General features: G+C 32.8%; 61 protein-coding genes and 1 tRNA gene (2 of these 62 cut by a window edge). 5 read left to right on the top strand and 57 right to left on the bottom strand.

What is annotated here, in order from left to right; genetic code table 11:
* From tpiA to rho, 34 genes are all read right to left on the bottom strand, one after another.
* Positions 1 to 705, bottom strand: partial view of a triose-phosphate isomerase gene (tpiA, locus tag OWK30_RS05090; protein WP_423324210.1) — the 5' portion only. 48 nt of this gene lie to the left of the window's left edge; only the first 705 of its 753 coding nucleotides appear in the window; its start codon is at positions 703 to 705; its stop codon lies off the left edge, out of view.
* Positions 702 to 1,088 (bottom strand): bactofilin family protein, encoded by a 387-nt coding sequence (locus OWK30_RS05085; protein WP_423324208.1) that lies wholly within the window; start codon positions 1,086 to 1,088, stop codon positions 702 to 704. The genes tpiA and OWK30_RS05085 overlap by 4 nt, the downstream gene beginning before the upstream one ends.
* Complete coding sequence (locus OWK30_RS05080) at positions 1,085 to 1,939, bottom strand: ParB/RepB/Spo0J family partition protein (protein WP_423324206.1); 855 nt, start codon at positions 1,937 to 1,939, stop codon at positions 1,085 to 1,087. The genes OWK30_RS05085 and OWK30_RS05080 overlap by 4 nt, the downstream gene beginning before the upstream one ends.
* Positions 1,936 to 2,697 carry a ParA family protein gene (locus tag OWK30_RS05075; RefSeq protein ID WP_423324204.1) on the bottom strand — a complete coding sequence of 254 codons (762 nt, stop codon included), beginning with the start codon at positions 2,695 to 2,697 and terminating at the stop codon, positions 1,936 to 1,938. The genes OWK30_RS05080 and OWK30_RS05075 overlap by 4 nt, the downstream gene beginning before the upstream one ends.
* 179 nt (positions 2,698 to 2,876) lie before the next feature.
* Complete coding sequence (locus OWK30_RS05070) at positions 2,877 to 3,500, bottom strand: 3'-5' exonuclease (RefSeq protein WP_423324202.1); 624 nt, start codon at positions 3,498 to 3,500, stop codon at positions 2,877 to 2,879.
* A 1-nt stretch (position 3,501) separates the two neighbouring features.
* The gene (gene rseP, locus OWK30_RS05065; RefSeq protein WP_423324201.1) at positions 3,502 to 4,560 is read right to left on the bottom strand and encodes an RIP metalloprotease RseP; all 1,059 of its coding nucleotides are present in this window, start codon (positions 4,558 to 4,560) and stop codon (positions 3,502 to 3,504) included.
* Between the two features lie 13 nt (positions 4,561 to 4,573).
* Positions 4,574 to 5,704 carry a 1-deoxy-D-xylulose-5-phosphate reductoisomerase gene (gene dxr, locus OWK30_RS05060; protein WP_423324199.1) on the bottom strand — a complete coding sequence of 377 codons (1,131 nt, stop codon included), beginning with the start codon at positions 5,702 to 5,704 and terminating at the stop codon, positions 4,574 to 4,576.
* A gap of 1 nt (position 5,705) precedes the next feature.
* A complete protein-coding gene (locus OWK30_RS05055; RefSeq protein ID WP_423324197.1) occupies positions 5,706 to 6,503 on the bottom strand; it encodes a phosphatidate cytidylyltransferase in 798 nt (265 codons plus the stop codon).
* Positions 6,500 to 7,219 carry an isoprenyl transferase gene (locus tag OWK30_RS05050; protein ID WP_423324234.1) on the bottom strand — a complete coding sequence of 240 codons (720 nt, stop codon included), beginning with the start codon at positions 7,217 to 7,219 and terminating at the stop codon, positions 6,500 to 6,502. Before OWK30_RS05050 ends, OWK30_RS05055 begins: the two co-directional genes overlap by 4 nt.
* The gene (gene frr, locus OWK30_RS05045) at positions 7,216 to 7,773 is read right to left on the bottom strand and encodes a ribosome recycling factor (protein WP_423324195.1); all 558 of its coding nucleotides are present in this window, start codon (positions 7,771 to 7,773) and stop codon (positions 7,216 to 7,218) included. The genes OWK30_RS05050 and frr overlap by 4 nt, the downstream gene beginning before the upstream one ends.
* Positions 7,766 to 8,491: a UMP kinase gene (gene pyrH / locus OWK30_RS05040; RefSeq protein ID WP_423324193.1), complete on the bottom strand. Its 726-nt coding sequence runs from the start codon at positions 8,489 to 8,491 to the stop codon at positions 7,766 to 7,768. The genes frr and pyrH overlap by 8 nt, the downstream gene beginning before the upstream one ends.
* Positions 8,484 to 8,831 carry a hypothetical protein gene (locus tag OWK30_RS05035; protein ID WP_423324191.1) on the bottom strand — a complete coding sequence of 116 codons (348 nt, stop codon included), beginning with the start codon at positions 8,829 to 8,831 and terminating at the stop codon, positions 8,484 to 8,486. The genes pyrH and OWK30_RS05035 overlap by 8 nt, the downstream gene beginning before the upstream one ends.
* Before the next feature lie 40 nt (positions 8,832 to 8,871).
* Positions 8,872 to 9,456 (bottom strand): signal peptidase I, encoded by a 585-nt coding sequence (gene lepB, locus OWK30_RS05030; RefSeq protein ID WP_423324189.1) that lies wholly within the window; start codon positions 9,454 to 9,456, stop codon positions 8,872 to 8,874.
* Between the two features lies 1 nt (position 9,457).
* Positions 9,458 to 11,260, bottom strand: coding sequence for a translation elongation factor 4 (gene lepA, locus OWK30_RS05025; RefSeq protein ID WP_423324187.1), 1,803 nt, complete (start codon positions 11,258 to 11,260; stop codon positions 9,458 to 9,460).
* A 14-nt stretch (positions 11,261 to 11,274) separates the two neighbouring features.
* Positions 11,275 to 12,603, bottom strand: a complete 1,329-nt coding sequence (locus OWK30_RS05020; RefSeq protein ID WP_423324185.1) for a UDP-glucose dehydrogenase family protein — start codon at positions 12,601 to 12,603, stop codon at positions 11,275 to 11,277.
* A gap of 34 nt (positions 12,604 to 12,637) precedes the next feature.
* The gene (locus OWK30_RS05015; protein ID WP_423324183.1) at positions 12,638 to 13,885 is read right to left on the bottom strand and encodes a DUF1015 domain-containing protein; all 1,248 of its coding nucleotides are present in this window, start codon (positions 13,883 to 13,885) and stop codon (positions 12,638 to 12,640) included.
* A 10-nt stretch (positions 13,886 to 13,895) separates the two neighbouring features.
* Positions 13,896 to 15,098 carry a tyrosine--tRNA ligase gene (gene tyrS, locus OWK30_RS05010; protein WP_423324181.1) on the bottom strand — a complete coding sequence of 401 codons (1,203 nt, stop codon included), beginning with the start codon at positions 15,096 to 15,098 and terminating at the stop codon, positions 13,896 to 13,898.
* Between the two features lie 10 nt (positions 15,099 to 15,108).
* Positions 15,109 to 15,888, bottom strand: coding sequence for a prepilin peptidase (locus tag OWK30_RS05005; RefSeq protein WP_423324179.1), 780 nt, complete (start codon positions 15,886 to 15,888; stop codon positions 15,109 to 15,111).
* 1 nt (position 15,889) lies between these two features.
* Positions 15,890 to 16,357: a chemotaxis protein CheX gene (locus OWK30_RS05000; protein WP_423324177.1), complete on the bottom strand. Its 468-nt coding sequence runs from the start codon at positions 16,355 to 16,357 to the stop codon at positions 15,890 to 15,892.
* Positions 16,354 to 17,196, bottom strand: a complete 843-nt coding sequence (locus OWK30_RS04995; protein ID WP_423324175.1) for an LpxI family protein — start codon at positions 17,194 to 17,196, stop codon at positions 16,354 to 16,356. Before OWK30_RS04995 ends, OWK30_RS05000 begins: the two co-directional genes overlap by 4 nt.
* Positions 17,171 to 18,124 carry a Gfo/Idh/MocA family protein gene (locus OWK30_RS04990; protein WP_423324173.1) on the bottom strand — a complete coding sequence of 318 codons (954 nt, stop codon included), beginning with the start codon at positions 18,122 to 18,124 and terminating at the stop codon, positions 17,171 to 17,173. The genes OWK30_RS04995 and OWK30_RS04990 overlap by 26 nt, the downstream gene beginning before the upstream one ends.
* A gap of 2 nt (positions 18,125 to 18,126) precedes the next feature.
* A complete protein-coding gene (lpxA, locus tag OWK30_RS04985) occupies positions 18,127 to 18,897 on the bottom strand; it encodes an acyl-ACP--UDP-N-acetylglucosamine O-acyltransferase (RefSeq protein ID WP_423324171.1) in 771 nt (256 codons plus the stop codon).
* Complete coding sequence (gene fabZ / locus OWK30_RS04980) at positions 18,894 to 19,322, bottom strand: 3-hydroxyacyl-ACP dehydratase FabZ (protein WP_423324169.1); 429 nt, start codon at positions 19,320 to 19,322, stop codon at positions 18,894 to 18,896. The genes lpxA and fabZ overlap by 4 nt, the downstream gene beginning before the upstream one ends.
* Before the next feature lie 10 nt (positions 19,323 to 19,332).
* The gene (lpxD, locus tag OWK30_RS04975; RefSeq protein WP_423324167.1) at positions 19,333 to 20,331 is read right to left on the bottom strand and encodes a UDP-3-O-(3-hydroxymyristoyl)glucosamine N-acyltransferase; all 999 of its coding nucleotides are present in this window, start codon (positions 20,329 to 20,331) and stop codon (positions 19,333 to 19,335) included.
* Positions 20,310 to 20,837, bottom strand: coding sequence for an OmpH/Skp family outer membrane protein (locus OWK30_RS04970; RefSeq protein WP_423324165.1), 528 nt, complete (start codon positions 20,835 to 20,837; stop codon positions 20,310 to 20,312). The genes lpxD and OWK30_RS04970 overlap by 22 nt, the downstream gene beginning before the upstream one ends.
* A 26-nt stretch (positions 20,838 to 20,863) precedes the next feature.
* The gene (gene bamA, locus OWK30_RS04965; protein WP_423324163.1) at positions 20,864 to 23,104 is read right to left on the bottom strand and encodes an outer membrane protein assembly factor BamA; all 2,241 of its coding nucleotides are present in this window, start codon (positions 23,102 to 23,104) and stop codon (positions 20,864 to 20,866) included.
* Positions 23,097 to 23,723, bottom strand: a complete 627-nt coding sequence (gene hisG, locus OWK30_RS04960; RefSeq protein WP_423324161.1) for an ATP phosphoribosyltransferase — start codon at positions 23,721 to 23,723, stop codon at positions 23,097 to 23,099. The genes bamA and hisG overlap by 8 nt, the downstream gene beginning before the upstream one ends.
* On the bottom strand, positions 23,713 to 24,978 hold the full coding sequence (gene murA / locus OWK30_RS04955) for a UDP-N-acetylglucosamine 1-carboxyvinyltransferase (RefSeq protein ID WP_423324159.1): 1,266 nt from the start codon (positions 24,976 to 24,978) through the stop codon (positions 23,713 to 23,715). Before murA ends, hisG begins: the two co-directional genes overlap by 11 nt.
* Positions 24,963 to 25,799 (bottom strand): peptide chain release factor N(5)-glutamine methyltransferase, encoded by an 837-nt coding sequence (gene prmC, locus OWK30_RS04950; RefSeq protein ID WP_423324157.1) that lies wholly within the window; start codon positions 25,797 to 25,799, stop codon positions 24,963 to 24,965. Before prmC ends, murA begins: the two co-directional genes overlap by 16 nt.
* 6 nt (positions 25,800 to 25,805) lie before the next feature.
* Positions 25,806 to 26,873 carry a peptide chain release factor 1 gene (prfA, locus tag OWK30_RS04945; RefSeq protein ID WP_423324155.1) on the bottom strand — a complete coding sequence of 356 codons (1,068 nt, stop codon included), beginning with the start codon at positions 26,871 to 26,873 and terminating at the stop codon, positions 25,806 to 25,808.
* Positions 26,863 to 27,771: a DUF1385 domain-containing protein gene (locus OWK30_RS04940; protein ID WP_423324154.1), complete on the bottom strand. Its 909-nt coding sequence runs from the start codon at positions 27,769 to 27,771 to the stop codon at positions 26,863 to 26,865. The genes prfA and OWK30_RS04940 overlap by 11 nt, the downstream gene beginning before the upstream one ends.
* A gap of 199 nt (positions 27,772 to 27,970) precedes the next feature.
* Positions 27,971 to 28,702 carry an FAD-dependent thymidylate synthase gene (gene thyX, locus OWK30_RS04935; RefSeq protein ID WP_423324152.1) on the bottom strand — a complete coding sequence of 244 codons (732 nt, stop codon included), beginning with the start codon at positions 28,700 to 28,702 and terminating at the stop codon, positions 27,971 to 27,973.
* Between the two features lie 15 nt (positions 28,703 to 28,717).
* Positions 28,718 to 28,942 (bottom strand): 50S ribosomal protein L31, encoded by a 225-nt coding sequence (rpmE, locus tag OWK30_RS04930; protein ID WP_423324150.1) that lies wholly within the window; start codon positions 28,940 to 28,942, stop codon positions 28,718 to 28,720.
* Between the two features lie 71 nt (positions 28,943 to 29,013).
* Complete coding sequence (gene rho / locus OWK30_RS04925; protein WP_423324148.1) at positions 29,014 to 30,255, bottom strand: transcription termination factor Rho; 1,242 nt, start codon at positions 30,253 to 30,255, stop codon at positions 29,014 to 29,016.
* A 258-nt stretch (positions 30,256 to 30,513) separates the two neighbouring features.
* Here rho and OWK30_RS04920 point away from each other — a divergent pair, with 258 nt between their 5' ends.
* Positions 30,514 to 31,050: a permease gene (locus OWK30_RS04920; RefSeq protein WP_423324147.1), complete on the top strand. Its 537-nt coding sequence runs from the start codon at positions 30,514 to 30,516 to the stop codon at positions 31,048 to 31,050.
* A gap of 196 nt (positions 31,051 to 31,246) precedes the next feature.
* Here the strand turns inward: OWK30_RS04920 and OWK30_RS04915 are convergent.
* A tRNA-Sec gene (locus OWK30_RS04915) sits at positions 31,247 to 31,343 on the bottom strand.
* A 278-nt stretch (positions 31,344 to 31,621) separates the two neighbouring features.
* Between OWK30_RS04915 and OWK30_RS04910 the strand changes: the two genes are divergently transcribed.
* The gene (locus OWK30_RS04910) at positions 31,622 to 32,656 is read left to right on the top strand and encodes a zinc-dependent alcohol dehydrogenase family protein (protein WP_423324145.1); all 1,035 of its coding nucleotides are present in this window, start codon (positions 31,622 to 31,624) and stop codon (positions 32,654 to 32,656) included.
* Here the strand turns inward: OWK30_RS04910 and OWK30_RS04905 are convergent.
* The 6 genes from OWK30_RS04905 to OWK30_RS04880 are packed head-to-tail and all read right to left on the bottom strand — an operon-like array spanning position 32,653 to position 40,610.
* Positions 32,653 to 34,005, bottom strand: a complete 1,353-nt coding sequence (locus OWK30_RS04905) for a two-component system sensor histidine kinase NtrB (protein WP_423324143.1) — start codon at positions 34,003 to 34,005, stop codon at positions 32,653 to 32,655. The two genes, OWK30_RS04910 and OWK30_RS04905, sit on opposite strands and share 4 nt — an antisense overlap.
* The gene (gene hisD / locus OWK30_RS04900) at positions 33,983 to 35,269 is read right to left on the bottom strand and encodes a histidinol dehydrogenase (RefSeq protein WP_423324141.1); all 1,287 of its coding nucleotides are present in this window, start codon (positions 35,267 to 35,269) and stop codon (positions 33,983 to 33,985) included. The genes OWK30_RS04905 and hisD overlap by 23 nt, the downstream gene beginning before the upstream one ends.
* Positions 35,253 to 36,344 carry a GGDEF domain-containing protein gene (locus OWK30_RS04895; RefSeq protein ID WP_423324139.1) on the bottom strand — a complete coding sequence of 364 codons (1,092 nt, stop codon included), beginning with the start codon at positions 36,342 to 36,344 and terminating at the stop codon, positions 35,253 to 35,255. Before OWK30_RS04895 ends, hisD begins: the two co-directional genes overlap by 17 nt.
* Positions 36,326 to 38,689, bottom strand: a complete 2,364-nt coding sequence (locus tag OWK30_RS04890) for a DNA polymerase I (RefSeq protein ID WP_423324137.1) — start codon at positions 38,687 to 38,689, stop codon at positions 36,326 to 36,328. The genes OWK30_RS04895 and OWK30_RS04890 overlap by 19 nt, the downstream gene beginning before the upstream one ends.
* Positions 38,686 to 39,606: a branched-chain amino acid transaminase gene (locus tag OWK30_RS04885; protein ID WP_423324135.1), complete on the bottom strand. Its 921-nt coding sequence runs from the start codon at positions 39,604 to 39,606 to the stop codon at positions 38,686 to 38,688. Before OWK30_RS04885 ends, OWK30_RS04890 begins: the two co-directional genes overlap by 4 nt.
* Positions 39,607 to 39,620: 14 nt before the next feature.
* Entirely contained in the window at positions 39,621 to 40,610 is a 990-nt protein-coding gene (locus OWK30_RS04880) for an NAD(P)H-dependent glycerol-3-phosphate dehydrogenase (RefSeq protein WP_423324133.1), read from the bottom strand.
* 48 nt (positions 40,611 to 40,658) lie between these two features.
* Here OWK30_RS04880 and OWK30_RS04875 point away from each other — a divergent pair, with 48 nt between their 5' ends.
* Positions 40,659 to 40,937 carry a late competence development ComFB family protein gene (locus tag OWK30_RS04875; protein ID WP_423324131.1) on the top strand — a complete coding sequence of 93 codons (279 nt, stop codon included), beginning with the start codon at positions 40,659 to 40,661 and terminating at the stop codon, positions 40,935 to 40,937.
* A gap of 20 nt (positions 40,938 to 40,957) precedes the next feature.
* Here OWK30_RS04875 and OWK30_RS04870 read toward each other — a convergent pair whose 3' ends face one another.
* The 16 genes from OWK30_RS04870 to OWK30_RS04795 form a co-directional block, all read right to left on the bottom strand.
* Positions 40,958 to 41,422: a ferritin family protein gene (locus OWK30_RS04870; RefSeq protein WP_423324129.1), complete on the bottom strand. Its 465-nt coding sequence runs from the start codon at positions 41,420 to 41,422 to the stop codon at positions 40,958 to 40,960.
* An 11-nt stretch (positions 41,423 to 41,433) separates the two neighbouring features.
* On the bottom strand, positions 41,434 to 42,864 hold the full coding sequence (locus OWK30_RS04865; RefSeq protein ID WP_423324127.1) for an NADH-quinone oxidoreductase subunit N: 1,431 nt from the start codon (positions 42,862 to 42,864) through the stop codon (positions 41,434 to 41,436).
* Positions 42,865 to 42,875: 11 nt separating this feature from the next.
* Entirely contained in the window at positions 42,876 to 44,375 is a 1,500-nt protein-coding gene (locus OWK30_RS04860; protein ID WP_423324125.1) for an NADH-quinone oxidoreductase subunit M, read from the bottom strand.
* Positions 44,376 to 44,385: 10 nt separating this feature from the next.
* The gene (gene nuoL, locus OWK30_RS04855) at positions 44,386 to 46,293 is read right to left on the bottom strand and encodes an NADH-quinone oxidoreductase subunit L (protein ID WP_423324123.1); all 1,908 of its coding nucleotides are present in this window, start codon (positions 46,291 to 46,293) and stop codon (positions 44,386 to 44,388) included.
* 10 nt (positions 46,294 to 46,303) lie between these two features.
* A complete protein-coding gene (nuoK, locus tag OWK30_RS04850) occupies positions 46,304 to 46,609 on the bottom strand; it encodes an NADH-quinone oxidoreductase subunit NuoK (protein WP_423324121.1) in 306 nt (101 codons plus the stop codon).
* A 12-nt stretch (positions 46,610 to 46,621) separates the two neighbouring features.
* The gene (locus tag OWK30_RS04845) at positions 46,622 to 47,122 is read right to left on the bottom strand and encodes an NADH-quinone oxidoreductase subunit J family protein (RefSeq protein ID WP_423324119.1); all 501 of its coding nucleotides are present in this window, start codon (positions 47,120 to 47,122) and stop codon (positions 46,622 to 46,624) included.
* Between the two features lies 1 nt (position 47,123).
* Positions 47,124 to 47,582, bottom strand: coding sequence for an NADH-quinone oxidoreductase subunit NuoI (gene nuoI, locus OWK30_RS04840; protein WP_423324117.1), 459 nt, complete (start codon positions 47,580 to 47,582; stop codon positions 47,124 to 47,126).
* A 9-nt stretch (positions 47,583 to 47,591) separates the two neighbouring features.
* The gene (nuoH, locus tag OWK30_RS04835) at positions 47,592 to 48,575 is read right to left on the bottom strand and encodes an NADH-quinone oxidoreductase subunit NuoH (protein WP_423324115.1); all 984 of its coding nucleotides are present in this window, start codon (positions 48,573 to 48,575) and stop codon (positions 47,592 to 47,594) included.
* Positions 48,576 to 48,597: 22 nt separating this feature from the next.
* Positions 48,598 to 50,889 (bottom strand): molybdopterin-dependent oxidoreductase, encoded by a 2,292-nt coding sequence (locus OWK30_RS04830; protein WP_423324113.1) that lies wholly within the window; start codon positions 50,887 to 50,889, stop codon positions 48,598 to 48,600.
* Positions 50,890 to 50,904: 15 nt separating this feature from the next.
* Entirely contained in the window at positions 50,905 to 52,695 is a 1,791-nt protein-coding gene (gene nuoF, locus OWK30_RS04825; protein ID WP_423324111.1) for an NADH-quinone oxidoreductase subunit NuoF, read from the bottom strand.
* Between the two features lie 9 nt (positions 52,696 to 52,704).
* Positions 52,705 to 53,226 carry an NADH-quinone oxidoreductase subunit NuoE gene (gene nuoE / locus OWK30_RS04820; RefSeq protein WP_423324109.1) on the bottom strand — a complete coding sequence of 174 codons (522 nt, stop codon included), beginning with the start codon at positions 53,224 to 53,226 and terminating at the stop codon, positions 52,705 to 52,707.
* A 9-nt stretch (positions 53,227 to 53,235) separates the two neighbouring features.
* Positions 53,236 to 54,435: an NADH dehydrogenase (quinone) subunit D gene (nuoD, locus tag OWK30_RS04815; RefSeq protein ID WP_423324107.1), complete on the bottom strand. Its 1,200-nt coding sequence runs from the start codon at positions 54,433 to 54,435 to the stop codon at positions 53,236 to 53,238.
* Positions 54,436 to 54,444: 9 nt separating this feature from the next.
* Complete coding sequence (locus OWK30_RS04810) at positions 54,445 to 54,939, bottom strand: NADH-quinone oxidoreductase subunit C (protein ID WP_423324105.1); 495 nt, start codon at positions 54,937 to 54,939, stop codon at positions 54,445 to 54,447.
* A gap of 8 nt (positions 54,940 to 54,947) precedes the next feature.
* Positions 54,948 to 55,424 carry a NuoB/complex I 20 kDa subunit family protein gene (locus OWK30_RS04805; RefSeq protein ID WP_423324103.1) on the bottom strand — a complete coding sequence of 159 codons (477 nt, stop codon included), beginning with the start codon at positions 55,422 to 55,424 and terminating at the stop codon, positions 54,948 to 54,950.
* Complete coding sequence (locus OWK30_RS04800; RefSeq protein WP_423324101.1) at positions 55,415 to 55,768, bottom strand: NADH-quinone oxidoreductase subunit A; 354 nt, start codon at positions 55,766 to 55,768, stop codon at positions 55,415 to 55,417. Before OWK30_RS04800 ends, OWK30_RS04805 begins: the two co-directional genes overlap by 10 nt.
* Positions 55,769 to 55,880: 112 nt before the next feature.
* Positions 55,881 to 56,795, bottom strand: a complete 915-nt coding sequence (locus OWK30_RS04795; protein WP_423324099.1) for an RluA family pseudouridine synthase — start codon at positions 56,793 to 56,795, stop codon at positions 55,881 to 55,883.
* Positions 56,796 to 57,180: 385 nt separating this feature from the next.
* On the opposite strand from OWK30_RS04795, the gene rpsF reads away from it, so the two are divergent.
* Positions 57,181 to 57,555: a 30S ribosomal protein S6 gene (rpsF, locus tag OWK30_RS04790; RefSeq protein ID WP_423324097.1), complete on the top strand. Its 375-nt coding sequence runs from the start codon at positions 57,181 to 57,183 to the stop codon at positions 57,553 to 57,555.
* 1 nt (position 57,556) lies between these two features.
* A protein-coding gene (gene ssb / locus OWK30_RS04785) for a single-stranded DNA-binding protein (protein WP_423324095.1) crosses the window boundary here: on the top strand, positions 57,557 to 57,671 show its beginning. It continues 290 nt past the right edge of the window; only the first 115 of its 405 coding nucleotides appear in the window; its start codon is at positions 57,557 to 57,559; its stop codon lies beyond the right edge, outside the window.

Raw genomic sequence — 57,671 nt, 5'->3', positions numbered from 1 at the left:
CGCACCACCAACAAGCGCACCATCAATATTTTCAGCACTCATAAGATCTTTTATGTTTTCAGGTTTAACACTTCCGCCGTATAAAATTTTAAGATCTTTTGCAATATTTTCACTGTAAAGTTTCGAAATAAAACCTCTGATCGCTCTATGCATAGCTTCCGCATCATCCTTAGAAGCTGTCTTCCCTGTCCCAATTGCCCAAACAGGCTCATACGCAATCACAACCCTCTTCATATGATCAGGACCTAAATCTTTCACCCCAAGCGCTATTTGCCTCAATACTGTTTCAGTTTCACATCCTGCTTCTCTATCTTCCAGTAACTCACCAACGCATAAAACAACAGTTAATCCTTTCTTTACAGCCTGATGAACTTTTTTGTTTATGACCTCATCACTTTCTTTAAAAATATGTCTTCTTTCTGAATGTCCTAAAATTACATAGTTTGCACCCACAGATAATATCATATCTGCCGACACTTCTCCAGTGTAAGCTCCAGAATCCTCAAAATATATATTTTGAGCAGCTAGTATGTGACTATCATTCAAATATTTTTTTATCTCACTCAAAGCAACGAATGGTGGAGCAAATCCATAATCCACTTTTAGTTGATCAACGCCACTATCTATTATAGACTTTACAAGGTTCACCCCTTCAGAAACTGTAAGATTCATCTTCCAATTACCAATTATAAGTGGCTTTCTCATTTCTCAGATTCCTCCACTTTTTTATCGTTATTAACCATATCCTTCCCCATAATACAATTCCCATTAAAAGTCACTCCATCCTCAATTATTAATGATGGAGTCTTAATAGTACCTTTAACAAATGCTGGTTTATACAATTCAACTTTATTTTTTGCAACAATATTTCCATCGAAAAAACCAGAAATTTTTACAACGCCAGCCTCTATATTTGCCTTAACTTTCCCAGTCTCAGCCACTACAAAAGTATCACTACTTTTTACCTCTCCTTCAAACTCCCCATCAACCCTAACTAAACCATCAAAAACTAATGTCCCCTCAAATTTGGTGTTTTTACCTAAAAAAGCATTAATAGTATTATTTTCCTGCTTACTACTTTTTATCATGACTCGCCTCTCAAGATATTAATAATTCTATCAAGTTCATCGCTTGTATTAAAATTTATAACAATAGCACCACCTTTTTTCTTCATCCTAATATCAATTTTAGTTTTAAAAAAATCTTCAAGCTCTTCTTCAAGCGCCATAATAAAAACATTTTTATTTTTATCTTTATTAGTAGTTTTTTTACTTTTTCTTTTTACCAGCTTTTCTACATCTCTTACAGAAAGATTTTTATCAATAATTTCCTTTAAAACAAACAACCTATACTCAATATCTTCTATACCAAGAAGCGCTCTTGCATGCCCTTCACTAATATGCCCTTCTTTTAGAGCTTGAAAGCTCTTTTCGTCAAGATTTAAAAGCCTTAAAGTATTTGCTACTGCTGCCCTACTTTTCCCCACAATGGAAGCTATCTGTTCTTGAGTATAGCCAAATTTTTCCATTAGTGTCCTAAACGCCTCTGCCAATTCAACAGGATTTAAAGACTCTCTTTGTATATTCTCTATTAAACCTATTTCAATTTTTTCTTTCTCTGTAGTTTTATCTATAATAATCGCCGGTATCTTTTTTAATCCCGCAAGAGCAGCTGCTCTCCATCTTCTTTCACCAGCTAAAATAATATACCCATTTTCAAACCTTTCTACTAATATTGGCTGTATAACCCCTTTTGATTTTATTGAGGCAGCAAGCTCTTCAAGTTTCTCCTTATCAAAAAATTTGCGAGGCTGGTTTTCATTCGGCTTAATATCCATTACATCAATTTCTTTTACAGTTTTCCTCTCTTCATTATCCTCATTTTTTCTCGAAGGGATTAAAGATTCTAAGCCTCTTCCCAAAGGGTTTCTCTTACTCATCTTCTGTTTATCACCTCTTTTGCAAGTTCTATATAACTTTCAGCACCTTTTGATCTAATATCGTAAGATATTATAGGTAATCCATGACTTGGAGCTTCACTTAATTTAACATTTCTAGGAATAATTGTTTTAAACATATCATCTCTAAAATATTCTCTAACTTGCCTGTAAACTTCTTTCGATAAATTATTTCTAGGATCATACATTGTTAACAATATCCCCTCTAATTTTAAGTTAGGATTTAAACTTTCTTTTATTAATCTTACCGTGTTTAAAAGCTGACTCAATCCTTCCAAAGCATAATACTCACACTGCAATGGAATTAGTACAGTATCAGCTGCAGTAAGAGAATTTATTGTAAGCAATCCAAGCGATGGTGGACAGTCAATAATTATAAAATCATAATCATTCTTTTTCTTTTCAAGATGTCTTTTCAACCTTGTTTCCCTCGATAAAACAGTTACTAGTTCGATTTCAGCTGCTGTTAAATCTATTTTACTAGGAACCAAAAACAAATTATTAATTTTTGTTTCAAAAGTCACATCATCTAATTCTAAATTACCCACAATAACATCGTATACACTTTTATCAAGCTCGTGAGGTAAATACCCAAGCCCACTTGTAGCATTACCTTGTGGATCCATATCAACAATCAAAACTTTTGCTTCTGCAATAGCAAGAGCAGAAGATAAATTAACAGCTGTGGTTGTCTTTCCTACACCACCCTTTTGGTTTGCCACTGCAATAATTTTACCCATAACTTTGAAGATTACTCCATAATAAGATAAAAATCAAGTTTATGATTTCCTGTAATCATTTATTTTTCTAAATTTAAAAGGATTTGCCTTATTAATTTTTGTACTATGCTTTTAATTATAAAATTAAATTTTTTCCATAAAAATGTTATCATAATATAACTCTATAAGTACATTTTAGCTTAGTTTCTATCCTCTAAATAAATTAACAACTCCATTAAAGTAAACATTCGCTTAGCTAGCAATTTTTTTAACATTAACCTAAAAACAACAGAAGTAAGTTCTGCATCAAAAAGCGCTCTGTGCCTTTTATAAGGAGAATTTAACTTAACATTATATTGTTCCATCAAGGCATCAAGGTTGTGATATCTATTATATATATTAATTTTTCTAGATAGAGTAAGAGTATCTATTACAAAGTCAAAGGGATTACTAATAGAATAATCCTTCATAATACATTTCAAAAAATTCATATCTTTCTTTGCATTATGAGCTACAAGAATACAACCTCTTGCATACTCCAAAAATTTATAAAATGCTAAACATTCATCCGGTGCATTCTCGACATCTTTATCTGTTATGCCATGGATAGAAACCGAATTATCTGGTATATGCATACCAGGGTTAACTAACAAATGAAACTTGTTTTTATAATCCACCTTTAAACCTGGCTTTATCTTCACTGCACCTATCTCCACAATCCTGTCTCCATCAAATGGACGAACTCCTGTCGTCTCAATATCAAAGACACAATACTCAAGTTCATCTATTCGAGAATCTAGCAAGTCAGACTTTTCTAATATCATCCTATTTACTAATTATCCTTGAAATATCATTATAAAAAGCAAAAAACATAAGAGCTATCAGTAAAGCTAAACCTATATATTGAGAAACTTCTCTTACTTTTACACTTACAGGCCTACCTCTTATCATCTCTATAATATAAAAAAAGAGGTGTCCACCATCAAGCACTGGAATTGGTAAAAGATTTAAAATAGCTAGATTAATACTTATTACAGCCATAAATGCCAATAAACTTGCAAACCCGGTCTCAGCTGTCTGCTTTGCCATCTGAAATATCATTATTGGTCCACCTATATTATCAGCGGGCACCACCCTTTGAATAATCTTTACTATTCCGACCAAGGTTAATTTGGTAATTTCATTTGTTTTTTCCAATCCTAAAATAATTGCTTTAACTGGGTTATAACTGACTAAAATTGTATCACCTTTCGGAACAATCCCTATAAGTCCAACCTCATGATCTTCACCAAAAATATTTTTAACCACTGTTTTTTTGGGTACAACTTCTAAACTCAAAACTTTACCATTCCTTTCTATTTTCAAAATAATCTTTTGTCCTGCTTTCCCCTTAATATACTGACTCATATCATCCCAATATTTGATAGGCTTACCATCAATCTGAAGAATTTTATCACCTGCTCTAAGACCAGCTGAATAAGCAGGCATATCCTTTTTTACTTCACCAATAACAGGTAAAAATTCATTCACTCCCGTAATAAACAATACAGCAAATACAATTACTGCTAATAAATAATTAAACAACGGACCTGCAAAAACTATTAAAAACCTATGCCAAACAGGTTTTTCAAGAAACGCTCTATCTTTGTCTGACTCATCAATCCCTTCCTCCATATTTTCACCATACATTTTCACATACCCTCCTAAAGGGATTAATGAAATAGCATATTCTGTCTCACCCCATTTTTTAGTAAAAACAATAGGGCCAAAACCTATTGAAAACCTCAATACTTTTACATTAAACAATTTCGCAAAAATAAAATGTCCAAATTCATGAATAAAAACTAAAACTCCAAAAACAAGTATAGCAGAAATAATTCCCATCGAAACTCCTTACTTAGATTAATTTAGACACTAATTTACTACTTCTTTCTCTTGCTAATTTATCCATATTTATTATTTCTTCAATATCCATTACATCTTTTACAATAAAATCTTCTACTGTCCTTTCAATTATTTTAGGAATTTCATTAAACCCTATTACTTCATTAAGAAAAGCACCCACTGCAATTTCATTAGAAGCATTCAATGCTATATAAATACTATTCTTATCTACCTTCAGTGCTTCCATTGCAATCCTTAGACAAGGATACCTTTCAAAATCTGGTCTAATAAAAGAGAGTTTCTTTAGTTCAAAAAAGTTCAATCTCGGAATATCTAATTTTACCCTTTCAGGATAACTAATTGCATAAGATATAGGTATTTTCATATCAGGAATTCCCATTTGTGCAAGATAGCTCCCATCACAGAAAGCTACAAAAGAATGAATTATACTTTCAGGGTGAATTACAACATCAAGTTTATCATATCCTACATTAAATAAAAATCTTGCCTCAATTAATTCTAAACCTTTATTCATCATCGTGGCAGAATCTACAGTTATTTTTCTTCCCATACTCCAGTTAGGATGATTCAACGCTTCGTCTACACTAATAAATTCAAATGAATCTATAGGTCTGTTACGAAAAGGTCCACCACTGGCAGTTAAGATGATTTTTTCAAGATAATTTATGTCATGACCTAGAAGACATTGATAAATTGCAGAATGTTCACTATCAACAGGAATTATCTTAGCCCCATTTCTTTTTGCTGTCTCATTTAACAACCTTCCAGCAGCAACCATAGATTCTTTATTGGCAAGAGCTATATCAATCCCTCTCTTCAAAGCACAATAAGTAGGTATCAATCCAGAAAATCCTACAGCTGCTGAAAGCACTATATCTATTTCTTCATTTTCAATAATTTTCAATAACTCATTAACTCCTGTCAAAACTTTATCTTTAAAAAAATTCTCTGATGTTAATACAAGATACTTTGCATTTACCCTTTTTCCTTTTTTTATTAAATCATCAATTTGACGATGAGCTGTTAAAAAAATTACCTGAAAATTTTCTTTCTCTCGCTCGATAATATCTATTGCCTGACTACCAATTGAGCCAGTGGCACCAATGATCCCTATTTTTCTCATATTACCTCATAAAAAAATAAATATAATAATAAAGAGCAGGGGCACCAAAGACAAGAGAATCAATTCGGTCCAGCATCCCCCCATGTCCCGGGAAAATAGAACCGCTGTCTTTTACTCCTGATTTTCTTTTAAACATGGATTCCACTAAATCACCTAGAACTCCAGCAGTTACTATAATTATTGAACTAAAAATAATATCCAAGAAACTCATTTTTAAAAAAAATAACCCATAAATTACTGCAGCTATGATACCACCAAAATATCCAGCAACAAGCCCTTCGATACTCTTCTTAGGACTGATAAGCTCATAAAGTTTATTTCTACCGTATTTTATACCAAAAAAGTAAGCAAAACTATCACTCATCCAGATAATAAAAAATAAATAAAAGATAAAATGATACCCCTCATGCCTTAATAATTGGAGATGTGAAAACATAAAAGGCACATATAATACAGATAAAAGCGTTATTGAAATAGTCTTATATGTATCATCTAAGGGCTTTGACCCAAGTAATTTCAATACAAGAGTAAAAAAACAAACCATAAAAACAGCAAATAAAAATATATTCATATCATTCAAATAAAAAGCAAAAGGAATAATAAATGCACCAACAAAGGTTGGTACCTTCAAAAATTTAAATTCACTTCTATCAATTAACATCGAAAATTCATACGTAGCAATAAGTATAACTACCTCAAGTAGTAAAAAGAAATAAAAATCACTAAGATAAATAACTCCAAGCACCAGAAAAGGGATTATCACAAGAGCTGTTAATACCCTTTTTTGCTTTTCGCTCAAATATTCCCCCTCCTTATCTGTTCATCTGTCATACCAAATCGTCTATCCCTATTTTGATAATCAAAAATAGCTTTATCAAACTCTGCTTCATCAAAATCAGGCCACAGTGTCTTAGTAAAATAAAGCTCAGCATAGGCAAGACGCCAAAGCATAAAATTACTTATTCTCATTTCTCCACTTGTCCTAATAAGAAGATCAATATCAGGTACTTCTGGTGAATATAAAAAACCTGAAAAAACTTTTTCATCAATATCTTTAATATCACTAGCCAATATTTTATTAACAGCATCAACAATCTCTTTTCGACCACCATAATTTAGTGCCAGATTTAACACCATACCAGTATTATTCTTTGATGTTTCAATAAGTTTTAAAACCTTGCTTCTTGGCTCATCCGGTAGATCTATTAGCCTACCAGATACAACAAACTTTATATCTTTTTCAATAATCTCAAAAAACTTTTTATCCACAAATTCACTCAACAACATCATTAATCCGCTTACTTCATCTTTAGGTCTAAGCCAGTTCTCAGTAGAAAATGCAAACAGAGACAAATACTTTATACCAATATTAGCAGCATGACTGACTATTTTTTCAACAGCCTTCACACCTGCTCTATGACCAAAAATTCTTGGTAAGCCTCTTTTTTTCGCCCATCTTCCATTGCCATCCATAATGATGGCAACATGGCTAGGTATTTTCTCCTCTTGCACTATATTTCCATAATCTCTTTTTCTTTCTTCTCTGTTATCTCATCAATTTTCTTAATATATTCGTTGGTAAGCTCCTGAATCTTATCTAAAGCTTTTCTTGCTTCATCTTCTGAAACTTCTTTATCTTTCTCAAGTTTCTTAATTTTATCATTACCTGCTCTTCTCTCATTCCTTATTGCTACTCTTGCTTCTTCAGCCATTTTATTTACCAGTTTAACGAGCTCTTTTCTTCTTTCTTCTGTTAGAGCTGGGATAGGCACCCTAATCATTTTCCCATCATTAGAAGGATTTAAATTAAGCCCACTGTTCATTATAGCTTTTTCAATTACAGGTACCATATTCGGCTCCCATGGCTGAATAGTAATTAAGCGTGGATCAGGAACTTGTATTGTAGCCACTTGTGGTATTGGCGTGGGCGTACCATAATAATCAACTTTGATATTTTCAAAAAGAGCAGCTGATGCCCTACCAGTCCTAACCCCTTTTAATTCTTCTTTGTAAAATGAAATAGTTTTCTCCATTTTCTCTTTTACTTCATTATAAACATCATTAATCATAGTTTCCCTCCACTAAAGTTCCTATTTTTTTGCCAAGTAGTATATTCTTCAAATTTCCTTTACCAAATAGGTCAAAAACAATTATCGGTATTTCATTATCCATACACATACTAATAGCAGTAGAATCCATTACTTTAAGACCTTTGTTAAGCACTTCAAGATATGTGATAGCATCAAATTTGACAGCATCTTTATATTTTACAGGGTCTGCATCATAAACACCATCAACTTTAGTTGCTTTTAATACTACATCAGCATTTATTTCAGAAGCTCTTAAAGTTGCTGCCGTATCAGTAGTAAAATACGGATTACCAGTACCAGCTCCAAAAATTACAACTCTCCCCTTTTCTAAATGTCTTATAGCTCTTCTTCTGATAAAAGGTTCAGCGACCTGTCTCATCTCAATAGCCGTTTGAACTCTGGTAGAAACACCCATATTTTCAAGAGCATTTTGTAAAGCAAGTGAGTTAATCACAGTAGCAAGCATACCCATATAATCAGCAGAAACTCTATCCATCCCCTTTGCAGATTCTGAAACACCCCTAAAGATATTACCACCACCAACAACGATACCTATTTGAACCCCCATCTCATAAATTTCTTTAATCTCTGAAGCAATATACTTAACTACATCACCATCAATTCCAAAATTTTGCTTCCCCATTAGTGCTTCACCACTTAACTTTAACAAAATTCTTTTGTACTTAATTTCACTCATATTCACCCTCAATATCTTTTTCACCTTTTAAAATAAATCTAAAAGTAACCTCCTTGTTAATATATGGGAAAAACACATTTTCTACATACTCAACTGTATAGATTTTCTTAAAATTAACAATCTCAATCTTTATATTTTCTGCTCTAACAGGAATATTCAATTCTTTAGCTTCTTCTAACAAATTCTTTTTTACGTTAAAATCAGGAAATCTTTTCTCACTATAAATAATATTATTAAAGGCATTTTTATATATATAATATTTAACCCAGGGTGTTGCCACTAATAACGCAACATAAATTAAAATAACAACAAAAACAGCCTTGATAAAAAACCTAATCATAACCTCTCAATCTATAAAATTTTTATTTATTTTATCATAATTAATGTATCGTTTTCAATATTCTATTCAATCTCAACTCAAACCCACCTGAAAATTTCCATGACCAATAAATTATCCATGCTTTCCCTTTTATTTTATCTTCAGAAACAAAACCCCAGTATCTACTATCATAACTTGAATCCCTATTATCTCCCATTACAAAATAAAATCCCTTAGGGACAACAAAAGCCGGAGTGTTATCCCTTGGAGTAAAGTTCCCTGGAAGCGTAAAACCTGATGTATGAATAACATAAGGCTCCATAACCTTTTTATCATTAACATATAATTCTTTATTAATTATTTGTATCTTATCACCAGGAACGCCTATAACCCGTTTTATAAAATCTTTTGAAGGCTCTATAGGCCACTCAAAAACAATTATATCTCCACGTTTAGGTTTTGAAAATTTATAGGCAAGCTTATTAACCAGTATATGATCTCCTATCAAAAGAGTATTCAACATAGAACCTGATGGTATTTTGTAAGCCTGGATAACAAAAGCTCTTATTATCATTGCAATTACAAAAGCAACTACCAACGAGTCAATAGTATCTCTTATGTTATTTTTCTTTGTATTTTCATTCATATCAATCCTCACCAAGCTTCAATACTGCTAAGAACGCCTCTTGAGGCACATCTACTTTACCTATTTGTTTCATACGTTTCTTACCTTCTTTCTGTCTTTCCAAAAGTTTCTTTTTCCTTGTAATATCCCCACCATAACATTTAGCAGTCACATTTTTTCTATAAGCTTTTACCGTACTCCTTGCAACAATTTTGTTTCCAATAGCTGCTTGAATAGCAACATCAAACATCTGCCTTGGTATCAGCTCTTTTAACTTATCTACAAGCTCTCTCCCTTTATAATAAGCATGTTCGCGATGAACAATTACACTCAGGGCATCCACAGGCTCTTTATTTATCAAAATATCAAGTTTTACCAAATCACTCGGTTTATATCCAGAAAACTCATAATCAAAAGATGCATAACCTTTGGTTCTTGACTTAAGTCGATCATAAAAATCTATGACAACCTCAGATAATGGAATTTCATATTCTAAAATCACTCTTTTTTCAGATATGTAATTAAAATTCTTTTGAATCCCCCTTTTTTCTTGCAAAAGCTGCAAAACCCCTCCCAAATACTCAGAGGGGACAATTATTGTAGCTAATATATAAGGTTCTTCAATAACCTCAAGATCCCCTATTGCTGGTAAATCTGCTGGATTATCAATCTCCAAAACTTCTCCATTCTTCTTTTTTACCCTATAAACTACTGTTGGCGCTGTAGATATCAAGTTCAGATCAAACTCTCTTTCTAGCCTCTCCTGCACTATTTCCATATGCAAAAGTCCAAGAAATCCACACCTAAATCCAAATCCCAAAGCAGCAGAATTTTCTGGTTCAAAAGTAATTGAACTATCATTCAAAGATAATTTTTCCAAAGCATCTCTCAAATCATCGTAATCCTTAGTATCAACGGGATATATTCCACAAAAAACTACGGGTTTAACTTTTTTAAAACCTGGAAATGGTTGCGTGGTTGGATTATCGGGTTTTGTAATTGTATCCCCTATACTAACATCTTTTAATTCCTTTATGCCAGCAATAATAAACCCTACTTCTCCAGCAGACAACTCACTCACGTCTTTAGCCAAAGGTGTAAACACTCCAACTCGTGTTACTTCATATTCTCTGTCAGAGGACATAAATTTAATTTTATCCCCTTTTTTAATCTTACCATCGATTACTCTAATTAGAGTAACAACACCTTGGTAAGAATCATACCATGAATCAAAAACCATTGCTTTTAAAGGTGCATTGATATCTCCCGCAGGAGGAGGTATTTTTCTTACAACTGCCTCAAGAATCTCTTTTGTTCCAACCCCTTCCTTTGCACTAGCAAGTATAGCTCCACTTGCATCAATCCCTATAACATCTTCAATTTCCCTTTTAACCTTTTCAGGATCCGCTCCAGGCAAATCAATTTTGTTTAAAACAGGGATTAACTCTAAATCATTATCTAAAGCCAAATAAACATTTGCTATAGTTTGTGCTTCTACCCCTTGGGAAGCATCGACCACAAGTAAAGCACCTTCACACGCTGCAAGGCTTCTCGAGACTTCATATGTAAAATCTACATGCCCAGGAGTATCAATTAAATTTAGCTGATATTTATTGCCATCATCTGCTTCATAATAAAGTCTAACTGTTTGAGCTTTGATTGTTATCCCTCTTTCCCTTTCAATATCCATTTTATCCAATACCTGTTCTTTCATTAATCTTTTATCCAAGGCACCAGTAAACTCAATCAATCTATCTGCCAACGTAGATTTACCATGATCAATATGAGCAATTATCGAAAAATTCCTAATATATTTCTGCCCCATTAAAAATAAACTCCCTAAATCTTACTTCTTCCCACACAGATATAATTAAACCCAAGTTTTCTCATTTTGGATGGTTCGTAAATGTTTCTTAGGTCAGCTAAGTTCTTCTCTCTCATTAAACCACCAATTCTTTCCATATCAAGTTTTCTAAACTGATTCCACTCGGTAACAATAGCCAAGCAATCAGTATTATGCACTGTCTCATACTCATCAGTACAATACTCCACTTTATCTCCAAATATCTTTTTTGCATTATCCATTGCAATAGGATCAAAAACCTTTATTTTTGCTCCATATTTAAGCAGTTCATTTATTATTACAATTGCAGGAGACTCCCGCATATCATCTGTGTTAGGCTTAAAAGCCAATCCGAGTATAGATATTACCTTGCCATCAAGACTACCTCCTTTTTTCTCAACTCCAAGCAACCCCATAATCTTGTCAACCATTCTGAGTTTTTGTTTTTCATTAACATCTATGGCTGCCTCAACAACCTTAAATTGGTAACCATGTTCTTTAGCTATATTACACAGAGCAAGAGTATCTTTTGGAAAACATGAACCTCCATAGCCAGGCCCAGGATGAAGAAACTTAGGACTAATACGACCATCCATTCCCATTGCTTTAGCTACCTTATGCACATCTGCACCTACTAGATCACATAAGTTTGCCACTTCATTTATAAATGTAATTTTTAAGGCAAGAAACGCATTGGATGCATATTTTATCATTTCTGCAGTTTCGATGTTTGTAACAACAAATGGTGCTTCACCTAAATAATGAGCACTATAAATATCTTTCATAATAGCTACTGCTTCATCACTCTCTGCACCAATAACTATTCTATCAGGTCTCATGAAATCATTTACAGCAGCTCCCTCTCTTAAAAATTCAGGATTACTCACCACATCAAACTTGTACTTTTCCCCTACAATATTTCTAATTATCTTTTTTACTTTCTGACCTGTCCCTACCGGAACAGTACTTTTATTTACTATCACTTTGTATCCATTCATATAATTAGCAATATTTTTAGCTACATTTTCCACATAGGTTAAATCAGCACTTCCATCTTCTTTAGGTGGAGTACCAACTGCTATAAAAATGACAAGATTATTTTTTACTGCTTCTTCAATATCTGTGGTAAACCTCAACCTACCAGCTTTACTGTTTTTCTCTACAATTACATCAAGTCCTGGTTCATAAATAGGTATTTCTCCTCTATTCAACATTTCAATCTTCTTTTCATCTATATCTACACAGGTTACAAACATACCAAATTCTGCAAGGCACGCACCGGTCACAAGACCAACATACCCCGTTCCAACAACTGCAATCCTCATCTTTTTCCTCCATTAAAATCTAAAGACTTCACAATCAAGCTAAATCGTTAAAAACTAACCCAGAATCAAGTTTAGGATAAAAATATGTGGACTTTTGTGGCATAACAAGACCATTTTCTGCGATTTCTCTTATTATTTCAATATCCACTCCCTTAATAATAAACGCAACAATATCTTTTTCCTTTTCTATTTTTCCAATTTGCTCCATATTTTGAACAAAATAAATCCCTTCCTTCTTTAGCAGTTTTTCATCAGTATATCCAATTACACCTTTTAAAATGGTTTCCTGCAATACATAGGTATCCACTTTTCTATAAATTGGATGTAACTTTTCATATTCTTCATCTCTTATTCTGATTATAAAAAAATCACCCTTTCTATACATTAGAAATGATGGGATCTCAGAATTAAACAATAATCCTTCTCCCTCATCAAGACTATCTACCTTTCTAACATCATACATCTTCTTAATATTACTCATTAAATTATCAAAATCATTATTATATTCTACTACTCGATGGGTTGGAAAAACTTTAAGGCCTTCATCATAAAAATTTACAAACATCATCATGACAAAATCATACGGCTTAATCTCGTCATCAGAATCATTATTTAACTCTCTCATATAATCTCTATATCTCAATGCTGTTTCATATCTGTGATGACCATCAGCGATATAGATTTTTTTATCTCTCATAAAATTAGATATCTCTTTTTTTAATTCATCATCACTAATTAGCCATAGACTGTTTTTCACACCTTCATCGTTCACTGCAGAAGCAATAGGCATATCTTTCTTAATTAAAGAGAATAACTTTTCCAGTTTATTTGATTTATCAATATACAACCCAAAGATCTGACTAAAATTGGCCTTTGTAGCTTTCATCAGATTAAACCTATCCATTTTAGGACCAGCCAGTGTTTTTTCATGAGGATATACATTCCCTTTACCATATTCTTCTAGCTTCATTAAACCAATAAAACCCGTCCTAATATACTTCTTCCCCTCATACTCATATTCCTGCTCATAGAGATAGAAAGAGGGTTCATTATCTTTTATTAAAATCCCTTCTTCTTTCCATTCATTATAAAGTCTTGCAGCTTCTTCATACTTATTTTCGCCATCAGGTAAGATTAATCTTACCACATTATATGGAGATTTTAGCTTTAATTTTTCTTTTTGTTCCTCACTAATTACATCATATGGTGGAGCTAATACCTGTTTCAAAAGTGTCTTTTCTAAATTATACCTTACCCCTTTAAACGGTTTCACTATTACCACAGGCGCCTCCTCAAGACATTTTAATCCTGGCAAACTTCTTTTTGCCAACTTTTAATATAAATTCGCCTTCCCCTAACTCTTTGTATATATCTTCTACTCTAACTCCATCTATATAAATTGCACCTTGATTGGCAAGTCTTCTAATCTCACTATTAGAAGCAGCAAATTTAACTTCTTTTATTATATCTATCAGTTTCATACCTTTATGTAAAACAAACTCAGGAATATCATCAGGAATTTCTTTTTTACTAAACAATGCTTCGAACTTCTCTCTTGCATTTTTCGCATCTTCAGTACTATGAAACCTCGTAACAATTTCTGCTGCCAACTGTTTTTTAGCTTCCATTGGATGCAAAATTCCATTTTTTATATTGACCTTCATTTTTTCAATCTCATCTTCACTTTTATCTGACAGTAAAAGATAATATCTAAACATCAGCTCATCGGATATAGACATTATTTTACTAAACATGGTAAAAGGATCCTCGGTAATCCCAACATAATTACCAAGGGATTTACTCATTTTCTGCACACCATCAAGCCCTTCTAGAATAGGCATAGTAATTGCAATCTGAGGTTCTTGTCCATAATCTCTTTGCAATTCTCTACCAACCAACAGGTTAAATTTTTGATCTGTACCACCAAGCTCAACATCTGCCTTTAAAGCCACAGAATCATAACCTTGAACAAGTGGGTATAAAAACTCGTGAATACTAATAGGTTTCTTTGCTGCATATCGCTTTGAAAAATCATCTCTTTCAAGCATTCTAGCTACTGTATATTTTGAGGCTAATTTAATCATATCATATGATGTCATTTTATCCATCCAACTGCTATTAAACGCAACCTCTGTCTTTTCAGGGTCAAGGATCTTAAACACTTGTTCTTTATAAGTCTCAGCATTTTTAAGCACATCTTCCCTTGTAAGTGCCTTTCTTGTTTCAGATTTACCCGTAGGATCACCAATCATTCCTGTAAAATCTCCGATTAAAAATATTACTTGATGACCAAGATCTTGGAAATGTTTTAACTTTTGAATCAATACTGTGTGTCCTAGATGAAGATCTGGTGCAGTTGGATCAAAACCAGCTTTGATCCTTAATGGCTTATTTTCTTTAATCGCTCTTTCAAGTTTCTTTTTTAACTCAGCTTCAACAATGATTTCCTCTGTACCTCTACAAATTAACTTTAATTGCTCCTCTATAGGTAACAATCTATCCTCCTTATGCTGTTAAAATTTTTAAATAAGCATTTATCAGGGTATTCCCAAAAAAAATGTATATAAATGTACCCAAACCTATAAAAGGACCGAAAGGAATAGGGTAGTCCCTCTTTCTAGAAATAGCAATAAAAATAATACCAATAATTGCACCTAACAAAGAGCTCGCAAAGAGAATAAAAAATAGAGGCTTAAAACCCAAAAAACTACCTATCATTGCAAAAAGTTTAATATCTCCACCACCCATCCCTTCTTTGCCAGTCATAAGCTTATATACAAATCCTGGTATAAAAAGTAGAAAAAAACCTGCAGCAGCACCAATAATTGAAACAATTATTTTTTTTTCAAGCAAAGCAAATATAAATCCAGGAACAAATCCACCCAAAGATAATTCATCAGGGATAATCCCTGTTTCAAAATCATCATCTAAAGCTGTATTAAAATCTATTACTGCAGCACATAGAAGAATAGATAATAAAACAAAATTCTTAAAAAAAGTAATATCAAAACCATACATTCTATATAAAAATATTGAAAATAAACCTGTTATAACTTCAATTAATGGATATTGAAGGGAAATTGAAGAGTTACAATATCTACATTTCCCTTTCAAAAGTAAATAACTTATAACAGGTATATTATCATACCATTTAATTTTTTTATTACATTGTGGACATTTAGATGATGGTGTAACTATTGACTCTCCATAAGGGAGTCTACATATTATTACATTATAAAAACTGCCAAAAATTGTCCCTAATATAAAAAGTATAAATATATCCATATTATTGGTTTTCTTTTAAAGATACCTCAATGACAAAGTGTTCGTTATCTAGTTTAAAACTTACACCCAAACAAGGAACATTACTAGGTCTTTTTATCTTATGCCCCTTACCAGTAACAACATTTGGAATAGAAATCTTAAACTTAAGCCCCTTATCAGTGAAAATCTTCTTTGCACCACCTGCTATCATATTGATAAGCTCACCAACAGCATCAACTACTTCATCATCAACATTTTTTTTCTCTTCTCCAATAAATTTAGAAACAACTTTCAATGCCAGTGATTCAGGAAAACTTATTACTACAGAACCCACAGCTTGTCCTGTAAGACCTATTATCCCTGAAATATCAAAAGACGGTTCATCATCTTTTTTAATAAACAGTTTTTCTTTTTGAGGTCTTATCCCCAACATTGTTTCAAAAACAGCTAATGTTGACTCTATAAAAGGATTAATATGTTCTGCCTTCATTCTTTCCCCCGTTTTAACCCCACTATAATCATATTATTTTTATTTGCAAACTCTACACATTCTTCTTTATTCACTACAAATGTTCTACCTGATTCGAGAGCTAGCACTTTTCCTCCATTATCATTCATATTTTTTAATGTGTCAACCCCCACCGTTGGTACATCAAACCTTAAATCTTGAGAAGGCTTTGCAACTTTCACCACCACTGCATCTTTTTTAGCATATAAACAACCTCTTTTTACAGTTTCATCTGTACCCTCTATGGCCTCCACTGCCATAACAGCCATATCCTTTACAACAACAGTTTGTCCAATATCAAGCCTTCCAATTTCTTTTGCTATTTCAAAACCAAACTCAATATCTTTTAGCTCATTTTTAGTTGGCTTTTTCTTAGTAAGCACACCTTCTTCCACAATTAAATCCTTAAAAATATCTACCTGCCTTAAAACATGTATCCCTCTCTCCTCTAACAATTCTACTATTTTCAACATAATCGTATCATCTTTTCTATCCTTCAAGTGCATCAACACATTTATAGAAAATAAATCGAGTTTTAAGTTGCTATAAAGCAAAGATTTATTAATTTTACCAGCAAATAAAACAGCTTCCACTGACTCTTTTTCTAAAGTTTTTAATACTTTCCCAGCCTGTCCTACACTAAATGTATATATTTTATCAGATGCAGACGACAAATCAGTATTAATTTCCTCGTTAAAGGCTATAGTCACAACAAAATGGCCTTCTGCTTTTAGATTTTTAATAGCAATAGAGGGTAACTGTCCATAACCAGCTAACAAACCAACTTTCACAGATTTATTTTCCCCTATGTAAGATTTCATCGATTTTTAGTGCTATTTCCAAAGATTTTAATTCATGCTCTACAGAAACCATTCTACTACTTCTATTATCTATACAGTCAATAAAATGCTTTATTTCAAGTTTTAAAGGATTATCCTTATATACAAACATTCTCTCAAGGATATATTCATTTTTATAAGTTAACTCTTTATCTCCAAATATATGCTGACTCTGCCCTTGTCTGTAAATATTTATATCTTGATTTGTATAATCAAGATAAATATAAGCGTCCTTTTGAGCTATACTCATGGTCCTATCCTTTTTCTGATTAACTCTACTCACAATTATATTTACCACAGTTCCTTTTTTAAACTTTAAATTTACAGATGCTAAATCAGTAAGATTGGAATACACACGACTACCCTGTGCCTGTAAATCTACTACCTCATCATTCAAAATATTCAATATTATATCAATGTCATGAATCATAAGATCTAAAATTATACTATCATTTTTCATTCTTTCAACATAAGGCCCCACTCTACGCGATTCAATCAAAAAAGGATCACGCACAATTTTTTTAAGCTCCATAACAGCACCATTGAATCTTTCAACATGTCCAATATTTAATACAAGTTTATTTTCATCAGCAATCTTAAACAACTCTTTCGCTTCTTCTATATCTGTAGTTATAGGCTTCTCAACTAGAACATGTTTTCCTGATGCCAAACATTTTTTAGTCACTTCATAATGATACTTTGTGGGCACAGCCACTGTAACAGCATCTACAAGATCGAGCATTTCTTCATAGTTTGTATAACCTCTAACTCCTGTTTGCTTGGATAATTTATTAACTTCCTCTTCATTTACATCACATATCCCCATTAACTTAACTTCAGGAATTTCATCATATAAATTTAGGTGATACTTCCCCATTCTTCCAAGACCAATAAGTCCCATTTTTATCATACTTATCTCCTCACAACACCACGTTTTGAACTTTCAAAGAAATCAACAAATTCAATACCTTCTTGGGAATTAGCAATTAACTTCATTTCACTTATTGCTTCATCTTTTTTTAGCGATCTATTAAGATAAATTTTAAGAAGCTTTTTTAACTCACTTCTAACTTCAGGATGAATATTTCTTCTTCTCAATCCAACTACATTTAAACCATGTATTACAGCAGGATTCCCCTCCACAAGTGTAAAAGGTGGAACATCCTTCGTAATTCTACTCATACCACCAATCATAGCAAGTTTACCTACTCTAACAAACTGATGTACAGCTACAAAACCAGATATCACTGCAAAATCATCTACATGCACATGTCCAGATATACCAGAATAGCTTGTCAAAATTATACTATCACCAAACTTACAATCATGAGCTATATGACTACTCGCCATAATATAGCAATTATTTCCTATTTCAGTCACCCAATCTTCTTTAGTAGAAGCTCTGTGAATAGTAGTAAACTCCCTAATTACACAATTTTTCCCAATTTTAAGTTTTGTATCTTCACCCTTGTATGAAATATCTTGTGGTGGACCACCTAAATGAGCATTGGGAGAAATAACTGTATTATCAAGAATTTCTGTATTCTCCTCAATAACAGCACCAGCACCTATTTTGACTCCATCATGAATAATACAATTCTTACCTATATATACGTTTGGACCAATCTCAACATTTTGTCCGATCTCAACGGTTTTATCAATAATTGCTGATTTGTGAATCATTTTTGCACCATCGCCATAAATTCTGCCTCACATACAACTTGATTTTCAACTTTAGCTTCACCTTTAAGTTTCCAAACATCTCTTTTTCTTTTAATAACTTCCACTTCCAAAATAATCTGATCTCCAGGAACAACAGGTTTCCTAAATTTTGCATTATCTATTGCCATAAAGTACACTTTTGCATTCTTCTTCTCTTCCTCACTATAAAATTGAAAAGCCAAAATTCCACCAGCTTGAGCAAGCGCTTCAATTATCAACACCCCAGGCATAACAGGATTTTCAGGAAAATGCCCTAAAAAAAACTCTTCATTCATAGTAACATTCTTCAATGCTACTATCTTCCAATCATTCATCTCTTTCACACGATCCACTAAAAGAAAAGGGTATCTATGCGGTAAAATATCTTTTATCATATTAATATCCATTTTACCCCTCTCATTCTTTACCAATATATTTTTCTATATTCTTCAAAATCACTTGTGTTCTTAACCATTTTTTATGTTCCATTACAGGACTACCTGAATATATCCCTGGCTTTTTAATATTACTCGGAATACCAGCCCTTGATGCAATAATTGTCCCACTAGGGATATTTACATGATCTGCTATACCCGATTGACCTCCTACTATGACAAAATCTCCAATATTAGAACTACCTCCCACAGCAACCTGAGAAACAAAGATGCAATGCTTTCCAATTTTAACGTTATGTCCAATTTGAACTAGATTATCAATCTTAGTACCTTCTCCAATTACTGTATTACTTAATGTACCCCTATCTACAGTACAATTTGCACCTATTTCTACATTATCTTCAATAATAACAGATCCTACTTGTTTTATTTTTAGATGTCCTTTTGATGTATTAACATAACCAAAACCATCTGAACCTATGACTGTACCAGAATGTATAATTACGTTATTACCAATCACCACATCATCATAAATTGTAACATTAGGATAAATATGACAGTTCTTACCTATAATAACATTTTTGCCTATCACACATCCACGTTCTATCTTAGTATTCCCACCAATTTTGGCACCATCATCAACAACAACAAATTCACCGATATATACTGGTTTATCAATCTCTATATTTCCTACAATCACCGCTTTGTCGGAAATAGAATGGGTTACTTTTTCATCAGGATAAAAAAGATCAATAACAACCTTTAAAGCCCATCTAATATCTGGTACGAAAACATGAGGCTTTTCGATATGTTCACCTTTCAATGATTCTAATATAACAGCTGCTGAAAAATCTCCTTTGTTGAATATATCAACATGACCTTTTTTACCTACAAATGTAATTGAATTCTCAAGATTAGCATCAATTGCTGCCACATTATAAATATAAACGTCATCACCAATTATGTCAGTATTTAACACCTTGGCTATTTCACTAAGTTTCATTTTTGTTTTGCATGCCATTCTTTATTGTATCTCTCTATTACAAGATTTGTAATATCAACTTTCTTCGAGTTATACATCACACCTGCTTCTCTTACTTCCATAATAATATCATATTTTAGCTCTTTACCCAAAGCATCCACCACTTTTTTTAAGTCATTTGCAATTTTAGCAATATATTCCTTTTCTTTTTTCTTCAATTCTTCATTGGAATCTGCCACAAATCTTTTTAATTCTTTAAGTTTCTTTTGATACTCATCTAGTTTTGCCTGTTTCGCTTCATCTGATAGTAATGAGCTCTGATTGTTTATCTCCTCTTGCATCTTTTTTAGTTCATTCTGTTTTTCATTAATCTCCTGCTGCTTTTCACTGTATATTTTTTTCATTTTCTCAACAGCTGCTTTACCTGCATCACATTCATCAAGAGCTCTTTGCATATTGACAACACCAATTTTCAGTTCAGCAAAAGCTGAAAACGCTCCAAACAAAAAAATAGTTACCATAAATAAAATAATCTTTCTCTTCACTTTTCGCCTCCTGCTTTTATTTTAATTTAAAACATTCCACCAATAGAAAAGTCCCATCTATCTAGAGATTCCCCTTCTTTTCTGTCAAGCTTTCTCCCATACTCAAGTCTTAATGGTCCAATAGGACTAAACCATCTAAAACCAAAGCCAATAGATCTTCTTAAATCATAAGAAAAATAATCTTCCCCATTGTCATAAACCTGCCCAGCATCAAAAAATACAACTCCCTTTAGTTTAGCAGCTTCAGATAACGGAAATGTCACCTCAGCATTAAACAATACATATTTATCGCCACCATAATCATATCCAGTCTCATCTTTAGGTGATATATCACCATATTTAAAACCTCTTACACTATACATTCCACCCAATCTATAACGCTCATCAATGGGTATTGGATCACCATTTAAAGACTTCACATACCCTATCTCACCATGCAACATTCCTACAAATTTCCAAATTAGAGGAAAATACTGAGCAGTTTCAATCCCTGTCTTAACAAAATTATTATCTCCACCAAGAACACCACCAGCGTATTTTACAAAAACTCGAGATTTATTACCCTTTGTAGGGTCAAAAGGATTATCCAGAGTATTCCATACTAGCGATGGGGTAAAACTTATCGTGACTGTTTTACCTGCTTGCTCTTTAATATAATCGGACGCTGCATCATCTATATCATAAATATCAATCTTATCATAAGCTAGGCGATAATAAGCATAAAGCTTTCTTTTAATAACAGAATGTCCAAGTCTTAGTGCTCCACCCAATGATTTTTTTGTATATTCAAAATAACTACGTTTAAGGTTATAAAGGTCAAAACCAAATGTGATTGGCCTATCAAATAACCATGGATTTGTAAAACTCAAAGTATAATCTGTCCTTTTTGCTGAAAATTCTGACTTCAAGCTCAATTTATAACCCAGACCAAAAAGATTTTGCTGGGATACTTGAACTGTTCCTACAAAACCATCAAGTGTAGAGTACCCTGCACCAAGAGTAAACATACCTGTAGGTTTTTCCCTTACATCAAGTTTTAAATCAACCTTGTCCTGAGCTACCGGATCCTCAACTAGACTAACTTCCTCAAAATAACCGGTATTTTCAACATGCCTTTTAGATGCTTTTATTTTTTTACTGTTATAAATTTCTCCCTCATGAATATCAAATTCACGTCTTATTACTCTATCTCTAGTTTTAGTATTCCCATTTATAATTATCTCATTTATACGAACCAAAACATTTTCTTCAATCTTATAAACAATATTTACAGTTTGTTTTTCATCGTTTAATATCGTGTTTGGGTCTACATTTGCAAAAGCATAACCTATCTCTGTAAAAGCATCTGTTAACGAATCTATATCATGTCTAAATTTTTCACTTGAAAACAATTCTCCCTCTTTTAAACTTAACCGTTTTCTAAGATCAATATCTTTTATATGAACATTACCTTCAAAAACAATTTTTTTTACTTTATACGGTTTACCTTCGTGAATCCTAAAAGTAACTGTAATTTCTGTTTTATCATTGTTTAATTTTACTTCAGGTTCTGCTACTTTAACCCTCATATAACCATTATTTAAATATTTTGCTCTAATTCTTTCTCTATCAAGTTCAAGCTCTTCTCTTTTCAATTTTCCACTACCAGTTAACCATGAAAAAAATCCTTTCTCATCTGTTTCTATTACCTTTTTCAACTCCTTATCTTTAAAAACTTTATTGCCGTAGAAATTAATTTTTACAACCTTAGCTTCTTTACCTTCATCAATAGTAAAAATCAAATCTATACTATTATCCTTTCTCTCTTCAATATCATAACTAACTTTAACATTATAAAAATTTTCATCCTCATACTTTTTTCTGATTTCTGCTATACTCTGTTCAATTTTTCTTTTATCAAAAGGGTCACCTTCATGAATTACTAACAATTCTTTCAAAGTATCTTCTTTTATTTCATCATTACCTTCAAAATATATTTTATTAATAAAAGGTTTTTCTTTTACAATATAAGTAAGAACTACCTTCTCATCTTTCACTGTTAAATCAACTTTTATATCTAAAAATAGTCCGGTCTCATAAAGCTGTTTCACTGACTCATCTATTTTTTTTAAATCAAAATTTTCACCTGGCTTAACACTTTTTTCAATAATTGTAGATAAAGGTATTCTATGATTCCCTTTCACCTCCACCTTATCGATTTTAACACCAGCATAAACTGTAAAAGAAAACAAATAAACAAATAAAATCAGAGCAAATCTTTTAATCATCTAAAACCTCAACAATTTCTTTTACTCTCTTAAAATAAACTTTTGATAAATTTTTATTAGCAATCAACCTAGCAGTTGACTCCATTATAGTCTCAATCTCTTTAAGTCCATTTCTTTTTAAAGTCTCACCGGTAGAAACAAGATCAACAATTAAATCAGATAAACCTACTAGTGGTGCAAGTTCTATAGAACCATAGAGTTTTATAGTTTCAACAAAAAAACCTTTTTTGAAAAAAAACTGTTTCGTGATATTTGGATATTTTGTGGCAATCCTCAAATTATGGTTGTACTCTCTATCCCAACTTTTCAAACCTGCTACACACAATCTGCAATAACCAAATCTTAAGTCAAGAAACTCATAAACATCAGGTTCAAGTTCATCAAGTATATCTTTTCCAACCACACCCAAATGGCATGCTCCATTTTCCACATAAGTAGGTACATCCATGTTTCTCACAATCATAAAACGAATTCTGTTCTCAATATCTTCAAAAATCAATTTTCTAGATCTAAAATCTATACAATTTGCAGCGATATACTTATCAACTAATAATTTTATTGTGTCTTCAGCAAGTCTCCCCTTAGGAAGGGCAATATTTATAAACTCGTCAAACCCCATTTTTCTCTCTCTTAATTTTAGCTCCTAAACCATTTAATTTCTTATCAAAAAATTCATAACCTCTGTCTAAGTGATAAATCCTATGAACATGAGTCTCCCCCTCAGCCACAAGACCTGCAATAACAAGAGATGCACTAGCCCTCAAATCAGACGCCATTACATGTGCACCACTCAATCTTTTTACACCATTAACTACAGCAGATCTATCTTTTAATCTAATATCTGCCCCCATTCTCTTTAATTCTGCTACATGCATAAATCTGTTTTCAAATATTGTTTCAGTAACTACAGATACTCCATCTGCCACACACATCAAAGCCATAAATTGAGCCTGTAAATCTGTAGGAAAACCAGGATAAACCTGTGTCGTCACATCTGCAGCTTTCAATCTACCCAAAGAATAAACTCTCACTTTTTTATCATCAACAAACTCAATATTCACCCCAGTTTCAGAAAGTTTTTCAAAAACTGTCGTTAAATATTCCTGAGGAACACCTACTATCTCCACATCTCCCCCAGTAATAGCGGCAGCACACATTAGAGTAGCAGCCTCTATTCTATCATTCATTACAGAATAGTTTGCTGGTGATAATGAATCCACTCCATATACCGTTATTGTTTTCGTACCAACACCTTCTATTTTTGCCCCCATCTTTATTAAAAAATTTGCAAGATCAATCACTTCAGGCTCAATTGCGGCATTATAAATTGTGGTTTTCCCTTTAGCAAGAACAGCAGCCATCAAAACATTCTCAGTACCAGTAACAGTAACAAGGTCAAAATATATATCAGCACCTTTCAAACTATCACACTCAGCAACAATGTAACCATGCTCAATATCAATAGTTGCACCCATTTGTTTTAGTGCTTTAATATGCTGATCCACAGGCCTCTCCCCTATAGCACATCCACCTGGGAGAGAAACGCGAGCCTTCCTTCTTTTTGCAAGAAGAGGCCCTAAAACAAGAATACTTGCTCTCATTGTTTTAACTAAATCATAAGGAGCTTCATAGGCGCCATTATCATTTTTATTCTTCAATAAAACTTTGCTTCTATCGAGACGGGATTCAATATTAAGAAGACTAAGTAATTTCAACAAAGTTCGTACATCTCTCAAGTTTGGAACATTATCTATTTTGTATTCACCATCACAAAGAATCGTCGCAGCAATAATGGGTAAAGAAGCATTTTTTGAACCACTAACTTCAACTTTACCCTTTAATGTATAACCACCTTCTATTACGAGTTTTTCCAAATCAATACCCTTTCTTTCCCACTTAGATCTTTTACTAGTTCAACTTCTTGATCCCTGAAAATCTCTAACAAACTATCCATCTTGTTATATGGTATTTCAAAAATCACAAATCCACCTTTTTTACACAAATTAGGTAGTTTATACAACAACTTTTTATAAAATATCAACCCTTCATCTTTTGCAAAAAGAGCCTCTTTGGGCTCAAATAAAATAGATTCTTCGTAATCATCCGCTTTATCCACATAAGGGGGATTACAAGTAATAATCTCAAAACTAACACCTTGGTTAAACAACCTATCTATTTGAAACACATCAAAACAAATAGGAAGTAACCTTTCATCCACATTTAAATTTAAAGCATTTTTCCAAGCTACCTGTAATGCATTAAAACTTATATCCACAGCTATAGCTTTCAAGTTTTGATTATTTTTAATTATAGAAATAGGTATACACCCGCTTCCAGTACAAAGATCGAGAATCACCCCATTACTAACCCTTTTTAAGGCCTCTTCAACAAGTATTTCTGTTTCATAGCGCGGAATTAACACATGTTCATTTACAAAGAATTCACAACCAAAGAAATACCTTCTGTTAGTTATATAACTAACAGGGTATTTTTTTTCTATTTTTTGTAAAATACTTAGTAAATTCTCATTCACTAAAAAAGGATGCTGAAAGAAAAACATTAAATTTTCATAAGGTATTTTATATACAAAAGACAAAAGCTCTCTTACTTGAGATCTTGAAACATGCCTAAAATTATTTACTATATAATTATAGATATCAAATAATCTATAATACTGCCCCTTTTTAAGAGACATTTAACTTTAAAGTCCAATCTCTTTCAACTTTTCTGCCTGATCATAAGCAATCAGTGCATCAATAATCTCATCTAACTCACCTTCCATCACTTGATCTAGATTATAAAGAGTTAAATTAATCCTATGATCCGTAACTCTGTTCTGTGGAAAATTGTAAGTTCTTATTCTTTCACTTCTATCACCAGATCCCACCTGCAACTTTCTACTAGAAGCTATTTCTTCCTGCTGCTTTCTTATTTCCATTTCAAGTATTTTTGCCTTTAATAATTTCATAGCTTTTTCTTTATTTTTTATTTGACTTCTTTCATCTTGACAAGAAACAACAAGCCCCGTAGGGATATGCGTAATTCTCACTGCTGAATCTGTAGTATTTACGTGTTGTCCACCTGCACCACTTGCTCTAAAAACATCTATCCTCAAATCATTTGGGTCAATTGTCACTTCCACATCTTCTGCTTCAGGTAAAACTGCAACAGTACATGCCGAAGTATGAATCCTACCTCCAGACTCTGTTGCAGGTATTCTCTGCACCCTGTGACCACCACCTTCAAACTTTAATCGACTATAAGCACCTTTCCCTTTCACCAATAACACAACTTCCTTATACCCCCCAACACCTGTTTCATTGTAATCAACTATTTCAGTTTTCCATCTTTTTTTCTCAGCATATCTCATATACATTCTCAAAAGATCTGCCGCAAAAAGGGTAGCTTCATCTCCTCCAGTACCAGCTCTTATTTCAAGATAAATATTTTTTTCGTCATAAGGATCTTTTGGCACAAGTAGGAGTTTTAGTTCTTGCTCGAGTTTTTCAAGCAAATCTTTCCCTTCTTCAATCTCCATCTCAGCCAATTCTTTGAGTTCCTTATCTCCAGACTCAAGTATCTGTTTTGCCTCTAATAAATCTTGCTCTACTTTCTTATACTCCTGATATTTTTCAATTATTGGCTTCAATTCAGCATGTTCCTTCGCTATCTGCTGATAAACTTTATTATCTGACATTATATTGGGATCAGATAATTTCTCTGTAAGTATATTATATTTTTCTACAACCTCATCTAACTTATGAAACATATATAATCCCCTCACTATCTACTTCTTTATCCAAAGCAAATTTCAATGATATAAGGGCCACTTCAAGTTGACTTTCATCAGGCTCCTTAGTTGTTAACTTTTGCAACCATAAACCTGGTTTTATTAGTAATTTTACAATAGAATTATTATAATATTTATCACTCAACTTCAAAATTTCATAAGAAATACCAGCAATAACTGGGATAAAAATAATTCTACTAAGCAGTTTTATTAAAAAATGAGCATCTTTTGGTATAAGAGAGAAAACAATAATACTAACTAACATCACAATTAGAAGGAAACTCGTACCACATCTTGGATGAAATCTACTCATTTTCTTTGCATTAGCTATATTAAGCTCTTTTCCCTGTTCATAAGTATAAATTACTTTGTGTTCTGCACCATGATATTCAAAAACTCTTCTAATATCCTTGAAAAAAGCAATAACAAATAGATATAGTATAAAAAAAATTACTCTTATCACTCCATCTACTGCATTGTATAGTAAAAAAGAATTTTTCACAGCAGGCATTATATGCTTTAACAAGTCAGTAATTAACAAAGGCAAAAATATAAATAATGCGACTCCAAACCCAAGCCCCAAGACCATACTTATGAAAAGTTCTTTTTTACTTACCTTTTCGTCACCTTCACCAAAGGCATGATACGCAGAAAAATTTAGCGCACTTATACCAAGTATCAATGCATTGTAAAGTGCAACAAGACCTCTTATAAAGGGTTTTTTAAAAAAAGATTTAGAATCAATACTAATATTTTTCTTTTTCACCACAATATTACCATCTTCACGGCGAACAGCTATAACAAACTTACCAGGTGCACGCATCATAACACCTTCAATAACTGCTTGACCACCAACTTCCAGCTTCTTTTTATCCATATATCACCAAACTAAAAAATTTTATCTCATAAGACCAGTTATTATAATAGCTAAATTTACTGAAAAATAAAGAAGTTAATAAAACTTTTAAAAACGATAGTAACCCACGTTTATTTGTCTCTAAAAACAAAAACTTTAAACTGAAATACCTTTTAGAAAAAACAAACACTTGAAGTTATTAATGCTAAATATTATATGTTTAGTTTAATCTATTATATTTTCTTAAAAGTTTCTCATACTTCCTTTTCACATCCTGTGCTTTACCACAAGTCATATCACCTTCTTTACATTTTTCTTTAATACAACTTGGACCAGCATATTTAAATATCCCTGGTGCAACTTTCAAACATTCCTCAAGCATTAACTCTGCCACACATCTTATTTCCCATTGAGCTCTATTACAACATCTCAGCTCAAAAAAATGCAAAAGTTCTCTAGCATTCATCGTTACTATAATTTTGGTTTCACATGCATTTGGCAACACATATCTAGCATCTTCAGCTGGTATTCCTGCTTCAATCATCTCGTCATATACATTGGCAATTTTACACATAAAATTTTCATACTTCAACTTTAATTCTTTATTTGCTCTGATAGACGGTGGGACTATATATTCAAAACCACCTTTATGTTTTACATACCTTTGAGACCTCTGGGAATAACTAGCAATCCTGTGTCTCACAAGCTGGTGTGTCATTGCTCGAGAAACACCTTCAATGCCAAAAGTAAACGAAACATGCTCTAGCACTGAATGATGTCCTATACTTACTATCTTTTCGATGAACTCTAGCTGATCAGTTTTTTCTATACTGTTTTGTAAAATTTCAATATCAGCCTCAGAAGAATAACAGAGCTTAGCAGCAAAAGCAGCTGTAAGCTCAGGATCACTAGTATATTTTAAAAGTTTAACTTTGACTCTAGCTTCTTCCAATTTAATTACACCAAATTATTTATTTCTCTTCAAACTTTCAGCGTAATTTCCATATTTCTTCATAAATTTTTCTACACGTCCAGCAGTATCCACAAATTTTTGTTTACCAGTAAAAAAAGGATGGCATGCAGAACAAATCGCAATCCCTGTTTTTTTAGCTGTTGATAATGCTTTTATTTCATTACCACATGCACATTTAAAAACCACTTCTTTAACTTCAGGATGAATACCTTTTTTCATTTATCTATCCTCCATTACTATTAATTTTCAAAGGTTCACTATTAACACAATTTGTTTTTCTTTGTAAAGTATTATTTACTCATTGACTCAAGAAATTCCTTATTCGTTTTAGTACCTCTAATTTTATCTAAAAGGAACTCCATTGCATCAACAGAGTTCATGTTACTTAAAAATCTTCTAAGTATCCATACCTTATTCAACTCTTCTTTAGTAAGCAAAAGCTCTTCCCTTCTCGTCCCTGATTTATTAATATCTATAGCAGGGAATATCCTTCTTTCAGCAAGCTTTCTATCTAAATGCAATTCCATATTTCCCGTCCCCTTGAACTCTTCATAAATCACTTCATCCATCCTCGAACCAGTATCAATGAGTGCAGTTGCAATTATTGTAAGAGAGCCACCTTCCTCAATATTTCTAGCAGCTCCAAAAAATCTTTTAGGCTTATGAAGAGCATTTGCATCAACACCACCACTTAATACTTTTCCACTTGGCGGTTCAACTGAGTTATAAGCTCTAGCAAGTCTTGTAATGCTATCAAGAAGGATACATACATCATTACCATGTTCTACTAATCTTTTTGCTTTATTTAACACCATTTCAGCAACATGAACATGTCTATAAGCTGGCTCATCAAACGTAGAGCTAACAACCTCTGCCTGTACAGATCTTTGCATATCTGTAACTTCTTCAGGACGTTCATCTATAAGCAATATTATAAGATAAACCTCTGGATGATTCTTAGTAATACTATTTGCAATAGATTTCAAAAGCATTGTTTTACCTGCTTTCGGCGGAGCAACAATTAGCCCCCTTTGCCCTTTCCCAACAGGTGCAAGTAAATTCATAATTCTTGTATCATAGGCCGTAGGATAGGCTTCTAAATTCATCCTTTCATCAGGAAACAATGGGGTTAAATTCTCAAAAAGATTGCGCTGTCTTCTAGGAGTTTCCCAATTTACCCTTTCTACTTTCAAAAGAGCAAAATATTTTTCGTTATCTTTTGGTGGTCTAATTTCCCCCTGAATAGTATCACCACTTCTAAGTCCCAACCTTTTAATCTGAGCAGGTGAAACATAGATATCATCAGGACCTGGCAAATAATTAGCATCAGGAGACCTTAAAAAACCAAAACCATCAGGAAGGACCTCTAGAACACCTTCTCCGTAAATTTGTCCATTTTTTTCACTTGCAGCCTTCAAGATTTCAAAAATTAATTCCTGTTTCAATAGATTATCAGCATGTTCAATATCAAATTCGTTAGCTATAGCAACAAGCTCCTCAATAGACTTTTTCTTTAATTCAGATAAATTCACTCTACACCTCATTTTTCGATTGAAATTGTTTTATGGATTATTATTTCCTATGTTTTATGTTATGAACACACAATACCCGACGTATAAAACTACAATTTCTGTTTTGTATAGGTTTGAAATTAATAATATTAAAATCTCTTGTCAAGATTTTTTTATATAAAACAACTTCTTTTTCATAAAATTTTGTTGTTGATTTTGTTAGTAAATGAGCTAATTTTAAAATTAATTTTCTTGAAATTTAATAATATTATTCTTAAAATGAAAAAAACGTTTATGAAAACAAAAGGTTCAAATAAAATGTTCATACCAACATTGATCATGGCAATCTTAGCTGTAGCCCTTTTTATAATTGCTTACAATAAAGGGGATAATAGCTATATCAATGGGTTAAAAACATCTTACAATCTTTTTATAAACATTTTACCTATCTTATTTTTCGCAATAATAGTTGCAGGATTCATTCAAATATTGATGCCAAAAGAACTGATTTTAAAATTTATTGGTAAAGAAGCTGGTTTAAAAGGGATTTTTTTAGGAGCAATTGCAGGTGCACTGACTCCAGGCGGACCTTACGTAAGTTTCCCTTTAGCTATTGCCTTATTGAAAAGTGGTGCAGGAATAGGTACAATGGTATCCTTTGTAACTGCTTGGTCTATTTGGGGAATTGCAAGAATCCCTCTCGAGATAGGTATATTAGGGTTAAAATTTACCCTATTAAGATTATCTAGTACTTTTTTCTTCCCAATACTAGCAGGTGTTATAGCAAGCATCATTGCCAAAATATTAAAAATTTAGAAATTTTTCACCTAAAAGAATCTAATCACATTTGAACAAATGTAAAATAATAATATAATAAACAATAGGTTTAAAGATGATAAAAAACATTATCTAATAGCGTTCATGCAAAGCCATATTAAATTTAATTTCATCTAATTATCAAAATCTTTTAATTTCACTATAAAAAAATAAGGAATAAAAGTACTTAATACAATGGCGGGAGTGGGAAGGAATCGAACCTTCCTTTCGCCACAGGGGCGAAACAGCGGGCTTTGAAGGCCCCGGGAGGCACCAGCACTCCAACCACTCCCAGCACAAAGTGTAATTTACATTCTTTTCTATAAAAATCAATACAAGAGCTACAGGAATCACCTTTTTTTTTTTTGCAAAACCTAGCTTGACTACTGGAGTTACCCCATTTTTCTGAGACTGTTTTGAGTTATATTAATTATCAATATATTAGGTTGTTTACGGAAATACATCATTGAGTGTTTTACAAATTAAAATTTTTGATAGAAATTATACTTAAAAATTATTAAATTAGATTTTTAAATAAAATCTAATCAAGGAATTAATAAGGAGGACAGAAATGAAAGCGATGGTAATCAATAAAATCTGTAATATTTTTAACGAAACCCCACTATCTTTAGTTGATATCCCTATACCTAATATAAATGATGATGAAATTTTGATAAAAGTGAACACTTGTGGAGTATGTCATACCGAACTTGATGAAATAGAAGGGAGAACGCCACCTTCTTCACTCCCAATGATACCAGGGCACCAAGTAGTCGGAAAAGTTGTAAAAAAAGGTAAAAACGTAACTCTTTTCAAAATTGGAGATAGGGTAGGCGTGGGTTGGATTTTTTCAGCCTGTGGCAATTGTGAATTTTGTCAAAAAGGGCTTGAAAACCTTTGTAAAGACTTCAAAGCAACAGGAAGAGATGCTAATGGTGGCTACGCAGAATACATGAAAATAAACGAAAATTATGCAGTAAAATTACCAAATAATTTCAGCGATGAAGAAGCAGCACCTCTATTATGTGCCGGTGCTATAGGATATCGTTCGTTAAAACTTGCAAATATTGAGAATGGGATGAATCTTGGTTTAACTGGATTTGGAGCTTCAGCGCATCTTGTCTTGAAACTAGTCAAACACCTATATCCTGATACAAAAATTTTTGTTTTTGCAAGAAACCCAAAAGAACGTCAATTTGCATTAGATCTTGGTGCCATATGGAGTGGTGATATAACAGACAATTCTCCAAAATTACTCCACGCAATAATAGACACAACTCCAGTTTGGAAACCAATTGTTGAAGCTTTGAAAAACCTTACCCCAGCAGGAAGACTTGTAATAAACGCAATAAGAAAAGAAAATATTGATAAAAACTATCTTTTAAACCTTACCTACGAAAGGGATTTATGGTTTGAAAAAGAACTCAAATCTGTAGCCAATGTAACTATCTCCGATATTAAAGAGTTTGTTGAAATTGCTTCAAAAGCAAACATTAAACCAATTTATCAAACTTATACCTTAAAAGAAGCCAATTTAGCACTAAAAGAATTAAAAAGTAAAAAAATAAAAGGTGCAAAAGTAATAAAAATAAACGAAAACAACTAAAAAACAATCTCTCTTTTGCAACTTGATAAAGGTAAAATAATTTTAAATGTTGTCCCTTTACCTTCTTCTGATTCTACTTCGATTTTCCCCTCATAATTTTCAACAATATTCTTAACAATTGTCAACCCTACCCCTGTACCATCAATCTTAGTAGTAAAACTCAAAGAAAATATTTTTTCTAGGACCTCAGCAGGAATGCCTTTACCATTATCCGAAACAAAAATCACAACATTATCATCAATAATATCTGTTCCAACAACAATCTCACCACCACTTTTTGTCCCAAATTTATCAGTTATTGCATCTTTTGCATTTATTATTAAATTCAATAAAATTTGTTCTAAATGATTTTGATTTATATAAATATCACAGCATTTGTTAAACTTAACAGTAAATTTTATATTCTTACCTACTAGCCTGCTGTAAAATGAAGTAACCTCTTTAATAAAAGAACATAAATCAACTTCTGTAACTCCATAAAAATCGTCTTTTCCTAAATTTTTTAATGAAGATGTAAAGTTTTTTAAAACTTCTACATATTTATGAATCTGTTTAATGATTTTACTATCAGGATTATTTTCATCCCCCTTTGTTCTTAGATAATCTGTGAGCGAATATATACCTGTTAGTATATTTTTCATATCATGAGCAATATTATGAACAAATCTTCCCATAGCCACAAGCTTTTCATTTTGGACCAAATTTCTTTCTAATCTTTTAAGTTCTGTTATATCTTGCTTAATAGCACAAAACTCTACTATTTTCCCCTCTTCATCAAAAAAAGGAAAAATTATACTCTCATCTACATAAAGCTCACCATTTTTTCTTCTGTTTATAAATTCCCCTTTCCATTCTTTACCTGATAGTATAGTATCCCATAAATTTTCGTAAAAAGTTTTATTTTGATAATCTGTCTTCCAAATCCTTGGATTTTTTCCATAAACCTCATCAAAAGAATAACCACTAAGTTTCTCAAAACCATAATTAACAAATACAATGTTCCCTCTTATATCCGTAATAATTATTCCAAAAGGAGCCTGATTAATTATTGAGTTTAATGTAAAATACTTATTCAAAAAACTTTCAATATTAGTTTTATCCTCTAAGGTAAAAACAATATTATCATTAATCCTTGATACAACCACTCTATAAACTTTCTTTAATTCTTTAATATCAATAATAAAAAATTCATTTTCTATGTTCTCATTATAATAATCCCTTATCTTATCAATAATTATATCATAACCATTTAAACTACGAAACTTACTATTTAAAAATATAGCTTCAAGATTATCATTCGTAATTAATATTGGATAATTATATCTTTCAAATATCTTCTTTAAATCCATCCAACATCCTGTATTTAATTGTATTTCTATGAGCAGTAAGACCTTCACTATCTGCCATGTCCATAATATTATTTCCAAACTTTTTTAGATAATTTAAAGAACATTGTATGATACTGCTTCTTTTAATAAAATCATAAGTGCCAAGTGGCGAAAAAAATCTTGCACTACCTCCTGTGGGAAGCGTATGGTTTGGCCCAGCAAAATAATCCCCCACAGCTTCTGGAGTATAATGTCCCAAAAATATAGCACCAGCATTCTTAATCTTATAAAGATATTCAAAAGGGTTTCTGACACATAATTCAAAATGCTCTGGAGCAATATTATTTACAAAATTTACACCTTCTTCAAGATTTTTAACAAGTAAAATCCCGCCAAACTCTCTTAAAGATTTCTCAGCTACATTTCTCCGTTCTAATTGTGAAAGCTGAGCAAATAATTCCTTTTCTATTGCCTTTGCCAGATCTTCATTATCTGTTATTGTTATTGCACTAGCAAGCTCATCATGCTCGGCTTGCGAAAGCATATCAGCCGCAATAAATGCTGGATTAGCAGTATCATCAGCAAGAATAAGTATTTCACTAGGACCAGCAACCATATCTATATCCACAGTACCAAAAACAATCTTCTTTGCCAAAGCCACATAAATGTTGCCAGGTCCCACTATTTTATCCACTTTTTCTACAGTTTCTGTTCCATAAGCTAATGCAGCAATCGCTTGAGCTCCTCCAACTAAATACACTTTATCCACCCCAGCAAGGTAAGCTACACCTAAAACAAGCTCATTGATCTCTCCCCCACTAGTTGGACTCATCATTAAAATCTTATCTACCCCAGCAACCTTTGCAGGTACAGCATTCATTAGAACAGTGGAAGGATAACTTGCTTTACCTCCTGGCACGTATATTCCCACCTTTTCCAGTGGAGTAATTTTCTGTCCTAAAATTGCCTCATCTCTTTCTAATAAAAAGGTCTTTTCCATTTGAGCATAATGAAAAAACTCAATATTATCTTTTGCTCGATTAAATGCCACCTTCAAATTCTCGGGTATTTTATCATAAAATGTTTTTAACTCACTTCTTTCAAAATAATATTTCTTTTCAAGATTATAATTATCAAATTTTTTAGTTAACTCTATTAATGCGTTATCTCCTTCTTTTTTCACTTTTTGGATAATATCAATGACATCGCTAAGATATTTATCCTCAAAAAGTTCTCCTCTATTTAATATTTTTTTAACTTTCTCAGAATCAGGATAAAATATCATTATTAACTCCTATAATTTTCCCTTTTCCCAATTTTTTACCTGCATAAAGTTTTTCATCAGCTATTTTTATTATATGTTCTGGCTCAATATCACTTATTTCTTTAGATGGCACCAATACCATACCACCTGAAATATCTAAAATTTCAGGTAAATTCAGCTCTAAACGTAATCTTACAATAATATCTTTTATCTTTTTTGCAACACCTAGCATCATCGAGATATCAGCTTCTGGTAATATTAAATAGAATTCATCTCCACCAAACCTTCCTACGATATCAGCCTTTCTAAATGTTTCTCGCATTGTATTAGAAAATTTTTTTAAAAACTCATCACCAGCAAGGTGACCTTTAGTATCATTTATCTCTTTAAAATTATCTATATCAAAAATTCCCAAGGAGAAACTTTTACCATATCTGTCAAACATATTTACAAATCGCTCAAGAAAATCATAAAGAGCCAGTTTATTGTAACCACCTGTTAAAAAATCTACAAACATTTGTTTTGTTAGTCTCTCTGCATCAAACAACTTTCTTAGAGATATCGCTATCTTAAATGATAAATCTTTTATAAAATCTGTACTTCGTTTTTCTATGAATCTTTTAGGATTAGCTGAATATAAATTTAGCGAACCGATAATTTTACCATTCTCTATTATTGGCGATATTAGATAAGAACTCATGTTATTATAAATATCATACTCACTAATAAAATTAACCCTTCCTACTCCCGCATAAACTTTTTTCTCTAAAAAGAAATATCTAAAAACCTTACTTTCTACAAAGTAAACCCTATCATCTATTATGTCACTTTCTCTCTCAAACGAGAAAGCTTCTCTATCAATAAAAAGAGATGCTTTATCAATTTCAAAAATTTCTTCCAAATACTTTAAGGGCTTATTTGCTATTTCAGCTACTGATTCGCATAGCAAAAAAGCATACTCTACAATCTTAAACCCCTTCTGCTTTATTTCATTTTCTTTTATCAGTTCTATAATCCCCTCGAGCTCCTTCTTTAATTCATGATTTTCTTTTAAAATTTCATTAAGTTTTTTCCCCACTACTTCAAATCTCCCCAAGTTTTTCCTACCCCATAATTCACTAACAGGGGAACATCAAGCTTAACAACATTCTCCATCAGTTCTCTAACATCCTTTATAAACATATCAACTATTTCTTCTTTAACTTCAAATACAAGCTCATCGTGAATTTGCAATATCATTCTAGCATTAACATTATTTTTTTGTAAATATTTATATATATTAATCATAGCAAGTTTTATAATATCCGCTGCCGATCCTTGAATGGGAGCATTAATTGCTACTCTTTCAGCACGTTGTCTTATCATCTTATTTTTACTATCAATATTTTTAATAAACCTTTTTCTATGAAGGATTGTTTCTGTATATCCTTTCTCGCTGGCATACCTAATAACACTTTCAATATAATCCTTTACCTTAGGATACAACTTAAAGTATTTATCGATAAAATCAGTCGCTTCCTTTTGTGAAATTCCTGTATCTCTTGATAATCCATAAGAGCTTAATCCATATACTATGCCAAAATTTACCGCTTTAGCAAGCCTTCTTAACTTGTCATCCACTGTATCCACATTAAATATTTCCTTTGCCGTTTTAGTATGAATATCTTGATTTTTATTAAACGCCTCAAGTAGCTTCTCATCTTTTGACAAATGAGCCAAAATTCTTAGTTCTATCTGAGAATAATCAAAACTCACAAAAACAAATCCACTTTCAGCCTCAAAGCAATCCCTTATCCTTTTTCCATAATCTGTCCCTATAGGAATATTCTGTAAGTTAGGATTAATAGAGCTTATCCTTCCTGTTGTAGTCCCTGTTTGATTAAATTCTGAATGAATTCTTCCACTACTATCAGCATAACTCAATAAATTAATAGTATATGTACTTTTAAGTTTGTTTAACTCTCTATATGCAAGAATTTTTTCAATTAGCAAAACATGCTCTGGATTTTGGTTAATAAGCTCTTTTAACGTCTCTTCGGATGTTGAAAACCCAGTTTTTGTCTTTTTAACTGGCCTTAATCCCAATTTTTCAAACAATATTACTGATAGTTGTTTAGGTGAATTTAAATTAAATTTTTCTTTACAATATGAAAAAATTTCTTTTTCAATAACAAGCAATTTTTTTTCTAACTCCTCATGTATTTTATACACTTTATCAGCATTTATTTTAATTCCATTTTTTTCCATTTCAGCAAGAACTAATAATACATTACATTCAATATCTTCATAAAGCTTTTCTAATTCAAGACTTCTTAATTTATCAACTTCTTCTTCAGCCATTAAAGATAGTCTTTTCAAAAAAGATTCTACACTTTCACCTTTATTTTTTTTTATACTACCTGCATCAGGGTTGTTCATCCAGGTCACAATTTTTAAATCATAAAACTTTTTAGGTACTATTGAATGTTTTTTAATGATTCCTTTTAAGTCATAAAAATACTTAATCTTTTCTATCTTTGAGAATTCATTGATAAGTTTCCCATTTTTAAAAAAATGTATTTTATTATCAATCCAAGCTACTAAATCAATATATTCTTTCTTTAAATCTGATTCCTCAACATCTTCTCTAAACAATCGTTTAAAGACAGTTTTCAATTCTAATTGAATTAAATATTTTTTAAGCAGATTATCATCCCGTTTACTATCATAAAGTTCAATAGTATCAATTTGTTCAAGATCAATTAATGATCTACTAAAAAAAGCATCATCTTTACCTGCCAATAATTTATCTTTTAGTTTTCCCTTTATTTTATCTAGATTTTCATAAAGATTTTCTAAAGAGCCAAATTCACTAATAAGCTTTGCCGCAGTTTTTTCTCCAACCCCTTTCACCCCTGGAATATTATCTGATTTGTCACCACATAATGCTAAAAAATCTTTAATCTGCTCAGGATAAACACCTATTTTGTTTAAAACACCGTCTCTATCCAATAAACTCTCATCTTGATAATCATATATTTTAACTCTACTATTTACAAGCTGATATAAATCTTTATCCTTAGTAATTACATATATTACTTTATTATTATTTTTTCTAACTAATGTATAAATAATATCATCAGCTTCAGTTGCTTCTTTAACAGCAACGTGAACGCCCAACAAAGGTAGTATTTCTTTTAATCTCTCAATCTGAACAATTAAATCTTCAGGTGTTTTTTCTCTTTGAGATTTATATTCGCTATGTATTTTGTGTCTTTTAGTCTCTCCTTTTGAATCAAATACCACATATATTTTTTCAGGATTAAGTTTTTCTTTCAATGAAATAATCAGATTCAAAAACGAGTGTAAAACTGAAGTAGGCTCCCCTTTTGAATTACTCAAAGGGGGAGTTTTATAATATATCCTGTAACTTACTGAATGTCCATCGATGATTAATATCATTTAACGAATGCCAGCCAGTTGCTATACTTTTTATTTTTACCTTTAACAATTTCAAAAAAAGTACTTTGAATTTTTTCAGTTATTTTTCCTCTTCTACCGATACCTATAGGTCTTCCATCAAGTTCTCTGATAGGTGTCACTTCTGCCGCTGTACCAGTAAAAAACGCCTCATCTGCTATATACATTTCATCTCTCGTAAACCTTCTCTCGATAACCTCATACCCCAAATCTCTAGCAATAGTAATTATAGAATCTCGTGTAATCCCTTTTAATATAGATGTAACTGGCGGTGTATATACAACACCATCTTTAATTATAAAGATGTTTTCTCCACTCCCTTCAGCCACATAACCATCCGGATCTAAAAATAGTGCTTCATCATATCCACTCATTAAAGCTTCTCTTTTTGCTAACACTGACGTAATGTAATTACCACATGCTTTTGCTCTTGTTGCAATAGTATTAACATGAAACCTATTAAAACTTGACGTTTTAACTTTTATACCATTACTTATTCCTTCTTCACCTAGATATGCTCCCCAGCTCCACGCTGCAATAACTGTATCAACAGGAAAATCATTACTAACTGCAAGCCCCAAGCTTTTGTATCCATAATAAACTATTGGCCTGATATAACAGCTTTTAAGCTCATTTTTCTTCACGGTATCAAGAATAGCATTATTTATTTCTTCCTCTGTAAATGGAATTTCCATCATAAATATCTTTGCTGATTCAAAGAGTCTTTTAACGTGTTCTTTTAATCTAAATACTGCAGGACCTTCGTCAGTTTCATAGCATCTAATCCCTTCAAATACCCCAACCCCGTAGTGCAACGTATGTGATAAAACATGGGTAGTAGCATCCTCCCATTTTAAAAATTCACCATTTCTCCATATAAACTTTCCACCTTCAAACATAATCCTTTTTCCTCCTATATATTTTCTTCTTTTAACGGTCTTTTCATTATGTCATAAAAAGATTGTTGAGGATCTTTTGACTCATAAATAATTTTGTAAACTTCTTCAGTTATAGGCATTTCAATTTCTAAATCTTTTGATAGTTCATACGCAGCTTTTACAGTATAAACCCCTTCAGCAATCATTTTCATACTTTCAATAATATCATCAATTTTTTCTCCTTTACCTAGCCTAATACCCACACTTCGGTTTCTACTCAACTCACCTGTACATGTTAGTACTAAATCTCCCATTCCTGACAGTCCCATAAACGTCTCCAACTCGCCTCCAATTTTTAATCCTAATCGTGTAATCTCTCTCAAGCCTCTTGTAATAATACCAGCTCTCGCATTGTTTCCAAATCCTAAACCATCAGAAATACCTGTAGCAATTGCTATAACATTTTTCATTGCTCCACCTACTTCAACCCCTACCACATCTTTTAGTGTATAACACCTAAAATATTCATTAGAAAAAATCCTCTGCCATAGTCTAGCCTCCTTATTATCAAACGATGCAATGCTAACTGCAGTAGGTTTCTTCATAGCTACTTCTTTTGCAAAAGAAGGGCCAGATAAAACAGATAGTTTAACACTTATTATCTCTTCAAATATTTCATGTACAAATTTTTTATATGTTATTTCAATCCCTTTTGTAGCAACAATTATATGTTTATCAACTAAATCTTTTTTGAATTTTAATAATGTTTCTCGTGTAAACTGTGTAGGAACTGCCCATAATATTTTATCAAAATTTCCCTTATATTCGTCAAAAAGGTAACATTTCAATCTTTTATTAAGCTTTACCCCTTTCAAGAATATAGTATTCTCGTTGTATTTATTAATAGATTCTTTTAACTCTTCTTCAAGAACATATAAATATACCTCATGATTATTATCTGACAACAAATTTGCTAAAGCAGTACCCCAACTTCCACCACCAATAACAGCTATTTTCTCTTGCAATAAACTCCCTCCTATACTAAATTTACTCTAAACATTTTAGGAGGTTTTATGGCTAAAATCAACATTTATGATATCGAAAAAATAAAAAATGTTAATGAGAAAAGAGTTTGGAATTTAATAGTAGAATTTTATGAATCTCATACTGAATATTGTACATGTAGAGATTGTATTTTAGATGTTGTTTCAATAACTTTAAACACAATACCGCCTCATTACCAGGTCTCTGATGATCTAACAATTGCTATAAACAAAATAAGTGATGATGAGATATTAAAAACAATAAAGAAAGCAGCTGATAGAGTAGCTAAATACCCCCACCATATATAAAAGGGAGCTTTTAGCCCCCTTTAATTTTCTTCATAAATAATATCATCATAAATATTCTGTATTTTATTCCTATGTGTTGCCTCTTCAATAGCCATTCTTTTAAAAAAATCCTCAGTTTCAGTCCCTTTGAATTTTTCTGCAAGTTTTTCATAGAAGACTCTTGAATTATCTTCATGTTTCATAGCTATTCTCAACACGTCTTGTACAGATAAATCTTCTGTAATAACCTGAGGTAAGACCATTTGTGCTATACCTAAGTCAGTAGTATAAAACTTAGTTTCAGGTCCAATATGCTCTATTTTCCCTGTTTCAATGGCAGTCTTTATCATTTCTTTATGTTTTATTTCTTCTTCTGCCAGTTCTTTAATGATTGATTTAGCACCAAGATCAGTTATCAATTCACAAAGCTTCATATAAAAATCATGAGCTTTCTGTTCTTTATCTAATGCATCTTCAAGCGCTTTCTTAAGTGTAATTTCACTCATTTCTGTCCTCATTATACGATCATACTTTTAACGATATTAATTAAAAAACTAGGGAAAATAGTTAATAATAATACTACAGCTGATGCTATAAAAGTCGCAATAAAGGCAGCTGGCTTAATGTTAGCTTCTACCTCGTATTCAGCTTCTTTGAAATACATAAACACAGTTACTCTCATATAGTAATAACATGCAACTGCACTGTTCAACACCCCTATTATTGCAAGCCAGTAGATTTTAGCTTTTATAGCTGCCATAAATATATAAAATTTACCAATAAAACCTGCTAAAGGAGGTATACCTGCTAATGAAAACATAAAGAGTAACATAGCAAGAGAAAATAGGGGGTGTTTTTTAGCTAAACCAGCAAAACTCTCCAATCTTTCATCATCTATTATCCCCTTATTTTTAAGTACAGAAAGGAGAGTAAATGCCCCTATATTCATAAAAGCATAAATCATTGTATACAATGCTATAGCTTGATAACCAATATCATTTGCAGCAACTAAGCCTATAAGCATGTATCCTGCATGCGAAATAGCTGAGTAAGCAAGCATTCTTTTAACATTATTTTGTGCTATTGCTACTAAATTTCCATAAGTCATTGTTAATACAGCTAAGATTGCAAAAAATAACTGCCATTTTTCAGCTGCAGGAACACCTGCAACCATCAAAAACCTTACCATTCCACCAAATGCAGCTGCTTTTGGTGCTACGGTCATAAATCCTGCCACAGGAGTTGGTGCCCCATTATACACATCAGGAGCCCACATATGAAAAGGGAATGCTGAAATTTTAAATGCAAAACCAGCAAACATCAAAATTAAACCAAATATTATACTAAAGTGAGAAATACCGTTATTTTTAATAAATTCAGCTATTATATGATATTTTGTGCTACCCGTATATCCAAACACATAACTTAAGCCATAAAGGAAAATGCCTGATGAAAATGCACCCATAATAAAGTATTTTATGCCAGCTTCATTAGAGGCTATATCTTTTTTATTATATCCAGCCAAGATATACATAGCAATAGCCATTGTCTCTAATCCAAGATAAAATACTGAAAGATCAGTCGCACTGACCATAAACATCATACCAATAATACTAAAATACATTATGACATAATATTCACCTTTATTAATCCCTCTCTCTTTGAGATAGTCTACTGAACCAAGTGTTGTCAAAATATATGCAAATGCAAAGGTTAGAAAAAATGCATACGAATAAACATCCCATACAACCATTTTGCCAAAACCATAGATTTTGAACCCACTAAATGGCGGGATAGATGCTATTAGTGCCAACAATATAAAAGCAATGCCAAAATACCCCACCCCTGATTTTCTGTCCTCATCGGCCAATACATCTATAACAATCAGCAAGAGGCCAAAAATTGTCATCAAAATTTCAGGCAATATAGATACAATACTTTGAGCCATTATAAGCCTCCCTATTTAAGCGCTATTTTAACTGTATTTATTTGTTCTATCAGATTTTTCACACTTTCATGCATGTATGAAGTGAATGTTTCGGGATATATACCAACCCAGAATACTATTATAATAAGTGGAAATAGATAAATAAACTCTCTAACATTCACATCTTCGATATTCTCCCATTTACTATTAAATTGCTGGAAAAACACTCTCTGATACATCCAAAGCATATAAACAGCCGCAAAAATCACCCCAGAAGCTGCTATTATAGCATAGTCAGAAAATGCTTTAAATGCACCAACTAGAACAAGAAATTCACCTATAAATGCCCCCATACTTGGTAAGCCAATAGATCCAAAAGTAAATATTGCAAATATTGTTGCATATACAGGAACCTTTTGTGCAATGCCACCATAATCAGCAATCAGCCTAGTATGTGTTCTTTCATATATTAAACCAATTAACAAGAAGAGCGCACCTGTTATAATTCCATGATTGAACATTTGTAATATACCACCTTCAATACCGGATTGATTTAGTGCGTAAATACCTAATGTCACAAACCCCATATGACTCACAGATGAGTAAGCAACTAGCTTTTTAACATCTTCTTGGACCATAGCTACCAAAGCACCATAAATTATAGCTACAATTGACAGTATTGCCACTAAAGGTACAAATTTAATTGATGCAATAGGTGTAATTGGCAAGCAAAATCTTAAGAAGCCATATGTACCCATTTTCAAAAGCACACCAGCCAAAATAACTGAGCCAGCAGTAGGAGCTTCTACGTGTGCATCAGGCAACCATGTGTGGAATGGAAACATTGGAACTTTAATTGCGAATCCTAAAAAGAATGCCAGAAAAACTATTGTCTGAAAACTTACAGAATACTGTGCACTTGCTGCAGTAATTTTTAATATATCAAAAGTATACTCACCTGTTAACTGTCCATGTTTGAAGTAAAGCGCTATAATTGCTAACATCATTAAAACTGAACCAGCAAGAGTGTATAGGAAAAACTTTATAGCTGCGTAAACTCTCCTCTTACCACCCCATACGCCTATAATAAGATACATTGGAATAAGCATTGCTTCCCAGAATATATAGAAAAGGAAAAAATCTAATGAAACAAACACACCAACAATAGCAGCTTCTAATATCAACATTGCAATATAAAATTCTCTTTGCCTTTTACCAATATATTTAAAGGATGCTAAAATTGAAATTGCAGTCAATAAGGTGGTAAGAAATACCATTAGAATAGATATGCCATCAACACCCACATAGTAACTAATCCCCCAAGCTTTAACCCAATCATATTTCTCAACAAACTGCATAGCTGCAGTACCTTTATCAAAATTCCACATTAATGGCATTGTAAGTAAAAACTCGATGACACTTGCAACAAAAGCAGCCCACATCGTAGCTTTACCGCTTCTCCATAAAGCAAATATCACTAGTGCTGACACTACTGGGAAGAAAATCAGTATTGATAAGATATTACTCATCATATCTAGCCCCCTACACCATATAGAAAATTGTTAATAATAGAATTAAGCCAAGTACAAACGTGAATATGTATGTCTGTATTCTACCAGTTTGAATAATTCTGAAAAATCTACCAAGAAATTGAGCAACCCAACCGAATGCATTTACAATGAAATCTATGAAATTTGCATCGAACCCTTTCCATAAAAACTTTGAAATCATAATAATAGGCTGAACGAAAAGAACATCATAAAGCTCATCAAAGTACCATTTGTTGTAGAAAAATTTATGTATAGGTCTAAATGTACTAACTGTTTTAGCAGGTAATTCCGGAATCTTAACATAGTATAAATATGATACAAAAATTCCTGCAGCAGCAACAACAACTGAAAGAATCATGAGAAAATAACTTGTACCAGTTGATATGTGAGGAATATGTAGATTCTCAGGAACAAGCACAGGTTCTAAAAATTTGTGAATAAATCCATGTTCAGGTGGAAATCCAAAAAATCCTGCCGCAACAGACATAATTGCTAAAAGTATCAAAGGAAATGTCATCTGCCATGGTGACTCATGTGCATGATCATATAAATGTTTATCTCTTGGTTGTCCCACAAACACATACCACCATAATCTAAACATATAAAATGCTGTCATAAACGCCACAACAGTACCAACAAACCATGCGAATTTATGCCCACTTGCATAAGTCATTGCTAAGATTTCATCCTTACTAAAAAAACCAGCAAAAGGAGGAATTCCTGCAATCGCTATACATCCAATCAAGAATGTATAACCTGTAATCTTCATTTTATTCAAAAGACCACCCATTTTTCTAATATCAAGCTCATCCTGCATAGCATGCATTACACTACCAGAGCAGAGAAACAATAGTGCCTTAAAAAAGGCATGTGTAAAAAGGTGAAATATACCTGCTACATAGGCACCAACCCCTGTTGCCATGATCATATAACCTAACTGACTCACAGTTGAATAAGCCAACACCCTTTTGAAATCAAACTGTGTTAAACCTATTGTTGCACCAAGTAATGCTGTTGCTGCACCAACAAATACTACAATATTACTTGTTATATGAGCTTCTGAGAAAAGCGGATTACATCTTGCTACCATATAAACACCAGCGGTAACCATTGTTGCTGCGTGGATTAATGCAGATACTGGTGTAGGACCTTCCATCGCATCAGGCAACCACACATGAAGTGGAAATTGTGCTGACTTACCAATTGCACCGCAAAATAACCCAAACGTCATTAAATCCAAAAGGCTTAAATTTAATCCAAAAATACTAAATGTATTATTCTTAATCTGTTCAATAATTTCATAATTAAATGCATCATGATATGTTAAGCTCTTGAATGTCATTATCACAAGTAATAAACCTATATAAAATCCAAAATCACCTATTCTATTAACTACAAACGCTTTCTTAGAAGCATCTGCAGCACTCTTTTTATGGAACCAAAATCCTATCAATGCATAGGATGATAAACCAACCAACTCCCAACCTACAAATAGCATTAAAAAGTTATTTCCTAATACTAGGATTAACATAGAAAGTGTAAACATAGATAAGTATGTAAAGAATCTCCAATAACCTGGATCATCATGCATATACCCTATAGAATATATATGCACCATAGTACTAACAAATGTAACAACTATCAGCATTATCGCAGAAAGAGGATCTATGAGTATTCCAAAAGGAACAGTGATTTTTCCTGCTATTACCCACTCATAAACTGTAGCATCAACCCTATAGCCTCCAGCTACTTTAAAAAACGTCATTATTGACAGTGCTAATGATATTAAAACACCTGCTATTGCGATAAAATGAGCATTTCTCTTTATGTAAAGTCTTCCAAAAATTCCATTTATTAAAAATGCAGCTAATGGCGCTATTAGTATACCTAACTCAATCATATCCCTACTCCTATCCTCTTAGTGAATTGATTTCATCAGCATTTATTGTAGCTTTATTTCTGAAGAGTGAAATTATCAACGCCAAACCTACAGCAGCCTCAGCAGCAGCTACACACATAACAAAGACAATAAAGATTTGACCTGTCATAGTATGCAAATACTTAGAATATGCAGCTAAATTTATATTAACGGCATTTAGCATTAACTCAAGCGACATAAACATCACAATAAGATTCCTTCTAATAATGACACCAGCGATTCCAATCCCAAAAAGGATTGCGCTCAATATCAGATAATGCTGCAACGTCATTTCCATTATCCACCTCCCCTACTCTTTCTTCGCCAGCACTATTGCACCAATCATAGCCACAAGCAATAGGATAGAAGCAATTTCAAAGGGTACAAGAAAATTAGTAAATAACTCTTTTCCGAATAACTTAACATTACCCAATTCCTTCATCATTTGCTCTGTAACACTGCCTTTAAGCCCAAGAATGTTAGTAGTTTTCATAGCTATAAATATTTGAACAACTAATACTATAGAAACAAGAGTCCCAATTGCATATCTAAATGGAATTTTGATAAAACCATGAGATTTTGGGTTAAGCAACATGACAACAAATAGATATAATACTAATATTGCTCCAGCATAAACCAAAACCTGAATTGCAGCTATAAATTCAGCATCAAGCTGAACAAAAATACCTGCTACACTAAAAAAAGTAAGTAACATCCACAGGGCTGAATGGACAGGGTTAATTCTTGTTATCATAAACAGTGATGATACAATGGCTAAAAATGCCAAGATATAAAATGCCACCTGTTCCATTTTATTCTCCTTTATCTTCTTCTATATGTTCTTTATACTTATTAACTAAAAAATTCATATTAACCCTGTAGCCATCTCTTGTTGGTCTTACAACATCATAACTTGTGCCCATGTGGATTGCATCAACTGGACATGCTTCTTCACAAAATCCACAATAAATACATCTATCAAGTTCAATCTCATATTTTTTTATTAATCTCTCGCCATTTGGTCCAGCATCAGTCTCTATATATATACATTCTGAAGGGCAAACTTTTTCACATAAATAACAACCCACACATTTTGGTCGTCCTTGTTCATCTGTTTTCATATAGTGAACGCCCCTAAATCTTTCATAAATAGGGGTGGCTTCAAATGGATATTTATAAGTAACGGGCTTTTTAAACATATGTTTAAGGGTTACACCAAGCCCTTGCATTATTTCAGTAAAAAATATGTAGTCAAATATATTTTTCGCCATAGTTCACCCCTATCTCACAATATATACAATTATAGATGTTATAAAAACGTTTGCCAGTGCAATTGGAATCATAACTTTCCAACCCAATGACATCAACTGGTCAAATCTCAATCTTGGCAATGTTGCTCTTAACCACAAATAAAAGAACATAAAAGCTAAAACTTTTATGACAAACCATACGAATCCTGGCAAAATTGGTCCATTCCACCCGCCTAAAAACACTATAGTTGCAATGGCTGATACTACATACATGTTCGCATATTCTGCAAGAAAAAAGAGGGCAAACTTCATACTTGAATATTCTACATGAAAACCAGCAACAAGTTCTGTTTCTGCTTCAGGTAAGTCAAAAGGCGCCCTGTTTGTTTCAGCTATAGCAGATATAAGATAGATTACAAAAGCAACAAATTGTGGAACAATAAACCATAATCCTTTCTGTGCGATAGTAATATCTCTTAATGAAAGTGAGCCAGCTAACAACACAGGACCTACTAAAGCCAGTGCCATAGCAGTTTCATAACTGATAACTTGTGCTGAAGACCTTAAACTACCAAGAAGTGCATATTTGGAGTTTGATGCCCAACCTGACATAATAATCCCATATGTACCAACAGATGAAAGAGCTAATATATATAAAAGACCAATATTTATATCAGAAATATATGGTTGTACTTCTTTGCCAAATATAACAAACTTATCAGCAAAAGGGATAACTGCAAATGCACTCAATGCAGGTATTAAGCTAAGTAATGGTGCAATAATATATACTGGTTTATCAACCATATCTGGCACTATATCTTCTTTCATCAGTAGCTTCAAACCATCAGCTATCGGTTGTAGTAAACCTTTCCAGCCCACATGAGTAGGCCCTAACCTTACCTGCATATGACCTATAACTTTTCTCTCAGCCCATGTCATATAAGCTACACTCAACAGAAGCACAGTAATAACAATTAGGATCTTAATAACTGTTAAAATTATCCCCACTAACATACCCTTACCTCTTCTAATATTTTTATATATGTTTTATTAAATCTACCTTCAAATAATTACCTTCGTTAAATAGGGGTGCTGTTTCGTTAAAATCCTTAGGTAAAGTGATAGCGCCTGGTAAAACCTTCTTATCTATTTTTACTTTATATTTGTAAGAATCATTACCTATTTTAATAGTTAAATAATCATTATCCTTAATATTTAACTCTTTAGCATCTTCAGGATTGATCTCAACAATCGGCTCTCCATAAACTTTATTCAAATCGTATGATCTTCTAGTATATGAACCACTATGTAACCTCAAATAAGCTGGATACAGCTCATATTTACCAGAGCCCTTAATCTCAAACTTCACATCCACATCAATTTCTACTTTATAAGGATAATTAACTAAGCCACCATTCCAATCCACACCTATGTAAAGTGGATTTTCAACTTCGATCATCTCTCTGATTTTCTCAGTTTCGCTTGGTAAGTTAACACCAAATTTTTTAGCTAATTCTACTATTACTTCTTTATCAGAATTAACACCTTTATTTATTGCTTTACGTAATGATTGAACTCTTCCTTCAAAATTAGTAAATGATCCATCCTTTTCAGCAAAAGTAGCAACAGGAATATAAACATTCGAAAGCTCTGCAGTTTCGCTGAAAAAAGGATCTGTCACAACAAATAACTCTAAATCTTTAAACAAATTCAATATATCATAGTATTCTGATCTAACAGCCAAGTTTTCACCAAATACAAGCAATGCCTTTATTTTACCAGTTTCAATTCCTTCCCTTAAATCCACTCCTTTCTCTGTCTTAACAAGCCCTGGATTCATACCATTAAAACATCCCATATCAACAATACCTTGAGAATTGTTCTTGGCTTTAGCAGGAACTAATTTTACATTTGACACTTTCTCTAGAACTTTTTTAGCAATTTCTACATCCTTATTATTATAAGGATTAAATATAAATACAGGTTTATCATCATTTTTAAACTTTTCTGCTACTTCACTATATTTATTCTTATCACCATCTAATGCTTTTATGAATAATTCAAACTCATTATAAAGTTCTGATGGTTTATATACATAAAACTCTGTAGCAACTCTTTTTAGTGGTGTATAATTCGGATAAAAAACATAGAGGTTAGACTCTTCTTTCCTACCTGTAACCCTTACTGAATAACCTAATACTGGGTTAGATTCTGTAACATCGATATTGAAAACAATTAATGCTTTACTTGATTCTACATCTTCGTATGTACCATCAGGAAGTGCATTGATAGTTTCTAGAGAATATAGGTTATTTGTTTTTACAACTTCTCGAGCAAATTTTTGGACTAGAAATGCCTCTTCATTAGTTAATCGTGGCGACACAACAAAAGCAACACTATCATTGCCAAATTTTGATAATACCGTATTTAATTTCTCATATACGGTATTTAACGCTCCATCAAAATCCACATCCTTAAAATCTTCACCATCTTTAACTTTTGCTGTTAATGGCCTATTGGTGGAATTAATCAACTCAAACCCAAATCTGCCTTTTGCACACAATAACCCTTTATTAATCCCTTTGTTTACATCTTCTTTAATTCGATATACTTCATTGTCTTCATGATCAATAAGAACAGTACATCCACAAGAACAAAATCCACATATTGATTCCGTACTCTCAAGATGCCATGGTCTATTTTTGAATAAATATACCCTGTTGTTCAGCGATCCCACAGGACACACACTCATACACTGACCACAGTATTCACAATTCCAAGGCTGATCAAACATTGTCCCTATATATGTTTCGACACCTCTGTTAATAAACGATATTGCCTCTATATTTACAATCTCATCACAAATTCTCACACACTTACCACAAAGTACGCATCTATCTATGTCTCTTTCAATAAATGGATTAGTATGATCAACTGGACTATTATTTGGCTTCTCATCAAATCTAACTTTTGTTATACCAAACTCGTATGTTAGATCCTGCAGTAAACATTCACCACCTTTGTCACATACAGGGCAGTCAAGAGGGTGATTAATCAGCAATAACTCGATTAATGTTTTTCTAATATTTTTTAGCTTATCACTATTTGTAATCACTTCCATATTATCATTCACTGGTGTCGTACAAGCTGTCATCAGTTTTGGACTACCTTTAACTTCCACAAGACAAACCCTACATGCACCAAAAGGGTTCAAATTTTTATGATGACACATTATTGGAATATAAACCCCGGCTTTCTCAGCCGCTTCTAAAATTGTTGTCCCTTCTTCTACTTTAACTTCAATTCCGTCTATTTTAACGGTCAACATAGGCCATCCTCACTCTTAATCTATTGCATTAAATGGACAGTTTACTATACATTCACGACATTTAACACACTTACTCTTATCAATGTAAGCAGGCTTACCTTTCTCCCAGGTAATTGCACCAACAGGACATACCTTAAAACAGATACCACATTTCTTACATCTATCTTCATCCACAACAAATTCTATCAAATCAGGACATTCTCTAGCAGGACATTTTTTATCTTTTATATGTGCTTCATATTCATGCCTAAAATATTTTATAGTTGTAAGAACAGGGTTAGGTGCTGTTTGTCCCAGACCACAAAGAGATGCAGTCTTGATATCCACAGCTAATGACTCAAGCAACTCTATATCACCTTCTCTACCTTCACCCTTACAAATCCTTTCAAGAATATCGAGCATTGTCTTTGTACCTATTCTACAAGGAATACACTTACCGCAAGATTCTCTTTGGGTAAAAGTCAAGAAGAATTTAGCAACATTAACCATACAGTTAGTTTCATCCATTACAACCACACCACCAGAACCCATCATAGCACCAGCAGCAATCAATGAGTCGTAATCTATAGGAGTATCCAGCAAGCTCTCTGGCAAACAACCTCCTGATGGTCCACCAAGCTGAACAGCTTTGATTTTTCTTCTTTTAGGTATGCCTCCACCAACATCAAATACAAGTTGTCTAACAGTAACACCCATTGGAACTTCAATAAGTCCAGTACTTTTAACTTTACCACTCAAAGCAAATATCTTAGTACCTTTTGATTTCTCCGTACCAATAGAAGCATACCAATCTGCACCATTTTTTATAATCAGAGGTAAATTAGCAAATGTTTCTACGTTATTAACGTTAGATGGTTTCCCCCATAGTCCTTTGACTGCAGGGAATGGTGGTCTTGGTCTAGGCATCCCTCTTTCACCTTCAATGGATGCTATCAATGCTGTTTCTTCACCACAAACAAAGGCACCAGCACCTTCTTTTAGGTGCAAATGAAACTCAAAGTCAGTACCTAGTATATTCTTGCCAAGAAAGCCTCGTTCTTCAGCTATTCTAATAGCCTTTTTAACACGCTTAATAGCTAAGGGGTACTCAGCACGACAATAGATATAACCTTCTTTACAACCAATTGCATAAGCAGCAATAAGCATTCCTTCGATTACAGCATGAGGATTCCCTTCAATAATACTTCTATCCATAAAAGCACCAGGGTCGCCTTCATCAGCATTACAGATCAAATATTTTAAATCACCTTTTGACGCCCTACAAAATGTCCATTTAAGCCCTGTAGGGAAACCACCTCCCCCTCTACCTCTCAAACCTGATTTCTTAACCTCTTCAATAACATCTTCAGGAGTCATCTCTTTCAATATTTTCTTTATAGCCTCATATCCACCATATGAAATATAATCATCTATATCCTCTGGATCAACTTTACCACAATCAGCTAAAACATATCTCTTTTGAAGCTTGTAAAACTCATAATAATCTTTTTTAGCAGCCCATTTTTTTACAACTTCACCCTTAATGATGTGTTCCTCAACTATTGTTGGAACCATTTCTGGTGTCACATGCTCATAAGTGATTTCATCATGACCTGGGATATGAATATCCACTAAAACATCTCTTGCACACAACCCTCTACAACCTGTAGCTTTTACTTTACAATTTCTTTCTTTTATTTCACCATTAAGACCATGCTTCTTAAATTCTTCCTCAAAGGCTGCCATTACTTCGGCACCGCCTGATGCTACTCCGGCAGTACCCATACAAACATGTACCTCAATCTGATCTATTTTTTGAGCACTCATATCCTACCCCTAATCCTCTTTTTTAGCATATTCCCTAAAAATATCTCTTGCTTTTTCAGGGGTCAAATTACCGTATGTTTTATCATTGATCATAATAACTGGAGCCATACCACAAGCTCCAATACAAGAAACTTCTTCCAGAGTAAACTTAAGATCATCCGATGTTTCCCCATTTTTAATGCCAAACTCTTCTGTAACAACCTCTGAAATACGACCAGAACCTTTTACGTGACATGCTGTACCTCGACAAACTCTAATCACATATTTACCACGAGGAGTAGTATAAAATTGCGCATAAAACGTAATTACACCATAAATAGTATGCGGAGACATATTTAAATTTTCGGCTATCCTTTCAACCATTTCTTTTGAAAGATAACCATAGTAATCTTGTACTTTTTGTAAAACAGGAATTGTTGAACCCTTCTTCCCTTTATATTCAGCACAAATTTCATCAATTGCAGTTAAATCTAATTCTTGCTGAAGCTCTTTTTCTTTATTTCCATTTTTATCCAAAATTTTCTCAGCCATAGGCTTCCCCTATCTATCTATTTCACCTAGCACTATATCTACACTACCTATAATACCAACAAGGTCAGCAATCATATGCCCCTTTGACATAAGAGGTAATGCTCCCAAGTTAACAAAAGAAGCAGCACGAATTTTCAACCTATAAGGTTTTTCTTTACCATCGCTCACTATATAAAAACCCACTTCCCCTTTTGGAGCCTCAACGCAAGCATATGTTTCACCTTTAGGAGTCTTAAACCCTTTTGAAATAAGATAAAACCTTCTAATAAGCGCTTCCATCTTCTCATAAACTTCTTCATGAGCCGGCATCCCAATCCTTGGATCATCTGTCATGACCGGGCCTTCAGGTATCTGTTCTAATGCTTGCTCTAAAATTTTTCTTGATTCTCTCATCTCTTGCATACGAACTTTATAACGTGCATAGATATCCCCTTCTTCAAAACATGGGATATCAAAGTCAAATCTGTCATAAATTCCATAAGGCTCTGCTTTTCTCAAATCAAATTTAATACCAGAACCTCTCATGATTGGTCCACTCGCACCATAATTCATAGCATCTTCACCAGATATATATCCTACGCCAACAGTTCTTTTTAACCAAATACGGTTCTTAGTGAGCAATCTTTCATATGTATTGCAGCGATCTTCAAATATATCAATAAACTCCCTCAACCTATCAAAAAATTCAGGTGGCACATCATCTCTAATTCCACCAATCCTTATCCAAGAACTTGTCATCCTCTGCCCAGTTGCAATCTCAAACATATCAAGTATCATTTCCCTTTCTCTAAAAGCATAAAGAAATACTGTCATAGCACCAATATCTAAAGCATGGGTGGCAATCCATACAAGGTGGCTAGCAATCCTAGCAAGCTCAGCAAAAATCACCCTTAGATATTCTGCTCTCTCAGGAATTTTTACATCAAAAAACTTCTCAACAGCTAGACAATATGCAAGATTGTTTGAAAGTGGTGCAAGATAATCCAATCTATCAGTTAAAGGAATAAACTGATGATAAGTTCTATTTTCAGCTAACTTTTCAACTCCCCTATGCAAAAAGCCTATATCTGGTCTAACATCAACAATAGTCTCACCATCAAGGTCAACTACAAGCCTCAGAACCCCGTGTGTACTAGGGTGCTGAGGCCCCATATTAATTGTAATAACTTCACCCAAGTAATCTTTATTTTGAACTTTTACATTCTCCATAGCCAACCCCTACTTTGTAAACCTTATACCTAAGTTCTGCTCATCAACCTTATTAAACCATTTACGCTCTTTTAAAGGAAAATCTTTTCTAAGAGGGTGCCCTTCAAAGAAGTCAGGAAGCAAAATTCTTCTCAAATCAGGATGACCTTCAAAAATCACACCAACAAGATCATATTGCTCCCTTTCCATAAAATTAGCACCCTTCCATATATCAGTAACAGTCTCTATCTTATCATCAGGAATTGCTACTTTCACAAAAACCCTAATATTATTCTCAATGGAATAAAGATTATAAACTACATCAAACTTCATTTCTCTATCAGGCCAGTGAGTAGCAACAATATCCACAATATACTTAAACAAAAACTTCTCTTTTAATTCTTTCAAAACTTCTTTAAAAACATCTTTATCAACTTGAATAAAATTACATTTAAACTCTATTTTACCTGAAATTTTCCCTGGGTACTTTTCACTAAAGTATTGAACAATATCATTAAACACCATAACACACCTCATTTCCTGATAACTTTGTCATGCTTAATCTTTTCTTGAAGAGCCACTATAGCATCAAGCAGAGCCTCAGGCCTTGGAGGGCACCCAGGAATATAGAAATCTACTGGAACTATTTCATCCACACCTTGAACAGTGGAGTAAGTGTTAAATATTCCACCGCTTGTAGCACAACTACCCATAGCTATCACCCATTTTGGCTCCGGCATCTGATCATAGACTTTCCTAACAACTGGCGCCATCTTCCTCGTCACAGTCCCAGCCACAATCATTAAATCAGCCTGTCTCGGCGTCGCTCTAAAAATAACACCGAGCCTATCAAGGTCATATTTAGACGCACCAGCTGCCATCATCTCGATAGCACAACAGGCAAGACCAAAAGTCACAGGCCAAATTGAAGACCTTCTAGCCCAATTAATTACACCATCAATAGTTGTGGTTATAATGTTGTCTGAAAATTTGTGCTCGATCAAGCCCATTCTAACGCTCCTTTTCTCCAAGCATAAAAATAACCAAAAACAAGTATGATGATAAAAATAATCATCTCAATTAGACCGAAAATTCCAACCATATCGAATGCCACAGCCCATGGGAACAAGAAAACAGTTTCCACATCAAATATTACAAATAACATTGCAATAATATAAAACTTCACACTATACCTTTTTCTTGCATCAGAAAACTCAGGCATACCACATTCATAAACACTTAACTTAACTTTTTCTGGCTTATCAGGTCTAACTATAAAGCCTACAGTAATAGTAATGACACCTATTAAAGCTGAAATTATTAACATTAGTGCTATTGGCAAATAAGGACTCATAACTCACCTCTGTATTTTGTATACAGTATGCATTTTCTAACACATCAAAACGAAAGTGTCAACAATAAACATTGTTTTAATAAAGGATAATTCAATATTACAATAATCTATCTCAACTATTGATAGACCATTTACTAATAAAATTTTTCATATCATCTGGAAAACTAATTTTAAACCTCATCAATTTATTTACAAAAGGACATTGAAACGAAAGATAGTAGGAATGAAGAGCCTGTCTTGGGAAAACAATTTTTTTGCTCAATTTATTCCCATAAACAGCATCACCAACCAAAGGGAAACCTAGATACGACATGTGAACTCTTATCTGATGGGTCCTCCCTGTATATATTTTTATCTCAGCAAGAAATACATTTTCCCACCTTTTAATAACCCATATCTCACTTTTGGCTAATCTCCCATTTTTTACAACCGCCATTTTTTTCCTATCAACAGGATGTCTACCTATTTCATTCTCCACAACAATATGGTCCCATTTCGGATTCCCATAACATATTGCATAATATCTTTTTTCAACCTTACGATCTTTAAAAAGAACGGCTATCTTCTCTTTAACTTCCCTGTTTTTAGCCACAATAATTAAACCTGAAGTATCTTTATCTAACCTATGTATAATGCCCGGCCTCAAATCATCAGCATCTTCTAATTTATATTTGTTAATGATAGCATTAACCAATGTATCAGTTTTATTACCTGGGGCAGGATGCACACATAGACCTGGTTGCTTATCCAGCACAATATAGTAATCGTTTTCATATACAACATTCAAAGGGATATTTGCAGGTTTTAAATCAAGCGGTTCTTCTTTTGGAATTTTAACAACAATTACATCATCAATATGAACTTTATAAGAAGGTTTTACTTTTTTATCATTCACTAAAATCAAACTATCTTTTATTAGATTTGAACAGTAATTTCTTGATCTATTCAATTGTTCTGCAATGTACTGATCTAGTCTAACTTTGGATTTTACAGCCTTAATAGTTAACACTCTCTCAATCTCCACCATAGCATCACCTAGCAATTGCAGCTTTCTTCAAACATATAATATGAACTTTCTATTTTATCAATTGATAAAAATTGATATTTTACGGAGTCACCCACCCCATTTTTTGTAAAACGTAAAACCTTGTTTCAAGTTGTTTATGAAAAAACATTTTATGGGAGCTTGAACCGTAGCAATACAGGATGTTTTACGAGAATGAAGAAAATGTTTTTCCATAAACAATAACATGTAACTATTTGTAATATATACATAATTTAGGCTGACAATAAAAAATAGGGATGGCTCCAGGATATTTTTTGTTGACATATTTTCGCCAAACTGATAAATGAGACTACCGCCTTGCTACGTGTACTATAGGCACGTGGCTAAAAAACCATAAGGAGGAAACATGAGAACTTACGAAACACTTTTTATCGTAAAATCAGATCTTTCGCAAGAAGACGCTATCGAAGTTTTTGATAGTTTTAAAGAAAACATTACTAAAAACGGTGGTAAAATCATTCATGAAGAAATATGGGGTAAAAGAACTCTCGCCTACAAAATTGAAAAATACACAGAAGGATATTACTTTCTAATCAATTTTGAAGCAGAACCTACATATCCCAAAGAACTTGAAAGAAGATTTAAACTCAATGAAAATGTTATTCGTTTTATTGTAGTCAAAATTGATGGTAAAAAATTTAAACTAAAAAAGCAAACATTAGCAAAAGAAGAAACACCAAAAACTGAAAAACAATCTGACACAGAAAAAACTGAGGGATAAAATGGGTTTCTTCAATAAGGTCATCCTTTTAGGAAATGTAACAAGGAACCCTGAAGTAAGATATATTCCAGGAAGTGGAACACCTGTTGCATCTTTTGGTCTTGCTATAAACAGAA

Origin of the sequence: Deferribacter abyssi, assembly GCF_049472655.1 — a bacterium.
GTDB classification, from domain to species: domain Bacteria; phylum Chrysiogenota; class Deferribacteres; order Deferribacterales; family Deferribacteraceae; genus Deferribacter; species Deferribacter abyssi.
This window is presented reverse-complemented; position numbering and strand designations above follow the sequence as displayed.

Coding starts and splice junctions, on each gene's coding strand:
- OWK30_RS04990 (WP_423324173.1), bottom strand. CDS start 18,124: ATGATAAAAATGGGACTTATTGGTCTTGGAAGAATGGGGAAGTATCAC.
- OWK30_RS05035 (WP_423324191.1), bottom strand. CDS start 8,831: ATGATTAGGTTTTTTATCAAGGCTGTTTTTGTTGTTATTTTAATTTAT.
- OWK30_RS04910 (WP_423324145.1), top strand. CDS start 31,622: ATGAAAGCGATGGTAATCAATAAAATCTGTAATATTTTTAACGAAACC.
- OWK30_RS04865 (WP_423324127.1), bottom strand. CDS start 42,864: ATGGCTCAAAGTATTGTATCTATATTGCCTGAAATTTTGATGACAATT.
- OWK30_RS05085 (WP_423324208.1), bottom strand. CDS start 1,088: ATGATAAAAAGTAGTAAGCAGGAAAATAATACTATTAATGCTTTTTTA.
- nuoE (WP_423324109.1), bottom strand. CDS start 53,226: ATGGCTGAGAAAATTTTGGATAAAAATGGAAATAAAGAAAAAGAGCTT.
- rpsF (WP_423324097.1), top strand. CDS start 57,181: ATGAGAACTTACGAAACACTTTTTATCGTAAAATCAGATCTTTCGCAA.
- OWK30_RS05070 (WP_423324202.1), bottom strand. CDS start 3,500: ATGATATTAGAAAAGTCTGACTTGCTAGATTCTCGAATAGATGAACTT.
- prmC (WP_423324157.1), bottom strand. CDS start 25,799: ATGTCTCTTAAAAAGGGGCAGTATTATAGATTATTTGATATCTATAAT.
- OWK30_RS04860 (WP_423324125.1), bottom strand. CDS start 44,375: ATGATGAGTAATATCTTATCAATACTGATTTTCTTCCCAGTAGTGTCA.
- OWK30_RS04995 (WP_423324175.1), bottom strand. CDS start 17,196: ATGAAATCTTACATAGGGGAAAATAAATCTGTGAAAGTTGGTTTGTTA.
- lpxD (WP_423324167.1), bottom strand. CDS start 20,331: ATGGCATGCAAAACAAAAATGAAACTTAGTGAAATAGCCAAGGTGTTA.
- hisD (WP_423324141.1), bottom strand. CDS start 35,269: ATGATATTTTATCCTGATTCTGAGAAAGTTAAAAAAATATTAAATAGA.
- frr (WP_423324195.1), bottom strand. CDS start 7,773: ATGATTAATGATGTTTATAATGAAGTAAAAGAGAAAATGGAGAAAACT.
- OWK30_RS04940 (WP_423324154.1), bottom strand. CDS start 27,771: ATGGATAAAAAGAAGCTGGAAGTTGGTGGTCAAGCAGTTATTGAAGGT.
- OWK30_RS04885 (WP_423324135.1), bottom strand. CDS start 39,606: ATGTTTGAAGGTGGAAAGTTTATATGGAGAAATGGTGAATTTTTAAAA.
- nuoL (WP_423324123.1), bottom strand. CDS start 46,293: ATGATTGAGTTAGGTATACTAATAGCGCCATTAGCTGCATTTTTAATA.
- nuoI (WP_423324117.1), bottom strand. CDS start 47,582: ATGGCGAAAAATATATTTGACTACATATTTTTTACTGAAATAATGCAA.
- dxr (WP_423324199.1), bottom strand. CDS start 5,704: ATGAGAAAAATAGGGATCATTGGTGCCACTGGCTCAATTGGTAGTCAG.
- OWK30_RS05075 (WP_423324204.1), bottom strand. CDS start 2,697: ATGGGTAAAATTATTGCAGTGGCAAACCAAAAGGGTGGTGTAGGAAAG.
- fabZ (WP_423324169.1), bottom strand. CDS start 19,322: ATGGATATTAATATGATAAAAGATATTTTACCGCATAGATACCCTTTT.
- nuoH (WP_423324115.1), bottom strand. CDS start 48,575: ATGTTAGTGGGGATAATTTTAACAGTTATTAAGATCCTAATTGTTATT.
- nuoD (WP_423324107.1), bottom strand. CDS start 54,435: ATGGAGAATGTAAAAGTTCAAAATAAAGATTACTTGGGTGAAGTTATT.
- rseP (WP_423324201.1), bottom strand. CDS start 4,560: ATGGGAATTATTTCTGCTATACTTGTTTTTGGAGTTTTAGTTTTTATT.
- OWK30_RS04920 (WP_423324147.1), top strand. CDS start 30,514: ATGAAAAAAACGTTTATGAAAACAAAAGGTTCAAATAAAATGTTCATA.
- OWK30_RS05005 (WP_423324179.1), bottom strand. CDS start 15,888: ATGGATATATTTATACTTTTTATATTAGGGACAATTTTTGGCAGTTTT.
- pyrH (WP_423324193.1), bottom strand. CDS start 8,491: ATGAGTGAAATTAAGTACAAAAGAATTTTGTTAAAGTTAAGTGGTGAA.
- OWK30_RS04795 (WP_423324099.1), bottom strand. CDS start 56,795: ATGGTGGAGATTGAGAGAGTGTTAACTATTAAGGCTGTAAAATCCAAA.
- nuoK (WP_423324121.1), bottom strand. CDS start 46,609: ATGGAAATGACGTTGCAGCATTATCTGATATTGAGCGCAATCCTTTTT.
- OWK30_RS04845 (WP_423324119.1), bottom strand. CDS start 47,122: ATGGAACAGGTGGCATTTTATATCTTGGCATTTTTAGCCATTGTATCA.
- OWK30_RS05080 (WP_423324206.1), bottom strand. CDS start 1,939: ATGAGTAAGAGAAACCCTTTGGGAAGAGGCTTAGAATCTTTAATCCCT.
- rpmE (WP_423324150.1), bottom strand. CDS start 28,942: ATGAAAAAAGGTATTCATCCTGAAGTTAAAGAAGTGGTTTTTAAATGT.
- hisG (WP_423324161.1), bottom strand. CDS start 23,723: ATGGGGTTTGACGAGTTTATAAATATTGCCCTTCCTAAGGGGAGACTT.
- OWK30_RS04905 (WP_423324143.1), bottom strand. CDS start 34,005: ATGGATTTAAAGAAGATATTTGAAAGATATAATTATCCAATATTAATT.
- lpxA (WP_423324171.1), bottom strand. CDS start 18,897: ATGATTCACAAATCAGCAATTATTGATAAAACCGTTGAGATCGGACAA.
- OWK30_RS04890 (WP_423324137.1), bottom strand. CDS start 38,689: ATGATATTAATCATCGATGGACATTCAGTAAGTTACAGGATATATTAT.
- OWK30_RS04800 (WP_423324101.1), bottom strand. CDS start 55,768: ATGAGTCCTTATTTGCCAATAGCACTAATGTTAATAATTTCAGCTTTA.
- OWK30_RS04805 (WP_423324103.1), bottom strand. CDS start 55,424: ATGGGCTTGATCGAGCACAAATTTTCAGACAACATTATAACCACAACT.
- nuoF (WP_423324111.1), bottom strand. CDS start 52,695: ATGAGTGCTCAAAAAATAGATCAGATTGAGGTACATGTTTGTATGGGT.
- OWK30_RS04875 (WP_423324131.1), top strand. CDS start 40,659: ATGGCTAAAATCAACATTTATGATATCGAAAAAATAAAAAATGTTAAT.
- OWK30_RS04830 (WP_423324113.1), bottom strand. CDS start 50,889: ATGTTGACCGTTAAAATAGACGGAATTGAAGTTAAAGTAGAAGAAGGG.
- lepA (WP_423324187.1), bottom strand. CDS start 11,260: ATGGGGCAGAAATATATTAGGAATTTTTCGATAATTGCTCATATTGAT.
- OWK30_RS05000 (WP_423324177.1), bottom strand. CDS start 16,357: ATGAAGGCAGAACATATTAATCCTTTTATAGAGTCAACATTAGCTGTT.
- bamA (WP_423324163.1), bottom strand. CDS start 23,104: ATGATTAAAAGATTTGCTCTGATTTTATTTGTTTATTTGTTTTCTTTT.
- OWK30_RS04870 (WP_423324129.1), bottom strand. CDS start 41,422: ATGAGTGAAATTACACTTAAGAAAGCGCTTGAAGATGCATTAGATAAA.
- prfA (WP_423324155.1), bottom strand. CDS start 26,873: ATGTTTCATAAGTTAGATGAGGTTGTAGAAAAATATAATATACTTACA.
- OWK30_RS04810 (WP_423324105.1), bottom strand. CDS start 54,939: ATGGTGTTTAATGATATTGTTCAATACTTTAGTGAAAAGTACCCAGGG.
- lepB (WP_423324189.1), bottom strand. CDS start 9,456: ATGAATGAAAATACAAAGAAAAATAACATAAGAGATACTATTGACTCG.
- OWK30_RS05020 (WP_423324185.1), bottom strand. CDS start 12,603: ATGAGGATTGCAGTTGTTGGAACGGGGTATGTTGGTCTTGTGACCGGT.